This window comes from Mycobacterium persicum (assembly GCF_002086915.1).
Lineage (GTDB): Bacteria > Actinomycetota > Actinomycetes > Mycobacteriales > Mycobacteriaceae > Mycobacterium > Mycobacterium persicum.
In genome coordinates this window covers 2,891,223-2,948,893 of sequence record NZ_MWQA01000001.1, presented here as the reverse complement: position 1 = coordinate 2,948,893, position 57,671 = coordinate 2,891,223, and the positions used below count along the sequence as shown (strand labels likewise).

Sequence of the window (57,671 nt, the reverse complement as noted above, 5' to 3'; positions counted from 1 at the left end):
CCACGGCCGCCGCCGGTCTGCATGACGCCCAGCTGATTCCGACACTGGCCCGCAAGCAGGACGAGGTCGAGTCGATGATCTCGACCATGGCCCAGCTCTACGTCTACGGCCACGACCTGGACATCTGGACGCTGTTCAGCCGTGCCACTGGCCCCGAAGATTTCGCCAACATTCCGCCGACCCGCTTCAAGCGCAAGGAGCACTGGCTCGACGCGCACTTCTCCGGCGACGCCTCGGTGATCATGCCGGGCAACCATGTCGCGCTGCCGGATGGCCGCCACGTGTGGGAGTATGCCCCGCGCGACGGCCAGGCGGACCTCGCGGCTTTGGTCAGAGCCGCTGCGGCCCAAGTGCTTACCGACGCACAGCTGACCGCCGCCGAGCAGCGCGCGATACCCGCCGACGGTGCCCGGCTGGTGACGACCATGACCCGCCATCCCGGCGGTGCGTCGGTTCAGGTGCACGCCCGCATCGACGAATCGTTCACGCTGGTCTACGACGCCCTGGTGGCTCGGGCCGGTTCCGATGCGGTGCTGCCGGTCCAGGTTGGGGCGGGCGCGGCGATCACCGCTGCACCCGCTTTGGTCCCCGAAGCTTCGGTCGAGGAATCGGAAGCCGACACGCTGACCGACAGCTTGACCAACCGCTACCTGCCGAGCGATGTGGGCAGATGGTCACCGGATTCCGGGGAGACCATCGCCGACCGGTTGGGCCTGATCGTCGGGTCGGCGATGGGTTACGAGCCCGAGGACCTGCCGTGGGAGGTGCCGCTGATCGAGCTCGGTCTGGACTCGCTGATGGCGGTGCGGATCAAGAACCGCGTCGAGTACGACTTCGATCTACCGCCGATTCAGTTGACGGCGGTGCGCGACGCCAATCTCTACAACGTCGAAAAGCTGATCGAGTACGCGGTCGAGCACCGCGACGAGGTCGAGCAGCTCAGCGAGTACCAGAAGACCCAGACGGCCGAGGAGATCGCCCGGGCGCAGGCTGAATTGGTCAGTGGGGCAACGGTTTCCACCGTGACTGCGCCGGCACCTGATCCGCAAGCCGCACCGGAAACGCAGGCCGCGCCCGCTTCGGACATTCCCGTACCGCCGCCGCCGACGGACCCCTCCGGCCCTACCGGTAATGGGCAGCCCAACCTGGTGGCCGCCGCGGAAGCGCTCAATCGGGAAGCGGTCGCCAAGGCGCTCAACTCCGACGTGCCGCCGCGCGATGCCGCCGAGCGCGTCACCTTCGCCACCTGGGCGATCGTCACCGGCAAGTCGCCGGGCGGCATCTTCAACCCGCTGCCCAAGTTGGACGACGACAAGGCGGCCACAATGGCGCAGCGGCTCTCCGAGCGTGCCGAAGGTGAGATCACCGCCGAGGACGTGCTGACGTCGGAGAACATCGAGGCACTGGCCGACAAGGTGCGTGGCTACCTGGAGGCGGGCCAGATCGACGGGTTCGTGCGCACGCTGCGGGCCCGGCCCGAGGGCGGCACCAAGCCGCCGGTGTTCGTGTTCCACCCGGCCGGCGGGTCGACCGTGGTGTACGAACCGCTGCTCAATCGGCTGCCGGCCGACACCCCGATGTACGGCTTCGAACGAGTCGAGGGGTCGATCGAAGAGCGTGCCGCTGTCTATGTGCCGAAGCTGATCGAGATGCAGGGCGCCGGTCCCTACATCCTGGTCGGCTGGTCGCTGGGCGGGGTCCTGGCCTACGCCTGCGCGATCGGGCTCAAGCGGCTGGGCAAGGACGTCCGGTTCGTGGGCCTGATCGACGCGGTGCGCGCCGGCGAGGAGATCCCGCAGACCAAGGAGGAGATCCGCAAGCGCTGGGACCGCTATGCCCGTTTCGCCGAGAAGACGTTCAACGTCACCATCCCGGCGATCCCCTACGAGCAGCTCGAGGAGCTCGACGACGAGGGCCAGGTCCGGTTTGTGCTCGACGCCGTCCGGGAGTCCGGTGTGCAGATCCCGGCCGGGATCATCGAGCACCAGCGCACGTCGTACCTGGACAACCGGGCGATCGACACCGCGCAGATCCAGCCCTACGACGGGCATGTCACCCTCTATATGGCCGACCGATACCATGACGACGCGATCATGTTCGAGCCACGGTATGCCGTTCGCCAGCCGGACGGCGGTTGGGGTGAATACGTCACCGACCTCGAGGTCGTGCCGATCGGTGGTGAGCACATCCAGGCCATCGACGAGCCGATCATCGCCAAGGTGGGCGAACACATGAGCCGCGCCTTGAACAAGATCGAGCACAACGTCGAGGCTGAACAGAGGGCCCCTAAGTGAGCACCAAGACCACCGCCGAGCTGCTGGCCGAACTACGCGAAAAGCTGGAGCTGGCCAAGGAGCCCGGCGGTGAGAAGGCCGCCGCCAAGCGCGACAAGAAGGGCATCCCGAGTGCCCGCGCCCGCGTCTACGAGCTGGTGGACCCGGGCACCTTCTTCGAAATCGGGGCGTTGTGCCGCACTCCCGGCGACCCCAACGCGCTCTACGGCGACGGGGTGGTGACCGGGCACGGCCTGATCAACGGCCGACCGGTCGGGGTGTTCTCCCACGACCAGACGGTGTTCGGCGGCACCGTCGGGGAGATGTTCGGCCGCAAGGTGGCCCGGCTGATGGAGTGGTGCGCGATGGTCGGCTGCCCGATCGTCGGCATTCAGGACTCCGGCGGCGCCCGCATCCAGGACGCCGTCACGTCGTTGGCGTGGTATGCCGAGCTGGGCCAACGGCACGAGGCGCTGTCCGGGGTGGTGCCGCAAATCTCCCTCATCTTCGGCAAGTGCGCCGGGGGAGCGGTCTATTCGCCGATCCAGGACGACCTGCTGGTCTCGGTGCGTGACCAGGGCTACTTCTTCGTCACCGGACCGGACGTGATCCGGGAGGTCACCGGCGAGGACGTCACCCTCGACGAACTCGGCGGCTCCGACGCGCAGGCCCGCTACGGCAACATCCACCACGTGGTGAACTCCGAAGCCGAGGCGTTCCAGTATGTGCGCGACTTCCTGTCGTTCCTGCCGTCCAACTGCTTCGGCAAGCCGCCGGTCATCAATCCCGGACTGGAACCGGAGATCACCCCGACCGACCTGGAGCTGGACTCGATTGTCCCGGACTCCGACAATGCGGCCTACGACATGCACGAGATCCTGCTGCGCATCTTCGACGACGGCGACTTTCTGGACGTCGCCGCCCAGCACGGGCCGGCCATCATCACCGGGTACGCCCGGGTCGACGGGCGTCCGGTGGGTGTGATCGCCAACCAGCCCATGCACATGTCCGGGGCCATCGACAATGAGGCATCCGACAAGGCGGCGCGGTTCATCAGGTTCTGTGATTCGTTCCAGATCCCGCTGGTGTTCGTGGTCGACACCCCGGGGTTCTTGCCGGGCGCCGAGGAGGAGAAGCGGGGCATCATCAAGCGCGGCGGGCGGTTCCTGTACTCCGTGGTCGAGGCCGACGTGCCGAAGGTGACCATCACCGTCCGCAAGTCCTACGGCGGCGCATACGCGGTGATGGGTTCCCGGCAGCTGACCGCCGACTTCAACTTCGCCTGGCCCACCGCGCGCATCGCGGTGATCGGCGCCGAGGGGGCCGCGCAGCTGCTGATGAAACGCTTCCCTGACCCCACTGCGCCAGAAGCGCAGGCAATTCGCAAGTCGTTCATCGAGAACTACAACCTCAACATGGCGATTCCATGGATCGCCGCCGAGCGCGGGTTCATCGATGCGGTCATCGATCCGCACGAAACCCGGCTGCTGCTGCGCCGGTCGATGCACTTGTTGCGGGACAAGCAGCAGTGGCAACGCTTGGGTCGCAAGCACGGGCTGATCCCGGTCTAGCTGTAGCGCCGAGCAGACGCAGAATCGCCCAATTTCCGCCGAAATTGGGCGATTCTGCGTCTGCTGGTGCTCCGGGGGCGGCGGCGACGCGCCACGCCGAATGAGCGTCGGGCGAGTTCACAACCGATGCGTGAAGGCGCCATCAATCAGCTGGTCGAAGCGCTGCAGCGCTTCGTCGGATTCGGCGTCGATCCCTCGCAGCGGGCCGCGCTCGGCCAGATACCGCTGCGCGTATAGCCGGGCGACGAGCGCCTTGCGGTCGGCGCCGCGGGTGGCCCGCTCCCACGCCGCCTGCTCGGTGAGCAACGCCCCGGCGTAGACATCGCCCATGAATTGGGCCAGCGGGAACAGTCGCGCCTCGGCCACCTCCGGGTCCAGCTTCGTCCAGGCCGTGATCGCCGCGTCGAGATCCTCGATACGCTGCGACACCAGGCGCGTGGTCTCGTCGTCGTCGGACACCGAGACCGCATCGCGCATCCGGGCCAGCAGCGGCTCGTGCGCCCGCGACTGTTCCATGCCCCGCCGCACGTCGAGGCAAAGGATATTGTCGGAACCTTCCCAGATGGTGTTGACCTGCGCGTCCCGCAAAATCCTTGCTACCGGCCAGGTTTCGATGTAGCCGTTGCCGCCGTGCAGCTCGACCGCGTCGGACGCGGCGGTGAGTCCGAGCCGGCACACCCGCAGTTTGGTCACCGGCACGGCGATGCGCTGCCGGATCGTTTGCGGCTGACAGTGGTTGGTGGCTCCGGTGCCGTCGAAAATCAGCGCCAGCGCGGCTTCGACGTCGACGACCATCTCGGCCAGCTTGCGCCGGATCAGCGGTTTGTCGATCAACGCCTCGCCGAACGCGCGCCGCTGGCGGGTATAGCACAGCGCCTCGACCAGGGCGCGGCGCGCGTTGCCGACGGCGAACGAGGCGGTGCCCAGCCGTAACTTGTTGGTCAGTTCCATCATGCGGCCGAGTCCCTTGCCGTCGGCCGGCCCGGAGTCGGCCTGAGGTTCGCCGGACAGCAGGAAGGCTTCTGCGTCGACGAACTCGATCTCGCCGGAGGCGACCGAGCGGGTGCCCAGTTTGTCCTTCAGCCGCCGGACGCGCACGCCGTTGCGGGAGCCGTCCCGCCGGGTCCGCAACACCAGGAAGGAGGCCACTCCCCGGGTCGAGTCGGGGGCGCCCTCGGGTTTGGCCAGCACCACGAACGCCTCACCGGCGCAATTGGAGGCAAACCATTTGAAGCCGTTCAGCAGCCAGGCGTCGCCACAGCGGGTCGCTGTGGTTTCGAGCGCGCCCAGGTCGGAGCCACCAGTGCGCTCGGTCATCAGTTGCGCCGCCTCGCCGTCCCACTCGCCGGAGTTGAGTTTGCCCAGGACGTAGTCGCGCACGTCGGGGGGCGCGTAGGCCGACACCAGTGACCGCACCATGTTGCCGCCGGTGCCCAGCGCGCAGGCCATCCCGATGTCGGCCTGGTTGAGCAGATAGTTGGACGCGAACAGTGGCAGCGACGGGCTCACGCCGGACCGCTTGGCGTCGTCGCGCAGGGCTTGCTGGGCGTCCAGAATGGCCCGCTTGGACCGGGTGAACGATTCCGGCATCACCACCCGGCTGATGTCGTGGCCCCACCGGTCGTAGCGTTCCAGCTGCGGGGGGTTGCGGTCGGTTTCCTCGGCCCAACGGGTCACCGGGCCGCCCATCAGCTCACCGATGCGGGTCAGATGCGGCTCGGCGACTCCCAATTCTTCGGGCTGCAGGTAGTACGCCATGGTGAACTGCAGCATGGGATCGGTGAGGTACCAGTTGAGACCGGTGGCGCCCTGGTAATTCTCGGTGCGGTAGCGCTCGGCCTTTTCCGGTGTCGAGAACGGCAGCCGGTCCACGGCCTCCAGCAGGTATTCGCTCATCCCGCGACACTATTACATAGGTTTTATATATGTCTATACGTGCGGGACGCGGCTCCGACCCGGCCCGCCGCTTCAGTGGCGATAAACAGCTTGCGCCACAACGGAATCCAGCGCACCGCTACTTCACGGGCTCGACCAGCGTGAGCCGCGGCCCCGCCACCGCGTAGTCGAACCGAACGGGCGTCCCCTCGTCCAGGCTTCGTTGCAGTACCGCCAGCCGCGTGGCGAACTGGGGATCGTCGCGTTGCAGCAGGTAAATGGCCGCATGGCGGCCGAAGTGCACACCTACCGGCTTGTCCGGCTGAGTAGTGTCGAGCCTGACCACGGCGTCCTCGTGCACCCCCGATGATCTGCCGTCAGTGGTGAACGGCTCGGTCGTGGTGCATCCGACGGCGGTGACGGTCACCGCCGTCGCCACCAGGCCGGCGATCGAGCGCGCTGCGCCGAGAAACCGGGGTGCGCTCACGCGGCGCGTGGCAGATCCGGCCTTGCCGTTGCCGCATGCTGGGTCGGCCGGCTGGGCGTCGGGGCCCAGCCGACGTAGGTCAGATACAGCCCGACCAGCGCAAAAACGACGCATAAGCTCACCCACACGGCCTGCGCCCCGATCATGGCGTTGGCGACCGACACGAAGGCCCCGGGAAAGGCCAACAGCAGCAGCCCGCGCAACGTGACAAGCCAGCCAAGCAGCGACACGATGATCGCCGCCGCACCGCGCCAGTACTGGTGACTGGCCACCATCATCAGGCCGAACAGCAAGACGAAAGCCCCGGTCACCCAGGTCCACAGCGAATTCGCCTCGAATTGTGATAGCAGCTTCGCCATATCGGAGGCACGTACCACGGCCGTCACGTCGACGATCACCAGGAAAGGACCAAGCACCCGGGAGAACATCCGGGTTCGGGTCTGCGAATCGGGTGAGACGTTCATGGCAATACCTCCATCCGACGCCATCGACGAATCACCTTGAATCGCATCATGCGACGGCGTGCCGCGCTAGGGACCGAAGTCCCTGCTGGTTTGCGAGCGGTCGCCTCGCCTACATGGGCACCAGGAACTCCGAGGTATAGAACTCGGCGGGGTTTTGGGAATTGCTGTTGGGACGCTCGACAATTACCCACACCCCGGTCGTACCCTGCCGGACCGTGTCCTGAATGGTCACCGTCCCGGTCCCGCCCGCATCGAGGTCAAGGCCGGTGAAAGCGGTGCCCGGGGCCCCGGGACCGCACGGGGCCGTCGATGGGCGGGGTGCCTGGATCAGGCCGACGTCGTAATGCATCCCGGGCTGTGCGGGGTTGACCAGGTGTACCTCGGCGACCGCCTGCGATCCCGCGCGGTGGATGAGCGCGGAGCCGGTGCCTGTAGGGGGAGGAACCGCCGGCAACCTGGGCGCGACCGAGGTGCGGCTGTAATCGCATTGCCGCATGGCCGCTCCCAGCGCCACCCTGGTGGCGCTGCTCGAGCCCGGATTAGCCGCCGCAGTGGCGACCGTGATCGTCGCCGCCGGGCAAGTCACCAAAGTGATTGCTGCCGTAAAGGTCATATATCGTGTCAGCCTGCGCATGGCCCCCACCGTTCTTTCCCCGCGGTTTGCCCGACCCGCACTAGATATTGACCGCATCAGCGACGGCGAAACCTCGCCAGGCTTTGCCGGCTGGGGCTGACGAATCAGGCTGCCTGCTCATCGCATCTGGTGTATAACCACAGCGACCGGCCGCCGGAAGTAGCGCTCTCCAAGGGGTGTGACGCTCAGGGTGATGTGCACGTCGAAACGAGTTCGATGACACGCGAATTGCGGATCTCGCGGCGACAACTCGGTGTCGCCACGGGCGCCATTCTCTCGGGCGGGCTGATCGCCGTCGGTACCCGCGGGCACAAGTCCGCGAACCCAGCGGCATCGGCCGTCTCGCCGCAGTCGCTGGGGTACACGATCAAGGTCAACGAGTCCGGCGGTGCGCCCGGCTACGTATTCTTTGTCTCCGGAACCACGGCGGCCCATCTTGGGAACGTGACGCGCCCCTGTGTGCTGGTCGTCGCCGACAAATCCGGACATGTGGTGTGGCAGCGCGAACTTCCGGCCGGGGAGACCGCCGGCAACCTCCGGGTCCAGCGCTACCGGGGAAAGCCGGTGCTCACGTGGTGGCAGGGCCGCAAGCAATGGGGCCACGGACTCGGCGCCAGCTATATCGCCGACGAACATTACAACGTGATCAGGACCCTGACGCCCGGCGGCGAGTTGCCGTCGGACATGCACGAATTCCGGCTCACCGCGGACGGTCGCGCCCTGATCACGTCCTACCCGGAGGTCGCGGCCGACCTGACGGCCATCGGCGGGCCGAAGGACGGCCGGGTCTACAACTGCACCGCGTCGGTGGTGGACGTAGCCACGAAACAGACGCTGTTCCAGTGGGATGCGTTGAGCCACATCGCGATCAGCGACTCGCCGGCAAAATACACCGCCGGCCAAACGCTCGACGTGTACCACATGAACTCGATCGCGCTGGACCCGGCGGGCAACCTGGTGATCAGCATGCGCGCCCTCTCCACGGTCTTCAATGTCGACTACCGCACCGGCGCCATCAACTGGCGACTGGGTGGTAAGCGGTCCACGTTCGCCCTGGGCGACGGCGTCGAATTCGCGTATCAGCACGACGTGGAGATGCCCGATGCCGCCACGATCACGTTGTTCGACAACCACTACGAGGGCAGTCAGGGGCACATGGGCGATGGCGTGGTGCCGACCAGCCTGAAATGGATCCATCTGGATATCGCCGCCGGGCGGGCGAGCCTGGTCCGGGCCCAGCGGCACCCGGGAAATCTCAGCGTCGGGGCCATGGGTAACCTGCAACAGCTTCCGGGTGGCAACGCCTTCTCCGGATGGGGCACCGCCGAACGCATCTCCGAGTTCACCGCGGCTGGCGAGATGGTGTTCGACGCCAGCCTGCCCGGCGGTACCTATCGGGCGTTCCTCGACGAGTGGACCGGCGATCCCGTCGAACCCCCGCAACTGACCTTCGCCGGCGATACCGCACACGCCGTCTGGAACGGCGCCACCAGGGTGAACCGGTGGCGGTTACTGCACGGCCCGGAAAGCAACACCTTGACGCCGCGGACCACCGTCGCCTGGTCCGGCTACGACACGTCGATTCCGCAGATTGGGAATGCTGGCGGTTACTACCAACTCGAGGCGCTGGGCGCCGACGGGGCCGTCATCGGCAGGAGTGTGCTGATCGCCCGGTGACGAGACTGCGTCTATGTCGCCGAAACTGTGACCAGCGCGTGCCTAGCGGCCTGGCACCCGCGATGAACGCAGACTCGAACTCAGGGGCCGATCCGGATCTTGCCCGGTGACCACAATCCGCTGCGGGTCGCGGTGCCCAGGTCGAGTTGTGCGGGCGCCGCATCGACCAGGGTGTCGAATTTGCGCAGTGATCCCCAGTCGCGGGCCCAGTCGCGCGACAGATAGGTGGCCATCACATGGGCGCGCAGCAGCAGGTCGGTGATGCCCAGCAGCCCGCCGTTGACGCCGTCTTCCCAGGTGTCGGTGTCCAGCTTCTTGGCGTTGTAGTCCGGTGTGATGCGGAATTTCGGGATTTCGGTGACGCCATTGACGTGCAGCATCGGCTGCTGACACGGGAACGCCAGCCCCACCGCCCAGTCCAGCAGCACCGGTTGGGTGGAGCCGACGTATTCCTGCAACGACCGCAGGTCCGGCACCCGCGGCGGGGTCACCGCGATCCAGTCCTCGGGGGTCAGGGACAGGTCCTCGGCCACCACCCGGACGGCGACGGCGTCGGCGGGCATCTTGTCGCGGGCGAACCGCAGATTGCGCCAGGCTTTGGGCTGTTCCCCGTAGAGGTCGTCGGGCACCAGCCGGCCGGCGGGCACCAGCGCGCCCGGCCCCGGCCGGGCGTACTCCAGCGCCACCGTCTGCCCGGGGGTGTAGCCATGCAGCACGCTGTGCCCGGCGATCTTCCCGGCGGCGGTCACCACCACCAGCGGATGTCCGTCGTCCGGCTTGGGCAGCAGATACCACGCCGAGGCGAGTCTGCTTTGCTGCTGCGCGCCGGTGGTGTAGGTGCCGGCCAGCGGAACCCGGGCGGGGTCGAGTTGGTAGGGCAGCGGCACCGTGGATCCATTGATGCCCGCGGTCTTGAGTTTGGTCGGCGCGTCCCAGTCGTAATCGGTGCCCGGCTGGTTGGGTTTCATCACGATCGCCTCGGCGACGGTGTGCTCCGGCACGCCGTTGGGGGTAAAGCCTGTCGGGTTGATGCCACCCAGCGGCCCCAGCGGGCCGTAGTCGCCGGGCAGCGCAGTCATGAAGCCCTCGTTCGGATCCGGCTCGACGAGCACGTCGTCGGCCAGTCCGCAGCCGCCGACGAAGGCCCGCAGGTTGGACCAGCCGTTGGAGTAGGTGGGGTACTGGCGCACGATCCCGGCGACCATCGACGCGACGAACACCAAAGCCATGAAGCCGGCCGCCAGCGGGACCGGCGCGCTGGTGAGTGCGCGGGTCAGGCGGCCCTCACCGCTGCCTCGGGGGGCGAAATGCAACCAGGCCGCATACAGCGCGGCGATCGCGAACAGCGCGAAAAAGATTGTGCTGACCGTGATTCCGGCGATCTTCGGCATCGCACTGTTGAACGGCACGCCATAGCTGGACACATACCACCAGCCGTTGGTGGTGGCCCAGCACAACGCCAGCATGAACAGCACCGCCGCCAGGAACGCCATCCGGTTGCGCGACCAGCGCAGCACCTCCCGTGATACCAACACCGTCGTCAGCGCCGCCATCGCCGCCCCCACCGCGGCGAACAGCCCGAAGTGGTGCACCCACTTGGTCGGGGTGAACATCAAGAAGAACATGGTGGCGAAGATGACGCCCATCAATCGCCACGCCGGCCCCCGCGCCACGCCGGGAATTCGCTTGCGCCGCAGCATGATAAACACCGCGGTGAACAGGCACAGCGCGGTGATCAGGAAGCCGAACCGGCGCGACAGCGAACCGTCGACGGTGGGCAGGATGAGATAGTAGTAACGCAGGTTCTCGGTGTACCAGGCCTGACTGGGACCGATCTTTCCGCGAACCCTGGTGGCTTCCAACACCGTTGACAGCGTCTGGTCGGCGAAGACGACGGTCAGGATGATGGTGCCGGCGGCCAGCATCGGTGACAGCAACGGCAACGTGCCCACCAGTCGGTGGCGTTTCACGAAGATCCGCAGGATCGGGCGCCCACCGGCCACCAGCGCGGCCACCGCGATCAGGCCGGTGGGCTGCACACCGAGCGTGAACGCGGCGGCGATGATCGCCAGCGCCGCCGGGGTGAGCCGGCTGTACCGCATCGACCGCTCGATCAGCACGTAGGTGACCAGCGAGCCCAGCGCGATAATGCCTTCGGGCCGCAGGCCGTTGTTGAACGGCATCCACGCGGTCAGCAGGACCATCGCCGCGGCCCAGTTGGCGGGTTTGCTGGCCGCCACCGCCGGCCCCAACCGTGGCAGCACCTCACGCGAGAGCAGCAGCCAGCACACCAGTCCGGCGAACAGGTCCGGCAACCGCATCCAGATGCTGGCGTCCCAGAAGCTGGAGTTACTGACGTGGGTCATCAGCGCCAGCAGGTTGTAGTACCAGCCGAACGGGTCCTCCGGGCTGCCGAACCAGCGGAAGTAGTTGGACATGTAGCCGGCGTGGTCGGCGACGCGGGCCATGCCCAGGATGTAGCCGTCGTCGGAGGAGTTGGCGCCGATGACGTGCCAGAGCAGGAACGCGAAGATCACCACGGCGTCGAGCAGGGTGAAGGTGCGCCAGTTCTGTGGAATCCACCGACGCATCCGGTGGCCGTCCAGCTGGTCCAGGCGCCACAGCGCGATCAACGCGACGATGGTGGCCACGATCGCGCCGATGATCGCCAGCAGTTTCAGTGTGGTGGGGGTGGTGGAGAACCGGGTGTCGATGGTCGCCGAGAACTTCAGCCCGGGCGGCGCGGGTCCGGTGAGGTCGGTGAACACCCCGACGATCTGGGGGCGCAGGTTGGGATCGGGGAAGCCGCCGCGCAATGGTTGCCCGCCGGGATCCTTGAGGCCGACGAAGGTGGCGAACGTTCCGGCGTGCGTCGAGGTGACCTCGATCTGCTGGCATTGCGGGGAAGCCACCAGGTCGCGCGGCACGGACAGGATCACCACGTTGCGGTCGGTGACGTCGACCCGCTGACTGCTGACGACGACGAACATCGCCTGCAGGTTGGCGTCCTTGCCCTGCTTGGGTGCGGTGCCCAGCACCACCCCGCCCTGCGGCGGCATGCCGCGCACCACCTCGCAGGGCACGGTGGCCGTCAGGTCGACCGGCGTCAGCGTAATCAACGGCGCGGTAACGCTATTGAGTTGTCCGTTTTGCGGCCAGTTGAGCATCGCGGTGGTCTGCACAACCGGCAGCAATGGCGTCGCGACCGACAACACGAAGCCGACTAGGCCCGCGATCGTCGCCACCCAGCGGGTCACCCGCACGTCACGGCCGGCCGCGGTCATGCTGATGGCCGCCGTCATGGGAGAGCCCTGATCGGTCCTTGCCGGCTCCAGCCGGGCACGGTCACCACGCCTTGGTGGACGACGGCATCCGGTGCCTGATCGGCCGGCACCAGCCGGTAGTACTGCTCCACCGTTCCCCAGTCGCGATACCAGTCGCCGCGCAGGTAGGTGGAGATGGTCGAGGTCCGCAGCAGCGCCTGGGTGAACAGGAACGGCCCGCCGGTGGAGCTGGACTGCCACAGGTTCGACGACACCGCGGTCTGTTTGTGGTCGGGCATGATCCGGTATTGCGGAAGTTCGGCCACGCCAAGGTGTTCGGAGAACGGCCGCTGGCAGGGGAAGTTGGCGGCTGTCGCGATATCCATCAACACCGGTGTCTGGGAGCCGATCAGCTGCTGCAGCGTTTCCAGCACCGGGACCCGCGGCGGGGTGAACGCGAACCATTGCTCGGGGCTCAGGTTGGGGTCGTAGGCGACGATGCGCGCCACGTCGGCCTCGGGCGGGGCCCAGGTCAGCGGGAACCGCAGGTTGCGCCACGCCGGTTGCGGCCCGAGGTCGATCGGGAACACCTGCCCGAGCGGCTGGATGCCGCCGTCGGGCCGGGTGACACCCCACTGCAGTTTCAAAGACTGGCCGTAGACGAAGTCGCCGTCCTCTTTGTACGACCAGATGGCCCCGGCGGCCGAGATCACGACCAGCGGCCGGTCTGCGCTGCGGGCTGGCAGTTGATACCAGGCCGAGGTGGCGGTGGCGGCCAGGGTGTTCTCGCCGTAGCTGCCCATCACCGGGGTGCGAGCGGGATCCAGCCCGAACGGCAATGCCGCGTGGGAGCCGTTGACCCCGACCGGGCCCTTGCCGCCGGCGGTGCCGGCGGAGTCGGTGATGGCGGCGTTGGGTTTGTTGGGCGAGGCGTCGGAGTTGACCACTCCGGGTTTGCTGACCACCGGGTCGGACCTCAGGTCCTCACCCACGCCCTCGGGTTTGAAGCCGACCGGGTTGACGCCGCCGAGCGGTCCGTCGGGTCCGAAGGCCTGACCCGGAACCGGTTGCAGCATACCGGCATTGGGATCGGGTTCGGCCAGCACGTCGTCGGCCATGGCGCAGCTGCTTGGTGACAGCCCGGATTCCAACGCGGCCAGGTTGGACTTGGCGATGGTGTACAGCGGGTAGCGGGCGGCCGCGCCCTTGGCGAGCGAGCCGACTTCGCCCAACACCATGATCACCGCGACCACCAGCAGCGGGGTCGAGGCCAGGACCCGGTTGCGCCGGTTGTCCTTGACCTCGGTGTGCCCGGCGTAGTCCATCCGGAAGTGGTACCAGGCGGCCAGCAGGCCGGTCAGCACCGACAGCGCAAGGAACATCGACGTCACCGGGTGGCTGGCGATGACCGGCTGGATGTCGTACCACGGCACGCCGTAGTTGCCGACGTAGAACCAGCCATTGATGCCCGAAGTGGCCCACGCCAGCACGAACAGCAACGCGGTGATGTAGAGCGTGAGGTTTCGCCGGCTGTGCAGGCCGATCCGCGCCACGGTGAACGCGGTGACCGCCCCCAAGGCACCGGCCAGGCTGGCGAACGCGCCGAACTGAATGGCCCACTTGGTCGGGGTGAACGTCAATAGCAGCAGGCCGACGGCCGTGGTGCCGATCAGCCGCCAGGCCGGACCGCTGGACAGCCCCGGCACCCGGTCGCGCCGTAGCAGCACGAACAGCATCCCGAACAGGCACAGCAACATCACCAGCACCGCGAACCGGCGCGACATCGACCCGTCCGCATTGGACTCGACCGTGAGGAAGTAGTAGCGCAGGAAGTCCTGGTACCACGCGATCGTGGGTCCGACCTTGTACTTGATCCGGGCCGACTCGGCGACCGTCGCCAGCGTTTGGCTGCGGAACACCACCACGGTGATCAGCGACAGTGACGCTGCCAGCACTGCCAGCGGCGCCAGCAGGCCGTCGGTGGCCTGGCGCCGCCGGATGATTTGGGCGATGGCGCGCGCGCCGGTGAGCAGCGGGGCCAGCGCTATCAGGCCCTGCGGCGCTAGCGTGGCGGTCAGCATTGCGACGATGATGGCGAGCGCGCCCGGCGCCAGATGCCGCTGCGCGATCGAGCGTTCCACCAGCACCCAGGTGACCAGCACACCCAGGGCAATCAGCGGCTCGGGGCGCAGGCCGTTGTTGAACGGCAGCCACGCGGCCAGGAACACCGCGCCCGCGGTCAGCACCGCCGCCCGGTTGGACGCCAGGCCGCCCTTGCCGGGTCCCAGCCGCCGCAGCGCAAAGTGACTGATGATCAGCCAGCAGCCGATCCCGGCCAGCGTGGCCGGCAGCCGCATCCACACGCCGGCGGTGCTCAGCGACGCCAGCCGGGCTAGCACCCCGAGATACCAGTCGAACGGCGCCTCCGTGGTGCCGAAGTAGCGGTAGTAGTTGGCGACATAGCCGGCCTTGGGCGCGACGCGGGCGATGGTCAGGTTGTAGCCGTCGTCGGAGGAGGTGGCGCCGATGATGTGCCAGAGCAGCAGTGTGGCGATCACCCCGGCGTCGGCGAGCCAGATTGCCCAGCCGGGGCGGCGTCGGGAGAGCCGCACACCGCCCCGGCTCTGGCGATCCAGGACCGCCAAAGCCAGGATCGCTACCGCGACCGCCAGCGCGCCCAGGGTCATCGCGATCGTTTTGACGGCGGTGGGGTTGGTGATGAATCGGGTGTCGACGTCGATGCGGGCCGACAGGCCGGGCTGGGCGGCCACCGTCAAGTCGGTGAAGATCCCGCCGACCTGTGGCTTCTTTTCGGCGGGCAGAGTTCCCGCGGCGCCGGGAATGCCGACGAAGTCGGCGTGCGCACCGCCGGCGTCGGCCCACAGGTGCAGCACGCTGCAGCGTCCCTCGGCGATTGCCGAGCGCGATGCCACCGCGGCCACCGTGTCGCGGAAGGCGACGACGACGGTGTCCTTGTCGGCCCGAACGAACAGGCCATGTTTACCGGTGTCCACGCCACCGGCCGGCAGGGTCGACAGCACCAGGCCGCCGCCGGCGGGCAGGGTGGCGATCGCCGGGCACGGGACCGAGATGTCGAGTGCCCGCGGTGCTCCGGATACCAATGGTGCGGTGATCTGGGTTATATCGCCGTCGGCGGTCGTGCCCTGCGGCCATAGGATGGTCGCCGTCGTCTGCTTCACCGGAAGCAGCGGAACCAGGGCACACAACAGCAGTCCGGCGATTCCCGAGACGACGGCTACTAGGCGGGCGATCCGGTGAGATCGCTCATTACCGTCGAGGGGCACGAGGGTCGATGGTAGGCGACGAGGCTGAGTGGCTTTGAGATGCGGGGCCGGACAGCGGGGGTGGTTATTGAGATCGAGTCTGCGTCAGGTGCGTGGAGCCGGCGCTGAGCGGCGATGTGGGCGCAGTCTCGGCGCGGTCAGCGCGGGCTCGGTCGGTGGGGTCCTGGTGCGCCCGACTCCAGCCGCGTCCGGCTGAGAGCCACGAGGAGCGGTCTGAAATGCGCGGGTATCCGGGGCGTTCCTGAAAGCAGCTCGCTCCCGTTGTATAGCTTTGATAGGGAAGGAAAGCTTTCTATTCTCGGCATCATATGAACGCCTTATCGCGTGCACCGGAAAATATCCCAACAGCAGAATCGCGGTAACTATCGGCGCCATGCGACTTCTCATTCCGTGGAGCCGCGTCGTCCTGCCGTAGCGTGTCGCATACCGGTAGAAATCTCGTGGCGAGCTCTCCACCCGGCGCCCCGAGAGTCCCGCGACGAGTGTGGGATCGTATGCGATCGGCAAGTTGTTTTCGACTAATGTCAGCGCCAGGTCGATATCCTCGTGAAGCAGGTTCTCGGTATCCGGATGTGTGAGCTGCCGGACTTCCTTCCAGGCCGAGGCGCGAATGGCCATATTGGATCCGTAGAGAAACCCTTCGTCCCGCGCGTTGCGGTGCAGCATTTGGCGTGTTTTGTCGTCGAGCCAAAGGATGAACCTCCGCAGGGGCATGTCGTAATAGAAGACTGGGCCGGTGACCGCCGCGATGTCAGGGTCCTGGAAGCAGCGCCGGATCGTTTGAACCCAATCAGGGCTGATACATGAATCGGCGTCGATACGGCCAATCACGTCATGCGAAGCATTATCGAAGCCAAGGTTACGCGTCGGGGTAATGCCCTGACGGTCGTTTTGATGGAGCAGGCGGATGTTGATATGCGGGTTTTCCGCTTGATAGCGGTAAACGATCGACGCCGTCTCGTCGACCGAGTTGTTGTTGACGACGATGATCTCTTCCGGTAGCGAGCATTGGGCTATGCACGACTCCAGACAATTGCCGATAAACTCGGCCTCATTGTAGGCCGGAATAACGATCGTCACGGATAGCTGTTGCGACACGCTGTTGCCCCTTCATCTCTTCGAGGCGCAATCAGTGGGCCTCCAGGTATGCCGGAATACGGTCCGTGGGGGGAGGGTTCAGAGATCCGACCAGAGCACGCGTCCCGATCAGTAATTGCTTTGCCGAAAACCGCTATGCAGAACGGCCCGACCTGCATCGATCTGCAGGTGCGTCGCCACGAGTTCTGATCCGGGGCACCCGGGTGGCTCGACGAGCGATGGACGCCGCATGCCCACGAAGCCGACCGGGTCTGAGGTCGGTATGCACCACCCGAGGGCGTCGCTCGATTGGCGTCACTGTGGGGCAGCACCCGCGTAACCGTCAACATACGTTGACATAATAGTCAATCACGGTTGGCAAATGCTAGATCCTAGATTGGGTTGACCAGAACGCTCGAGCCAAATAGGACCAACGCGTTGCTAGTGCCGATGGCGCCGCGACACATCTCGGGACGGAGCGGTATCCTTCCGGGAGCGTGGGTTGCCTGTCGGTCGGCTGGCCGAGGTCGATCGCCAGCCAGCAATCAACCGCCGGTGCCCGACGGCGCGCTCAGCTGGTGCAACCCGAGCTTTGGGCCTACCGTGTGCGGCGCGGTGCGCCGGCCCTCAGCGTTCGCTGAACGGGATGTCACCGCGGCCGACTATCGCGATGTCAACTTGGCGAGCCGACTGTGGCCATAATCGGTGACGTAGACGGTGCCGGCGGCATCAACCGCCACCCCATTGGGTCCGTCTAGGTCGGTGAACGGCAGCAGCCTTGGCGCCCTTGAACCAGCCGCCAACTCCGCCACCCAATAGCCTTGGCCCTGAAAATTGTCCGTGACATAAACATTGGCGGCGCGATCAACAGCTACCGCAAAAACGTGGATGTGGTACAAATCATGGTCAAAGGACAACTCGTGCTGGTGGCCCGAACCTGCGTCCAAGACTCGGACTCGATAAGTCCAGATTTCGCTGACGTAGACGTTGCCGTCCGAATCGACCGCCACGTCGCCCGGGTAGTGAAGATCGGAAAATCCCAATACTTGCTGGGTGCTCGACCCGGCGGGCAACATCAACACCTGATTATTGCCGGTGTCGACAACGTAGACGTTTCCGGCGGAATCGACGGCTATTCCACCAATGCTGGACAGGCCGGCAAATGGCAACACATTTCGGATGTTGCGCCCTACCAGGAACTGCACCACTCGCTGGCCGTCATCAACAGCATAGATGTTGCCAGCCAAATCGACTGCGACACCAAAAGGACTGTTGAGACCCGAGAAACCAACCACTTGCTGCGGGCCAGATTCAGGAGCCAATTTGACCACGCGATTATTGCCGGTGTCTGGCGACGTAGACGTTATTCGCGGCATCAACGGCCAGCCCTGTGGGACGGGACAGGCCCGGTGAACGGGACCACCGACTGTACTGATGTCGCCGGCTGGCGGTCGTTCGGCGGCGCTGTCTGATGGCGCTGGCCGCTGAGCGTCTTGCCGGTGGTCAGTTTCTTCTTTGACACATAAATCGTATGCTTTCGCGCTGCGCCGGGTCATTCATGTTGTAATCGCGTGGCTTCTTATCATGCGCGGCTACTCTCCTCAAGTAGTCTTGTTCTCTGCGATTAAATTCGTCCACTTTTCTTTGCAGCTTCGCTATGTCCCCAGTCTTACATTGTGGGGGCGGCTGAGTTGGTGTGGTGGTCGTAGTCGTGGGAGTATCTTCGGGGAAGATGTTGCCGATTCCTCCCATTGCGCTCGTAATTTTTCCCGCGACTTGCTGATCGGTGCTAATCAATTGCAGGACCCGTTGACGGATTTCGCCGTCGAATGCTTGTGCCTGCGCTTGACGGCCGGCTCGTTCCGCGAGCGAGTACCCCGTAAACCGGTCGGTGACAGATAGGTCTTCGCCGACGAAGAATCCGGCGTCGCGGGCGTCCTGGTCTGCGTGAACCGACAGGCTGTCTCGCCAGATTTGATTGAACGACTCATACCAACGATCGCCGGTAGCGGTCCAATAGTCCGCCGCTTCAGTCAGATGTTCGGTGGGGCCAGGCCAACAGCTGCGACAAGCTCGGCATGGTCGCGATCGTCGCGGCCACGGCTATGGCCGGGTCAAACAGTCGGCTGCGATGCGCATATGAACTGCCCCATCTCTGTGCACTTCACTGTCATCGACGGGAGTCCAGACCGCGAGGGCCGCGCGCATCCTGGCAGCCGACTTCTCAACGACCTAGGCCAGCTCCTGAGCCCGGACTGGACTGCCCGCTTACCCCTTGCGCATCGGCGCGGGATCCCACAGACCGCTACGGGTTATCGTGCCCAGCCGCAGGCGTGCCGGCTCGGCGTCGGGGTAGTAGGGGGTCAGCCGCTGCAGCGATCCCCAGTCCCGGAACCAGTCGTCCTTGAGGTAGCTGGCCACCGTCGTCGCGCGCAGCAGCAACTCGGTGATGCCCAGCGGGCCGCCGCCGTTCTTGTCCATAACGGGTGAGTTGGCCTCGGCGCCGAACCGGTCCGGCAGGATCCGCCATTTCGGTGTCTCGATGACGCCGTTTTGGTGGCCGAACGGTCGCTGGCATGGGAATGCCAGCCCGACCAGCCAGTCCAGGAACACCGGATCCTGGGAGCCCACCACGTCCTGAAGGGTGCGCAGCCGCGGAATACGCGGCGGTGTCAACGCGATCCAGTGCTGGGGAGCCAGGTCCTCATCGTCGGCCACCAGGCGAATCTGGGTGGCGCTGTCCGGAATGGCCGACAGCGGCGCGCGTAGGTTACGCCAGGCGGGCACCGCGCCGACATCGGCAAAGCTCATCGAGCCGCCGGGGTGTCCGGACGCCGCCTGGTCGTCGGTGGCCCATTGCACCTGGACTTCACGAGGGTCGAAGCGGCCGGCTGCCGAAACGACCAGCAGCGGTGTCTTGTTGCGTTCCTCCTTGGGGGGCAGGCGATACCAGCCCGACCGAAGCAGCGCCGGGACCTGGATGCCGGCTCGCCAGCTGCCCAGCACCGGGGTTCGGGCGGGGTCCAGGTTGAAGGGCAGCCGGGCGCGGGAGCCGTTGATCCCCGGTGCGGCGGTGGTGCCGCCTTCGGTGCCGGCTTCGGTGCCGGTGAACAGCCCGTCGTCGTTGATGAAGCTGCGGTCGCCCGGACGTTCCATCACCGGGTCGGCGGAGACGTCAGCGGGAATTCCGTTGGGAGTGAACGCTTCTGAAAGGGCGGCGCCCAGCGCGTCGGCGACCGGAGCGCTCACCGGCGCCAGCATGCCAGCCTCGGGATCGAGCTCCACCAGTACATCTTCGGCCAGCCCGCACGTCTTGCCGGTGACCGCTTGCAGGTTGGACCGGCCGACGGACCAGGCAGGGTACTGGGAAATCATCCCCAGAGTCAGCGACGCGACTTCCATGGTCACCAGCAGCCACGTCGCAATTGCCAACGGGGACTGGATTATCCGGGCCAGCTGTGCCCCGACCCGGGTCTTGGGCGGCCCGTCGTCGGTGTCGACGAAGTTGAACCACGCCGCCACCACCAGCACCACGACCGAGAGCTCGAGCAGCGCGGTGGTGAGCGACCAGCGCCACTTCGGGAACGAATTCGACCACGGGACACCGAAATTGGAGACATACCACCAGCCGTTGACGCTGGCGAAGGACAGCGCCATCACGAAGATCACCACGGCGGCGAACACGGTGCGGTTGCGTCGGGACCGCATCGCCGCCCCGGTCACCGCGACCGCGGCCAGCGCCCCCAGTGAGCCCGCCAGCCCGGCGAACACCCCGAAGTGGTGGGTCCATTTCGTCGGGGTGAACATCATCGCCAGGAACGAGATGATGGTGATCCCGATGATGCGGCGGCTGGGGCCGGCGGCCGTGCCCGGAATTCGCCCTTTGCGCAACGACATTGCCACCGCGACGGCGAGCGCGACGACCAGCGCCAGCACCGCGAAGCGGCGGGCCACCGACCCGTCGGGGCTGGCCATGAACAGCCGCTCGTAGCGGATGTGTTCGTCGAACCACTTGAGGCTGGGGCCGACGGCACGCTTGAGCATGCTGGCCTGGGCCTCGCCGGCAAACGTCTGGTCGCGGAAGATCAGGATCGCGGTGACGGTGGCCGCGGCGAGCAGCGGCGCCAGCAGCGGCAGCGCGCCGAACTGCTTGTAGCGCCGGTGCAGGATGGTCCGCAGCGGCCCGATGGCGACCAGCAGCGCGCCGATCGAGGCGATGCCGGTGGGTCCGGAAAACAGCGTCAGCGCACCGAGGATGCAGGCGATCGCCACCGGCAGCAGCCGGCTGGTGGCCACCGCGCGCTCCACCGAACACCAGGTGAGCAGGATGCCCAGGGCGATGATCGGCTCCGGCCGCAGGCCGTTGTTCAGCGGCAGCCACACCGCCAGGAACATGCCCGCCGCCGTCCACGCCGCGGCGCGGCTGTGTTTGACGGCGTGGCCGAGACGGGGGATGACCTCGCGGCTGATCAGCCACCAGCACGTCAGGGCCATCGCCAGGGTGGGCAGCCGCATCCAGACGCTTGCGGTGCTGACGTGCGCCCACATTGCCAGCAGGTCGTAGTACCAGCCGAAGGGTGCCTCGGGTGTGCCGAACCAGCGGTAATAGTTCGCCATGTAGCCGGCGTGTTCGGACACCCGGGCCATGGTCAGGATGTAGCCGTCATCGGAGGTGTTGGCGCCGACGAAGTGCCACCACACCAACACGGCGATGACCAGGGCGTCCAGCCCGCCGACCGACCACCAGCGCTGCGGCAGGATGCGCCGGTGGCGGGTGCCGTCGGCGGTGTCCAGGACGTGCAATGCCACCAGGGCGACGGCGGTCGACAGCAGGCCGAGGATCATCGCGGCCATCTTCAGCGAGGTGGGGCCGCTGCTGTAGCGGGTGTCGACGGTCGCCGAGAAGCTCAGGCCCTGCGGTGTCGGCCCGGACAGATCGGTGAACACCCCGACGATTTGCGGTCGAAAGTCGTAGCCGCCGCGCTCCCCGCGCAGCGCTTCGCCGGGATGTTCGGCGTTGGGACCCTGTTTGAGCCCCACGAATTCGGCGGCCACCTTGTCGGCGTGGGCGGTAAACGTCAACTGCTGACATGCGGGGCTCAACACCTGGCTCAGCGGAGCGCTGACCACCGGGACATTGCGCACCACCAGCACCAGGTCGTCGTTGGCGCGCTGGATGAGCAGCCCGCGGTCGACGGCATTGGGGGCCTGCTTGGGCACCGTCGACAACAGCACGGTCTTGCCGGTGTTCTGCGGCCCGGCCAGTCCGGCGGCGGCTCGGCAGGGGATGGCGATGTTGAGTTCGGTGGCCACATAGCCGATCAGCGGCGCCTCGACGCTGGTGAAGGTGCCGCTTTGCGGCCAGTTCAGTTGCGCGGTGGTCTGCTTGACCGGCAGCAGCGGGGTGGCCAGCGCCAGGATGGTCCCGAGCAGGCCTGCGACCGCGGCGACGAACCGAGCGATCCGGTAGTTTGCTCCCGCGTCGCTCACGGAGGTAGATGGTAATTGTTGCAGCGCGCCCGGTGCGGTTTCGGTGGCCATCAGGGGCCCGCCGTCGGTTTGCGAATGGCCAGGACGAAGGGGCCTATGGTGTCGACGCTGAAACGCGGGTCGGCGAAGAGCGCGGACTTCAGGTCCACGGTGTAGCGACGGACGTTGGGCTGATTGGGGTAGACGTCTTCGGCCAGCCGCAGGGTGTAGGTATTGCCGGGGCCGCGGCGCATCAGGAACACCGTCGGCGCCGGCCAGGGCAGCTTGTCCAGGGCGGCGATGAACTCGCCGGCGGTCTTGAGCTTGGCCCAGCTCTCGATGTGGGCGGCGCGCTTGTCGAACTGCGCCAGCGGGTTGGCGTAGTGCGACGTCAGCCCCTGGAACCCCCAATAGGGGTAGTAGGACAGAAAGCTGTAGTCGGCGGTGAGCACCACGAGCTGATCGCGCGGTTTGCCGGTGACCTTTCGGATGGCCGCGTCGACCGCCGGGTAGTACTTCTCGGAGCCGGGTGGGCGCCGGTCACCGCGCTGGCCGTGGCCGTCGGTGTCGGTGTAGGCGACGGTCAGGTCGGGCCGCAGCACGTCGGGAATGTCCTGGCTGAACGCGATCGCGCCGGCCAGTCCGATGGCGCCGACGACCGGGAGCACCGCGTGCCGCCTCACGGCCAGCGCTTGTGCCGCCTCGACGAAGCCGAACACGCCCGCCGCGGCCAGCAGCACGGTCAACGTCGGCTGCAGCCGAAAGGACAGCAGCGTGGTGCGCGCCAGCGTGGTCAGCATCGACAGCAGCGACCACAGGTAGACGGCCAGCACACCGATGGCCAGCGCGCCGGCCCGGGTCGACGACCGCGCCCGGACCACCAGCCATAGGGTGCCCAACAGGCACAGCGCGCCCAGCAGCGAGAACTGCAGCATCGGGAAGGTCAGTTCGGCGCCGTCGGCCGGCAGGTAATGCTGGGCGCTGCCGGTGTCGCTGACCGGGTCGCGGGCCGCCCGCAGCAGATACGGCAGCCAGGTGCTGGAGCCGATGGCGGCGGCGATGACGGCGATGACGGTCAGCCGGCGCAGCGGGTCGAGGGCCGCATTGAGGCCGTCCCGCCGCCACCGGGACCCGGCCAGCAGCAGCGCCATCAGCGCGACAGTGAACGCGCTGTAGGCGAATAGCAGCGTGTACCAGGTCGCCGCGAAACCCAGGAAGACGCCGGCGCCGACGACGGCGGCGCAACCGGCCTTCGTCGGCAGGCCGGGTGTGACTGTGGCGTCACGCTCGGCGTCGGGTGTGACTGTGGCGTCACGCTCGCGGCGGCGATCGCCGGCGCGCAGCCCCGACCAGGTCAACACCAGCACCGGCGGCAACAGCACGGTGATCATCGCCGCGTACGGCTCCGGCGAGCTGTAGGCCAGCGTTACCGCCGCCGTGGCGATGGTGACCAGCAGCGCGTATTCGAAGCGGATCAGCCGCCACCACAGCACCAACGCCACCGCCACCGCGACGGTGATCGAGATGATCGCCCAAGGTTTGAACATCTCCCAGGCGGGTGTGCCGGTCAGCGCGGCGGCGCGGCCGCCGATCCAGAACCAGCCGGGCGGGTAGAACGGCGGCAGCCCGAGGTAGGTCATGTCCTGCAGGGCGGGGCTGTCGGTGAGCCGGGTCAGGTATTCGGTGCGGAACTGCTGGTCGACGGAGATGCCGAACAGGTACAGGGTGGTGGCGCCCAGCGGCATGCCCAGCGTCACCACGGTGAACGCTGACACCAGCACCAACCCGCCCAGCTGCGCCAGCCGGCGAAGCCGCCCGGAGCGCCACACCCAGCCGACGGCGAGCAGCCCGGCCAGACAGCCGACCTGGCCGACGGTGGTCAGCGCATGCAATTGGTTGGACGACGGGTAAGCCGGCCACTGCACCCGCGAAATAGCGTTCAGTGCCACCACGGCTACGACCACAGCCACCAGCGCTGCCAGGGCCATCTGGCCAATAGTGGCCAGCGCGTTGCGGGCGCCCGGCATGCTCAGATGGGCAGTTTGCGGAAGATGCTTCGCGGGATGTGTCGCAACACCATCATCACGTAACGGAATGCTGCTGGCGCCCAAACCAATTCCTTACCTTTTGCGGCCGCGGTCACCGCGAGGTTGGCGACGTACTCCTTGTCGACGGTCAGCGGAGCTTCCTTGATATGCGCGCTCATCCGGGTACGGACCTGGCCCGGCCGGATCACCAGAACCCGAACTCCGTACTCGCGCAATGCCTCTGACAATCCCAGGTAGAAGCCGTCCAGGCCGGCCTTGGTGGAGCCGTAGACGAAGTTGGACCGGCGCACCCGTTCGCCGGCCACGGTGCTCATCGCGATGATCTGGCCGAAGCCCTGGGCGCGCATCTTCTCGGCCAGCAGCACGCCCACCGAAACCGCCGCGGTGTAGTTGATCTCGGCGATCTGCACCGCCTTGCGCTGGTTCTGCCATAGCTCTTCGGCGTCCCCGAGCAGGCCGAAAGCGACAATGGCCACGTCTATGTCGCCCTCGGCAAAGCACTGCTCGATCACCTTCGGGTGGCTTTCGGTGTCCACCGCGTCGAAGTCGACGAGTTCCACCGACCGCGCGCCGGCCGCCTTCATCGCGGCCACCGCGTCGTCGCGCCCAGGGTCGTCGGGCAGGCAGGCCAGCACGATGCGGGCCGCGGCGTTGCGCAGGTAGCGCTCGCAGATGGCCAGGCCGATTTCGGACGTGCCGCCCAGCAGCAGGATGGACTGGGGGTTCCCCACGGCATCAAGCACCATTTAGAGCAGCTCCAAACGTCGGGCCATGTCGGAGGCGAACACCCGCAGCGGGTCGACCTTGCGGCGCACGGCAATCCATTCGTCGATGCGCGGATACATGGCGTGGAAGGTTTCGGCGGTGGTGCGGGAATCCTTGGCGGTGTAGAGCCGGCCGCCGAATTCCAGTACCCGGCGGTCGAGTTCGCTGACGAACCCGTTGAGCCCGGCCTTGATCGGGAAGTCGACGCAGATGTTCCAGCCCGGGATCGGGAAGCTCAGCGGTGCCCGGTTGCCGGGGCCGAACAACTTGAACACGTTGAGAAACGAGTAGTGGCCGCTGGCCTGGATGTCGCGGATGATCTTTTTGAACTCGTCGACCGCCTCGGTGGGAATCACGAACTGGTACTGCAGAAAACCCGCCGGACCGTAAGCGCGGTTCCATTCACCGAACATGTCCAGCGGGTGGTAGAACTGCGTGAGGTTCTGGATCTTGCCGCGGTAGGTGCCGGACTTGCGGTACCACAGCTCGCCGATCGGCCCGAAGGTGTACTTGTTGGCCAGCCCGTTGGGGAACACGTCGGGGAACGTCAGCAGTTGGGGCGCATCGAATTTCAACGGATTGCGGCGCAGCTTCTCCGGCAGCTGCTCGAGCCTGGCCAGCGAGCCGCGGGATACCGCGGCCCGGCCCAGCTTCGGGGGTGCACTGATCGCGTCGAACCAGGCGGACGAGTAGGTGTAGTTGGCTTCGCTGCCGTCGCTGTGCAGGGCGATGGTTTCGTCCAGGTCGGCGGTGACGTCACCGTCGGCGATGAAATACGCGGTCTCGGTGGGTGTCATCTCGATGGTGGCGCGCAAGATGATCCCGGTCAGCCCGTTGCCGCCGACGGTAGCCCAGAACAACTCGGCCTCATCACCATCCGGGGCGACCCGCCGGATCTCGCCGGTCGCCAGCAGCAGCTCCATCGACCGCACGTGGTTGCCGAAGCTGCCCGCACTGTGGTGGTTCTTGCCGTGAATGTCGCAGGCGATCGCGCCGCCGACCGTCACCTGCCGGGTACCCGGCAACACCGGCACCCACAGCCCGAACGGCAGGGCGGCCTTCATCAGCTGATCGAGGTTGACGCCGGCGTCGACATCGGCCATCTTGCTGTCGGCGCTGATCGAGTGGATGTTGTTCAGCGCGGACATGTCGATCACCAGTCCGCCGCCGTTTTGCGCGTTGTCGCCATAGGACCGGCCGAGCCCGCGGGCGATCACGCCCCGGGCACCGGAGTCGGCCGCCTGGGCCACCGCCTTGGCGATCACTTCGGGATCCGGCGTGCGCAGCACGTCGGCCACCGATGGCGCGGTGCGGCCCCACCCGGTCAGCCGGGTGGGGGTGGTGGAACTGGCGTTGCTCGACATCGTCAAAGAGGGTACCGCCTCCGGCGGTGGCGCCGCGGGACGCCGACGTCCGTCACCGGAGGTAGCTCGATCGAGCGTGCAGTGGCGGTATCGATCCGGCCGCAGTCCGCTCAGCGGATCCGGAAGATCACCGCTCGTTGCACGACGAAGTTGATCACCGTGGCGGTGCCCTGCGCTATCACGAACGCGACGGGTATCGCCCACCCCCGGTAGTGCAACAGCGCCAGGCACAGATGGTTGAGCCCGACCTGCACCGCGAAGGTGACCCCGTAAAGGCCCATGACCGCGGCAAACCGCGCCCTGCTCGGCGAGGCCTGGAAGGTCCATCGGCGGTTGATCAGGTAGGCGGTGATGGTGCCGACCACGACGCTGATGAACTTCGACAGGTCAACCTGCAGGCCCACCCCTTTGTAGAGCGCCACGTAGACGCTGAAGTCGACGATCGCCGCGAAACCGCCGGTGACGACGAAACGCACCATCTGGGTCGTCAGATGCAGGTGCTGATGGTGCTCGCGCGTGGGCGCGGCATCAGGCTCGGGCGGGATCATCGGGGGGAAGTCTAGCCGGGCGGGCCAGCGCCTCGGGTACCTTCGGTTTCCGGTGCGTCAGCCGATCAGGTGGGCAACTTCATTGCGATCAGCTCGACCTGACTGGGCCCCCGGGGGGTGGAGTAGGTGACGGTGTCGCCGGGTTGACGCCCGGCGAGCGCCTGACCGAGCGGGCTGTTGGCGGTCAGCGTTTCCGCTTCGTGGCCTTCGGGGCTCTCTTCGATGATGGAGATCACGTGCATCGTGACGACCTCACCGTCGGGAAACCGCAACGTCACCTCGGTGCCACCGGGCAGTGTGTCGGACCCGGTGTCGCGCAGCGGCCCGGACTTGAGCCGCCGGTCCAGTTCGTTGATCCGGTCGGCGAGGACGGCCAGCTCGTCGGCGCGCTGGATCGCCTCGGCGGCGTCCCCGTGGTCACCGACCATGCCTCGGTCATTCTTGACCTCGATCTCGAGGCGGTCGTGGCGTTGCCGCAGCCTGGCCAGCTCGGCGGCGAGGTGATCGCGCGCCGCTTCCGCCAGCCCCGTTGATTGGACTTCCTCGCTCACGTCCGCAGACCTTTCGCCCCAGGTTGCCGGTAGGTGCCGCGCGCCGATTGCACATCGGAATCGCGGCGTTTCAGTGTTACACCACGAAAGCCCGGCCGTCACTGATATTCGCCAAGCGGATATAGCCGGTTATTCGCGCCGTTAACCCTCGGGCGGCCGTGCCGCCCGATGCGGCGTGCCGATCAGGTGGTTACGCACCCTCTTTGGCGCCGCTGGTGAGCGGCGACACCACGTTGTCCGAGTCCTCGTCGTAGTCCAGCGTTCCGCCGCGCAGCGCTTCGAAGATGGCCACACCCTGCGAAACCAGCCCGGCGGCCACCTGGCTGAGGCCTTCGGCGCCGTTGAGCACGGTCAGATTCGCCCCGGCCAGGCCGCGGGCGGCCTTCTCCACGATCACCGGCAGCTGGTCGATGAGCATCCGGTCCAGCGCCACCCGATTGTGCGACGCCGCCGCTTCGGCCTGGATCTTCATTTTCTCCGCGTCGACGACGGCCAGGATCCGGACCCGTTCGGCTTCGGCCTCCGCCGGCTTGACCACTTCGGCGACCAATTCCTGCTGCCGCAATTCGGCGGCGCGTTGGGCCAACTCGGTGCGCATTTCCAGCACCTCTCGCTGGGCCTGGGCTTCGGCCAGTGGACCGGCCTGCGCGGCCTCGGCTTGTGCCTTGTCGATCTCGGCCTTGTATTGCGCCTTGACGATGGCGGTTTGCCGGGCGAACTCGGCCTGCTTGCGCTGCGATTCCTGCTCGGCTTCGGCGGCCGCCTGGTTGGCCTGTGCCTGAGCGATCTGGGCCTGCTGCTGGATCGCGGCGTTATGCGGTGCCGACATCGCATCGATGTAGCCGAGTCCGTCATCGTCGATGGACTGGATTTGCAGCGCGTCGACGGTCAGACCGATCCGGGCCATCTCTTCCTTGGAGCCGTCGAGCACCTCGGTGGCCAGCTTCTGGCGCTCGCGGATGATCTCCTCGACGGTCATAGAGCCGATGATCGAGCGCAGGTGACCGGCGAAGATCCGGCCGGTGAGCACCGACATCTGGTCTTGCTCGGACAGGAACCGTTGCGCGGCAGCGATGATGCTCTCGGTGTCGTTGCCCACCTTGAACGCGATCACGGCGCGGACGTTGAGCGTGATGCCTTGCTGGGTGACGCACTTTTCGGCGACCTCGGACTCGCACATGGCCAACGTCAGGAAGGCGGCCTTTCGGAAGAAGGGGACGACGAAGGCGCCGTGGCCGGTGACGACCCGGAAGGGGACGTTGCCCTTGGCCTTGCCGCCGGAGATCAGCATCGCCTCGTCGGGAGCGGGCACCTTGTAACCGAGCATCGTTGGACTCCTTACACTTTCACGGTTTCTAGGAGAAAAGTTCGGTTGACACCATCTGGGTCCAGGGCTCGACGATGACCGTTCTCGCGCCCCGAACCCCGACCACCAGCACGCTGGTCCCCTTCGGCAACGGTTCGTCAGAGCGGGCCAGGAATGCCTCCCTGGTGCCCCGCACCGAAAGTATGACCTCGCCGGGACCGTCTGCGCCTCTGGTCGCCACGATCAGCGTCCCCACGCAACCGATCACCGCGGCGTCGCTCACGAAGGCATCCTGCTCCCTCAGGGGGCACGGCGTCGAGTTTTGCCGGCCGCGCGCGACAAACCGCTGCCGCGCATCAATATCGACTCCGAAACCGATCCGGCGGCCCCGGTATCGTTATCGGGTCGGGAATCGTTGCCGCCCTTGATGGCTCAGTTCCGCTGCGGTTGACGATCGGGCACCGAAGACGCGCTGCTGCCCTTCAAGCGGCCCAGGGCAGGCTGCGCGCGGGTGGCCGGGCCACCGTCGCCGGTGACTCGGACGGGCAGCCGTCAGGAACCGGGTTAGGCAATCTCGGGGCCGACCACCCTGGCCGGATAGCGAGTGCCGACGGCAGATAGGCCAGGAACGCATCGGGCGTCGGCGCCGCGGAGGCCGTCGTGCAGCCACCGAAGGCGAGACCGGCGGCGACTACCGCGACGAGAACTTTCCTAACAGGTATTTCCATTGGTTGCGTCCCTCGCGTCATACCCGCAAACACCGACCTTATTCGAACGCGCGTACTGAAAACCGGGAATTGTCAGCCGAATCCGGGATCAGTTGAGAAGCCGGGGTTTCGCAAGGCCGGCGGTGCAAGGCGGCCGGGGTCAGACGGTGACCAGCGCGCCGTCCCGTTTCGGGGTCAGCACGAACGCGAGCAGGTAGAGCACCCCGACGACGATCAGCAGATTGCGGTAGCCGGTGACCAGGGCGCCATATTCGAGGCAGCCCCCGAGAATGGAACCCAGCAGATTGATGGCGAACGCCGACTGTGCGTGCTCGGTGGCGGCGAAGCGTTTGGCAAAGGCGATGTTGGCCAGGTAAATCGGCAGGAATCCGATCACGCAGGCCACCACCAGTCGCGGCCAGAACGGCCAACTCAGCAACCAGGCCGGGTCGATCACGTACGCCATCGCCAGGGACGCGACGATGGTCCCCCACACCACCGGAAGCGGCGGAGTGCGGAATTTCCGGGTGGTCTCGACGGCCGCCAGGACGATCACCAGCACGCAGGCGAAGACCAGCGCATTCACCAGCCAGGTGGTGCCGAACAGCAGCGCGAAGGTGGCGATGTTTTTCGTCTCCAGTAGCAGGAACGCGGCGCCCATGAAGAAGAGGTCGACGTAGGACCGCATCGATCGAAACGACCCGCCCAGCAGCCGAACCGCGAGCAGCGTGATCAGCATGATTCCGGCCAGCGCCCACAGATACATGGCCGGGATCGCGCCGCCCTTGTAGTAGAGGAACGGGCGGTCGTCGGTGGCGGGCGCGACGACCTCGCTCGGCGGTGCGTACGGCGCGGCGCACTTCTGATTGGCCGGATCGACCGCGACGGTGATCACCGCACGGTGACTGGCCATCTGGTCGACGCACGGCCGATGTCCGAACGCGGCGGCCGCCGTCTCGGCCAGCCGGTCGATGAGCCAGGGCTGGCGGTAGGCGTTGTACATCGCGAACACCCCGCTCGGCTTGAGGTGCTCGTAGGCCGTCCGTAGCGCGCGATCGGTGAACAGGAACGATTCCAGGCGAATCTGCGAGGCGCCGTTGACCAGAGCCAGCGAGTCCGGCAGCGCGAACAGGATCAGGTCGTAGGTGGCGTCGGTAGATTGCAGGAAGGCCCGGCCGTCGTTGATGTGCACGGTGACGCGCGGGTCCGCGTAAGCCCGGTCGGGGTTGCGCCCGACGCCGATCTGCACGAGACGCGGGTCGATGTCCACCGCGTCGACGTGCTTGGCCCCCTTGGACAGTGCAATGGCGACATCAGACCCCGACCCCGCCCCGACGATGAGCACGTTATCCAGGCGCAGCGTGTTCGTCCGCTCATAGGGCACCCGGTACTGCTGGTATGTCGGAGCGGACTGGCTGAGAATCCAGTCCGCGGGCGCCATCACCTGGTGCGGGATGCCGTTGACCGAGATCGCCACCAGCGTCGCGCCGTCCCACGACCGGTGCCCCCAGGTCTGCACCTTGTAGTACGGCGACCAGGAGACGCCGGCCGTGATCGACTCCGCCAGCAGGACCAGGATCAGCCCGGCGCCCGAGATCGCGGTCACCACTTTGAATCCGCGCCGGTTCAGCGTCACCAGCATGACGGCGGCGATCGTTCCCCACACCACCGACGACGCCCGCAGGAACGACAGCAGCGTGAACAGGCCGATGCCGAGCAGCGAGCCGATCAAGTCCCAGCGGTAACAAGTGAGCGCATCGAGTTGCCCGAAACAGCGGCCGACCACCTCGCCCGGTCCGGCCATCAGCGTCGCCACGGCGACGAAGACCGCCGGCAGCACGATCCAGGCCGGCAGGCCGCTGGGGCTGGCCGACGTGAAGTAGATGATGTCGCTGCCGCCGCGGTTCAATCTGATCGGAAACAGCTGAACGGCGAGCACCAGCAGCATCAGCAGCACGCTGGACAGCGGCAGGATCGACCAGGATTTCCGGGAGATCAAGAAGCCCATGCCGATGCCCAGGAACGAGCCGAGCAACACGAAGTTGGTGAAGTACGACAGATGCAGCACGTTCGACCCCAGCCAGCGGATCAGGACGAGCTCGATGAACAGTGTCGCCGTGCTGCCCAGGACCAGGCGGGCGATGATGGCTCGGGCGCCGCGCCCGGGAGCCCGTTCGGACGCCGGTTGCCCGGGCCGGGTCGGGGTCCGGGCCCGCAAGCAGGAGCTCACCGCCGCATCATGACATGTCGTGAACGCCGTCGAGGCCGTTGAGCACATAGTCACCGATCGCGACCGAGATTAACCGGGGCGTGGCTGCGGTTGCGACGGGATGACCCGACGTCGCCACCGTGGCCGCTAAACCCAGTAGGGCACCCGCGCGCGATACTGCCGCATGGCAACCGCCGCCAGCGCCCAGCCGACGACGGTCAGCACCACCACCACCACCCAGTGCCGCAACTCCTGGTGTGCGCCCAGCAGCGGGGCCCGCACGATGTCGAGGTAGTGCAGCAGGGGGTTGAGTTCGACGACGCGCGACCACCGCCCGGCGCCCTGCTGGCGCAGGGTGTCGTCGTTCCAGATGATCGGGGTCATGAAGAACAGCAGCTGCACCACCGAGAACAGCAGCGGGGCGATGTCGCGGTAGCGGGTGGCCAGGATGCCGAAACACAGTGACACCCATACGCAATTGAGCACAATCAGCCCCAATGCCGGAATCACCGACAGATCCGCCCACGACCACGGCTTGGGGAAGATGACCGCCACCACCAGATAGATCACGATGTTGTGGGCGAACAAGATCATCTGCCGCCACACCAGCCGATACACGTGCACGCTCAACGGTGTCGGCAGTTGCTTGATCAGGCCCTCGTTGGAGACGAACACATCGGCGCCGTCGAGGATGGCGGCGTTAATCAGGTTCCAGATGATCAGCCCGAGCGTGACGTAGGGCAGATGCTCCGACAACTCGAGGTGAAACAGCTTGGAATACAGCCCGCCCATCGCGACCGCGGTGGTTCCGGTGGCGATGGTGATCCAGAACGGGCCCAACACCGAACGACGGTAGCGCTGCTTGATGTCCTGCCAGCCCAGGTGCAGCCACAGCTCGTGACGGCGGAACCCGTCGATCAGATCGGCGCGGGCGCGGGCCAGTGTGCGCGACTGCGCTTTGAAGCTAGCTTGAGCGTCGATGAACGTCATCACGACCCTCCCAGATCAGGCCGCCCGAACTTCTCGCGGCGGCCCAAGCGACGCAACCGAATCCATTCCAGCAGGCCTTTGAGGTCGCGGCGGGTCACCAGGAAGAACCAGCCGAACCGCAGCCACTCCTGCGGCAGCAGCTTACGCAGACCCGGCTGCGACAACACGTAGCCGCGGTTGCGGTAGGTGAAGAACCGCTTGCCGGGGTCGTCGGGGTATTGGGTGTGCATGCGGCCGCCCAGGATCGGCTTGAACTCGTCGGACCCGCACGGGTGCAGGTACGCCGCGTCCAGGCAGGTGCCGAACGGCAGGCCGGATCGAACCAGCCGGCGGTGCATCTCCACCTCGTCGCCGCGGATGAACAGCCGCAGGTCGGGCACTCCGATTGCCTCGCACGTGGCGGCCCGAAACAGTGCCCCGTTGAACAGCGACGCGATCCCGGGAAGCAACTCCTGCCCCGGTTCGGTGCGCAATTCGCTGGTGCGCCTTCGCCATACCAGGCCGCGCCGCAGCGGAAACGCCAGGCGCTGCGGGTCGTTCATGTTGCACACCATCGGCGACACCTCGGCCAGGCCGTATTTCTCGGCGCATGCCAGCAGCGTCTCGAGCACGCCGGTGTCCTGCGGCTGTCCGTCGTCGTCGGCCAGCCACACCCAATCGGCGCCCAGCGCCAGCGCGTGCAACATGCCGAGAGCGAAACCGCCTGCGCCGCCCAGGTTTCGGCGCGAACCGAGGTACGTGGTGGGGATCGGTTGGGCCGCAACCAAATCGCGGACCCGGTCGTCGGCGTCGTTGTCGACGACGATCAGGTGATCCGGCGCCCGGGTCTGGGTGCTCAGCACCTCCAGCGACACGGCGAGTTCATCGAGGCGCCGGTGGGTGACCACGACGGCAACGATGAACTCACTCATCCCCGGACACTTGTTGCGCCAGCGGCTGTTGCGCTATGCCGGTGTTCGCCGTCTCGGCCAGCACGTCGTGCACGTGCCGGGCCGCGTCCGCACCCTCGTAGGCACGCACCACGTCTTCGATACCGCCGGTCAGTTTGATGACGCCGTGGTCGATCCACATCGCGGTCTTGCACAGGCGGGCCAGAAATTCGTTGGAATGGCTTGCGAACACCAGGATTCCGGAACGGTCGACCAGGCTCTGCAACCGCGACTGGGCTTTCTTGAGGAATTCGGCGTCCACCGCGCCGATGCCTTCGTCCAGCAACAGTATCTCCGGGTCGATGCTAGTCACCACGCCCATCGCCAGCCGCACCCGCATACCGGTGGAATAGGTGCGCAGCGGCATCGACAGATACTCGCCCAACTCGGTGAACTCGGCGATCTCGTCCACCTTGGCCTGCATCTGCTTTCGGGTCTGACCCAGGAACAAGCCGCGGATGATGATGTTTTCGTAGCCGGAGATCTCGGGGTCCATGCCGATGCCCAGATCGAAGACCGGCGCGACCCGGCCGGTGACCTTCGCCCAGCCGCGCGTCGGCTCGTAAATGCCTGAAAGTAGGCGCAGCAGAGTCGATTTCCCGGCTCCGTTGTGGCCGACCAGGCCCACCCGGTCGCCGAGTTCGAGCGACATGGTGATGTCCCGCAACGCCTCGATGACGACGACGTTGGAGCTGTTGCGGCCGATCGCGCCGCCAGCCTTGCCCAGGAAGGCCTTCTTCAGGGAACGCGATTTGGCGTCAAAGATGGGAAACTCCACCCACGCATCGCGCGTCTCGATGTGCGGACCCTTGGACACGGTCTACAGGTACTGTCCGGTGCCGTGGCCGTGGCCGTGACCCGGCTTGCCGACGCCGGGGGGCAGCGCGCCCTGGCGCATCTGCTCCAGCTGCGCGCGGGCAGCCATCTGCTGGGCGAATAACGCGGTCTGGATGCCGTGGAACAGACCTTCCAACCAGCCGACCAGCTGTGCCTGCGCGATCCGCAATTCGGCGTCCGAAGGCGCGGCGTCCTCGCTGAACGGCAGCGTCAGCCGGTCGAGTTCCTCGCGCAGCTCGGGCGCCAGGCCGTCTTCGAGCTCGCGGATGCTGATGGCGTGGATATCGCGGAGCCGGTTGCGGCTGGCCTCGTCCAGCGGCGCGGCACGGACCTCCTCGAGCAGTTGCTTGATCATGGTGCCGATTCGCATCACCTTGGCGGGCTGTTCGACGAGGTCGGTCAGCGAACGTTCGTCGGAGTCGTCTTCGGCTATCGCCATGAACCGCGGTTCGCCACCGATGATCTCGACGCCCTCGACATCTTGGTCGTCGTTGCCGGTAGTCAATCCAGTCACCATCCTCTTACGCGTCGACTAGGAGTGCGTCGTCAAGCCCTGCCCGCGCCACTCGAAAATCCGGGCTCCGCCGTTGTCGTAAATCTTCTTCCACGACGGCGATTTCTCCAGAGAGACTAGTCCGTCGGGAACGGCGAACCCCCGGACCGTCGGGCTGCTGGTCAGGATGTAGCGGATATTGAGCGCCTTGATGGACTCCAATACCCGCGGATCGGCATCGCCATTGCGCGCGTAGGCCCAGAAGATGAACCGGTGGTAGCCGGGGCCCTGCTGCACGGGGTAGTCGTAGTGGGTCCATAGCGGGTGCAGGCCGGCCACCGCGTACATCCACGCGGTGCCGTCGGTGTTGGCATTGCCGATCAGGGTGTCGCGTGCGCCGGGCAGGGTCGCCAGGTAGGCCATGGCGTCGAGGTCGCGTTGGTCGATCATCACCGAGTCGTACTTGTCGCCGAACAGGAAGCGGTGCCGCGGAAAGTAATGCCAGGTACTGACCAGGCAGATCGCTATCAGCAGCGCGGCGGTGACCGAGGTCCAGAAGGACTGGGGCAGCGTCCGGTACCGATGGGTCAGTCGTTTCGCGCCGGCCACCGCCAGCATGACGAGCGTGAACACGGCGATGCCGGCCATCAGCATCAGCAGCAGTGTGGTGGCCGCCGCTATCCGGCGCGGGTCGTTGTAGAAGAATTCGCCGAGCCCGCCGGCCACCGCTCCGATCGGACCGCCCAGCGGGGTGCCGGCGTTGACGTTCATCACGATCAGCAGCAACCACACCGCCAGCGGCCACCAGATCTTCTTGACCAGCAGCATGAACCCGCCGATGGCGGCCAGCACAATCAGGGCGTACTGCACCGGGAAGTCGTTGAGGTGGCGGGAGTGCTGGAAAACGGCGTCGAACAGGCCACGTTTCTTGCTCAGGTAGGTGAGGAACGAGTGCCCGGCGATGATGTCTTCCTGCTGCTGGACGCTGAGGAACTGCGGCAACATGATCAGCCCGGAAATCACCGCCACGCCGGCCAGGGTCAGCAGATCGGCCAGCCGGCCGCGGACCGGACGCCACAGCGCCTCGAACAGCCACCAGGCCGACACCAACAGCACGACGACAACGCCGCCGCTGATGTGCACCGACAAGACACCCACGAACGCCAGCACGGCCACCGGGATCCGGTCGCGGTGGCGCAACGTCGAGGTGATCAGCGCCATGGTGGGTACCGCGACCCCGTAGGCGGCGAGGTTGGGCATCGCCGCCGTGTCGAACTCGACATAGGGCACCGCGGTGAACGACGCCGACAATGCCGCCGCAGTGGCGGCAGCCCCGGCGGTTAGCCACTCCGCGGAGGCCGAGGTGGCTGGCCATTCGGCCAACCGGGAGCGCAGCACCCGCCAGGTCAGTACCGCCGCGCTCACCGGAAACAGCCAGATCGCTGCGGCCAGCGAGTTCAGCGTGTAACCGGTGGTGGCTGCGGCGCCGGTGAGCTGACAGAACACCGCCGCCAGCGCGTGGAACACCGACGGGTAGTACAGCAGCGCGTGGGTTTCGACGTTGCGCAGCTCGCCCATATGGGTCGGCGACGCCTGGCCGGTGTCGAGGATGAAGCGCACGGTGTTGGCGTGCCACACCGCGTCCCAGGTGCTGGGGATGGACTGCCAGTGCGGGATCCCGCGATAGGCCGCCCAGCTGATGAACAGCACCCCCAACAGCACCCCGGCCGCGACCGTCAGCGCCGGACCGCGACCGACCGACCGCGCCTCGGCGTCCGGGTCCCGAAAGCGGCCGAGCACCAGTTGAAGGCCGGTGACCACCGCGGCCACGACGGCCAGGGCCAGCAGTGCCGTCCAGCCGTTCCACGGGATGCCCAGCGCGCCGTAGGGCAGGATCGCCAGGGCGATGACGCCGTATGTCAGCGGCGGGCCCACCGCGATAGCGGTGGGCCAGTTCAGCTGAGCGATCCGTGCGACGATTGCCCCGGGCGCGATCAGCAATACCAATGCGATCAGCGTTCCGAACCACAAGCTCACTGGACTAGTATGGCTGGCCGGGTGTCCTGGCTCGGGAAGCCGTAACGGCTACAACGTCGATGGGGCGCCCACGACCGTCACCAATTTGCAGATATAGCGAGAGCATTAGGGTGGCTGGCATGCCATATGACGTCGCCCGGGTGCGGGGGTTGCACCCGTCGCTGGGTGACGGATGGGTGCACTTCGACGCGCCGGCCGGCATGCTGATCCCCGACTCCGTCGCGACCACGGTGTCGACGGCATTTCGCCGGTCTGCCGCCAGCATGGCGGGTGCGCACCCCTCGGCGAGACGCAGCGCCGCCGTGTTGGATGCCGCGCGTGAGGCGGTGGCCGATCTGGTCAACGGCGATCCGGGCGGCGTGGTGCTGGGCGCCGATCGCGCGGTGCTGTTGTCGTCGTTGTCGGAGGCGTCGTCCTCGCGCGCCGGCTTGGGCTACGAGATCATCGTCAGCCGCCTCGACGACGAGGCCAACATCGCGCCGTGGCTGCGGGCGGCCCACCGCTACGGCGCCAAGGTGAAGTGGGCCGAGGTCGACATCGAGACCGGTGAGCTGCCGACGTGGCAGTGGGAGAGCCTGATCAGCAAGTCGACCCGGTTGGTGGCGGTCACCTCGGCGTCGGGGACGCTGGGCGCGGTCACCGACCTGCGGGCGATGACCAAGCTGGTCCACGACGTCGGCGGTCTGGTGGTGGTCGACCATTCCGCCGCCGCCCCGTACCGGCTGATCGACATCAAGGAAACCGAGGCCGACGTGGTGGCGGTCAACGCCGTCGGCTGGGGCGGGCCGCCGGTCGGGGCGATGGTTTTCCGTGAGCCGGCGCTGCTGAACACCTTCGCCTCGGTGTCGACGAATCCGTATGCCACGGGTCCGGCGCGGCTGGAAATCGGCGGGCACCAGTTCGGGCTGCTGGCCGGCGTGGTCGCCAGCATCGAATACCTGGCCTCCCTGGACGAGTCGGCTCGCGGGACTCGCCGCGAACGCCTGTCGGTGTCGATGCATTCGGCGTCGGCCTACCTGAACCGGATCTTCGACTACTTGATGGTGTCGTTGCGGTCGTTGCCGTTGGTGATCCTGATCGGCCGCCCGGAAGCGCGGATACCGGTGCTGAGCTTCGCATTTCAGGACGTGCCCGCCGATCGGGTGGTACAGCGCCTGGCCGACAACGGCATCCTGGCGATCGCGAATGCCAACTCCCGTGCGCTGGACGTGTTGGGCGCCAATGACGTGGGCGGCGCGGTGACCGTCGGGCTGGCTCACTATTCGACGACGGCCGAAGTGGACCAGCTGGTGCGCGCGCTGGCGTCCCTGGGCTGAGTCGGGCTAGACGGTCAGCAGGATCTTGCCGTACGTCTTGCCCGACAACATCAGCTGATGCGCCTGCGCCGCCTGTTGGATAGGCAGGCGGGTGCCGATGATCGGACGAACCCGCTCGTTGCCGATCATCGGCCAGACCGAGGCCGTCACCGCCGACGCGATGGCGCTCTTGCTGTTCGGACCGGTGACCGGCCGGGCCCGCAGCGTGGTGCCGATGATCCGGGCCCGTTTGGTGAGCAACTTGCCCAGGTTGAGCTCCGCCTTGACCCCGCCCTGCATGCCGATGACCACCAGTTGACCGTCGACGGCCAGGGCGTCGATATTGCGGTCCAGATAGGCCGCGCCCATGATGTCGAGGATCACGTCGGCGCCGGGCGTTTCCTGTTTGAGGCGCGCGACGAAGTCCTCGCCGTGATAGTTGATGGTGATCTGCGCCCCGAGCTCGCGACAGAGTTCCAGCTTTTCCGGCGTCCCCGCGGTGACCGCCACCCGGGCGCCCAGAGCGCGTCCGACCTGGATCGCGTGGGTGCCGATGCCGCTGGCGCCGCCGTGGATCAGTAGCAGCTGACCCGGGCTCAGATGGGCGGTCATCACCAGGTTCGACCACACCGTGCAGGCGACTTCGGGAAGTGCTGCGGCGTCGACCAGACCGACTTTCGGTGGAAGCGGCATCACCTGGCCGGCCGGAACGGCGGCGTACTCGGCGTAGCCACCGCCCGCCAGCAGCGCGCAAACCTCTTGTCCCACTGCCCAATCCGAGACACCGGAACCCACGTCGGCCACCGTGCCGCTGACCTCCATACCGATGGTCTCGCTGGCGCCCGGCGGCGGCGGATACTTTCCGGCCGCCTGCAACACGTCGGCGCGGTTGACCCCGGCCGCGGCGACCTTGACCAGCACCTCGCCCGGGCCCACGCAGACATCGGGCACTTCCTGCCAAACCAGTTGCTCCGCCGATTCGGCGACGATGGCACGCATGAGGGCCACGCTACAACCGCTACCCTAAGCAGCGGTGGCGTGGCAGAGCGGCCTAATGCACTCGCCTTGAAAGCGAGAGACGGCTAAAACCGTCCGGGGGTTCAAATCCCTCCGCCACCGCCATTTGGGGCGGTTTGCGAGTTTGGCACCGGAGCTTGGGGCCGTTCGGCGACGGGGGACCGACATGGCGGTTCCTAGCTCGCGGTGGTACTTGCCGCGGATTCGGCGCAGCGGAAACGTTCCTCGGTGAAGCGGACGACGGCTTCCCGGACGTGTCCCGACACGAATGAGCGCGCCATCTCCTCGGCGTCGCGCTCGATCCGTGCGGCGTCGAGCGTGGGTTTGACCAGTTCCCGCGTTCGCAGCAGGGCTGGGAAGCAGTGGTTGGCCACGGATTCGGCGATGCGGCGAACGGTGTCGAGCGGCACGTCCGTGACCAGGTCGTCGATCAGCCCGGTGCGCAGCGCATTCGCCGCGTCCATCGGCCGGCCGGTCAGCATCATCCATTGGGCGGTCGCATCGCCGACGATGGTGGTCAGCCTGCGCAGTGTGATGCCATCGGGGACAACCCCCAGCGCGCCGAACGGCAGCCGGAACGTGCTGCGGGCAGTCGCGATCCGGTTGTCCGCCGCCAGAGCCAGCTCGACGCCGCCGCCCGCCGCGAGGCCGTCGACGGCGGCGATCGTCGGGATCCGGCAGGTGGCGACGGCGGCCAATGCCCCGACGACGATCCGGCAGTACGCGGTCGCGGCGTCGAGATCACTGGTCGCGGCGAGCACGTCGGCGAGGTCGGCCCCCGCGGAGAAGTAGCCGCCGGCCCCCCGCAGCGCGATCAGCCGGACCCCGTCGGTCTCGGCGAGCTCCGGGACCAGTTCAGCGATCGCGGTCCACATCGCTGCGGTCAGGGCGTTGCGCTTATTCGGGCGCGAGACGGTCACCGTGGCCAGCGGACCGTCGATCTTCCACCGGATCTCGCTCATCGGGTGACCTCGGCCATCTCGCCGTGTGCGAGCAGCACACCGTCGGCGACCAGACCGGCGATCTCGGTCTCGGACACACCGAACTCGCGCAGGATCTCTCTGCTGTGCTCGCCGAGCAGGGGAGGCACCAGCCGCACGGAGCACGGCTGGTCGTCGATGTGCAGGGGGCCACGGACGAGGTTTACGGTGCCGAGGCTGGGGTGGTTGACGCTCTCGACGACGTCGACCGCGCGCACCTGCGGGTCGGCAAACACGCCCGCCATGTCGTGGACCGGCCCGGCCGGGATGTCGGCCTCACGGAGCAGGCGGACCCAATGCGCCGAGTCCGCCGTGGCCAGAGCCCCGGCGATGACGGCGTCGAGTTCCTCGCGATGGCGCAGCCGGCTCGGGCTGTCGCAGAAGCGCGGATCGTTGATCAGATCCTCGCGGCCGACCAGCCGGCAGAGCCGCTCGAAGTGGGCCTGGGTGCCTGCGGCGATGTTGATCGCGTGGTCGGCGGTCTGGAACACGCCGCAGGGTGCCAGGACCGGATGGGAGTTCCCGACGCGTTCGGGGACGATGCCGTTGGACAGGTAATTCTGCGCCTGGAAGGTGAGGACCGCCAGGACGCTCTCGAGCATGGAGGTGCCGACGGCGCGGGTCGTAATACCCCGGGTACGCCCGGCCAGCGCCGCCGCAACGCCGACGGCGGCGAACATGCCGGTGAGGAGGTCGACGATCGGCAGGCCCACCCGCACCCCGTCACGGGACGGCTCGCCGGTGAGCGACATCAGGCCGCCCATGCCCTGGATGATCTGGTCGAAGCAGGGTTCACGGTGCAGCGGTCCGCTACTCCCGAACCCGCTGACACTGGCGACGATGGCGCCCGGCGCGTGCCGGTCGAGCCAGTCGGCGTCGAGGCCGATGTCCGCCAGGATGCCGGGACGGAAGTTCTCCACGATCACGTCGACGTGCTCGGCCAGCCGGCGCAGCACGGCCCTGCCGTCTTCCGAACGGAGATCGAGGGAGATGGAGCGCTTGTTGCGGTTGACCGAGACGTGGTAGAGGCTGGTGCCTCGATCGTGCGGCCCCCAGCGGCGGATCATGTCGCCGCCGGTCGGCTCGACCTTGATGATGTCGGCGCCGAGGTCGCCCAGGAGCGTGGTGCAGAACGGACCCGACAGCGCCCGGGTGAGGTCGAGGACGCGGATGCCCTCGAGCGGAAGGTACTTGGCGGGACCGGTCGCCGAAGGAGATTGGCCATGCGAACTGTCATGCGTCATGAGGCACAAACCTACGGCGGCCATGACGCCTGCAATATAGTTGTAAAACTATTATTCAATGGATCTGGATAGGTTCACACACACATGTCCACGGTCGTGGCGGACATCGCTGCACTTCTGGATTCCTGCCGGGCCGGAGCCGCCGCGAGCGATACCACGCGGGCGATCGCACGACTGGCCGACAGCTTGACGCAGGCGGGTGAACAGCCGGATCTTTCCTCGTTGCAGGCACCGATCGAGGGCATCCGGTCCGACTACGCCGGTTACTTTCGCCGGGAGACCGAGCTGTACCGGCTGTTGCAGACGGCGCAGCGGCTGCTGGGCACCGCTGCTTTAGAGGAATTGCTCGCTGTCATCGTCGAGGCGACTCGCGATCTGATCGGCAGCCAGGTCGCCCATCTCAACCTCGTGGATCGCGGCGAGCAGTTCTCGACCATCCGCGCGACCACTGGCGCCCGCACGGAGACGTTCCGTCTTCAGCACACACCCGCCGGAGCGGGATTCACCGGACTTGTGCTGCGTCTTCGGAGCCCCTACGTCACGAAGGATTATCTGAGCGACCCTGCCATCGAACATGATCCGTCCGGCGACGCCTCAGTTCGAGCAGACCATCTCGTCACGATGGCTGGAGCGCCGATGCTCGACAAGCAGGAGCCGCTCGGAGTGCTCATGGTGAGCTGGCGGCGGCCCGTCAGCGTCACCGACGAACAAGTCGACCTGCTGACATCGCTCGCTTCTTTGGCAGCCGTGGCCGTCTCGGCGGCCCGCCGTCACGAAGAAGCACGCCGGTCTCGCATCGCGCTCGAGGAAGCGAACGAGAACTTCAGCCGGGTGAATTCTCAGCTCGAATGGGGTGCTCAGGCTCATGACCGGCTGTTGGCCCTGCTGCTACCAGGAACTGGGATCGACGCGGTCGCCGAAACCATGAACGAACTACTGGGAGCGAAGGCCGCCGTGCTCGACCCGCAGGGTGTGCTCCTCGCCGCGGCGCCTTTGTCGTGGCGGCCCGTGATAGCTCGCGGCGACCTCGACAGAATCGCTGCCGGTGGCCGGACCGCGCATGTCACAGGTGAGGGCGGGGCGCCGCTGTGGGCAGCTTCTGCCCATTCCGGCGGTGAGCCGCTCGCGGTGCTGGTCGTCGAACGCGATGATCTCCTCGACATGGAACACCTGCTATTGGAGCGCGCGGCGACCGCGACCGCCCTGCTCCTGGCCACCATGCACGCCATCTCCGAGGCCCAGTTCCGCTCGTCTGCCGACCTGGTCACCGACCTGGTCCGCGGTCGACGGCTCGATAATGTGGACCGACAGGCTGCGAGCCTGGGCCTGGAGCTCAGCAGGCCGAACGTCGTCCTCGTCACGTCGACGCTGTCCGATCGCCGACGTCAGACCCGCTCACTATTTCGCGGACACGCGCACCGAGTCGGCGGGCTTTCCGGCGAGATAGACGGCCACCTCGTCGCCATCCTTCCGCTGGCCGACCCACACGCCGCGGCAACCGATGTCGCCACCGCCTTCAACGAGGCCGGACTGCTCGTAGCGGTTGGCGCCTCGGGTCCCGCTACCCGACCGAGCGACATCGAGCAGCACTACGCAGCAGCGCTGGACTGCGCCACGGCCCAAGACACGCTGACCGGACACGGCCCGGCCACCATCGACACCCTCGGCTTCGTAGGACTACTGCTGGCCAACCCCGACCGCGCCCAGCTGAGCGACTTCGTGCATCGCCGCGTGGGTGCACTGGAAGAGCACGACACCGATCGTCACACGAGTCTCATCCCGACCCTCGAGGCCTACCTGGACCGAGACCGCAGCATCCGGGCGGCGGCCCAACATCTCCACGTCCACACCAACACCGTCCAGCAGCGATTGCAACGGATCGAAACGCTGCTCGATGTCGATCTGCATACCACCAGCTCGGCAACCGAACTCGACCTCGCGCTGCGCTTACGGCGCCTGCTGCGAACGATGTCGTGAATCCAGGTAACCCGGACACCGCCGTTCAGTGCAGCGTCGGCGCATACCGAAGCACCGCGGCAACCCCGTCGGTGGGAGCCAACCGCTCGTCGGTGCGTACCAGCGAGGCCCCGACCGAGATCGCCAGCAGCGGCAACGCCTCGTCGGCGCGCAGCGTCTTGGCCGGCGCGGCCCCCTGCTCGGAAAGCACGTCCGCGTTGGGGGCGAAGCTGCTCAGTGTCTCGTCGGCGACCACCGTGGCGTCTCCGATGTCGCCGACGATGAGCGTGTCGACCGCCCCCTGCCGCAACGCCGAACAGACGGCGCCCAGACCCTCCGCGGCGCGTCCGGACCGGCGGCCGATCTCGGCGCCGAATCGTTCGGCGGCATCGTCGATCGCCCGGAGTCGGCGCCGGACGAACCAGGACTCGATGGCGCCCTGCACCTCGTCGAGGCCGTACCCGCTGTGGCGCGCACCAACCTTCAGCGGCACCGCCCGGCCGAGTACCCGTTCCGGGAGGGCCGCCAGCAGGTCGGAGCGTGATCGCACCTCGCCGACCACGAAGAACGCGTCGATGCCGGTCTCGTCGACCAATTCGGTGACGCGGTCGGCGACGGCGCGCACGTTCTTGCGCGCGGCTTCATCGGTGCGCAACTGCGGGTCGCCATATCCCGCCGTCTCCGCGCCGGCGGCTTTGTGGACGGGATAACCGCCGCCGTCGACGGTTTCCGAGCGCAGGGTGCCGTGGCTGCGCACGGTGATGTCAGCGCCGGTGTGGTCGACCTCGACCAGCACGTAGTTCGGTGGGTCGAAGCCATGTTCGACGATGGGAACGATGTAGGGCAGTTCGGAGACGCGCACCACCGGGGTGCTGGTGGGGCGCAACAGATGTTCGTTGACCACCACGCCCGTTGCGCCGGCGATCACCGCGCGCCCGCTTCGGCCGATCGGTGGGCGCAGCTCCAGCACGGCCTGCTCGATGTCGGCGGTCACGGAATCGGCCACGCCCTGCTGCTCGAGTTGTTCGCGCAGCCCGCGCCACTTGAGCTCCAACTGATCGGCGGCGTCATGCGTGTCGTGTGAGTCCTCGAAATAGATCGACGCGAACGGTCCAGGCGTGTCCAACAATTGGCGGAAGCGGTCGGATTGCATACTTGTCGGGTTGCCGGGCAGGTCGGCGGACAAACCCGACAAACCCGCTAAGCCCCGTCCCCGTCGGTCTGGTCGAAGAATCGCCAGTCGCCGTCGATATCGACTTCCATCCGCCAGCCGAGCTCGGTTTTGTCGGCCTTGTTATCGACGAACCACGCGTGTGCGTCGTCGGCGTTGCCGATCTCCTTGGTGGCCACGACCTCGCCGTGCGGGTTGATCACTCGGTAGGTAGACATGGCTGCAGGGTTCCCGCCGGCCGGCGAGGTCAACCCGGTGGGATCGTGGCGGCGATGGTGTTCAGCAGCGCCCCGTAGCGGCCGGCGTCGGGATCTCTGCCGGGTTTTCCGCTGCTGATCACCGCGGCCGCCAGGCGGCGCTGCGGGTCGGCCCAGACGGCGATGTTGACCAGGCCGAGGTGACCGAACGCGGCCGGCGCGTTGCGCCCGAATGGCCCGAACCGCGTCGAACCCAGCATGTATCCGGTGCCCCAGCGCAATGGCATCAGACCGGTCGCGACGTCGGGCCGTAGCCGCCGGCATTCCTTGACCGCGTTGCGTACCGTCTCGGGCCGCATGATTCGCACCCCGTCGAGTTCGCCCCCGCGGCGCAGGATCTCCATGAACCGCGACAGCTCATTGGCGGTGGAGACGGTGTTGGACGACGGGACGATGGTGCTCAGAAACAGCGGCTGGTTGGTGTACGGGATGACCTCATGCACGGTTCCGCCGATGGCTTTGCGGAAGGCCGCGGCGATCACTGGCGGCAACGGCCGCCCGGTGGCGTGGCTGGGCGCGACCAGCGGGAGGTCTTTCTTGGCGACACCGAAGTTGGTCCACCGAAAGCCCAGCGGGTCGAGGATCTCGGTGGCAAGGATGTCGCGAATTTCCTTACCGGTGCTCCGCCAGATGATCTCGCGCATCAGCGGACCCCACGTCAACGCGTGGTACATGTGGACCAGCCCGGGCCGGTAGAGCGGCCGCAATTCGCCGAGCTTTTCTAGGGCGTACTCGTGGTCGTCGGCCTTGGTCACGTCCGGCCGGGGGCCGGTGGGAAACGGGACGCCGGCGCTGTGGGTCAGCACGTGGCGGATCGTGGTGCGGTCCTTGCCGTGGCTGGTGTAGGTGGGCAGGTACTCGCAGACGCGGTCGTCGAGGGAGAAGTGCCCCCGTTCGGCGAGCAGGTGCACGACGGTCGCGGTGATGGCCTTGGCGGACGAGTAGGCGCAGAACGGGGTGTCGGTGCTGACCGGAATCTTCTCCGCGTCGGGTGGATCGGTCGGAGCGTTGCCCCAGCCATGGCCGATCGCCCGGTTGAGCACCACGTTTCCGTTGTGCCGCAGGCACACCTGGATAGCGGGGTGCATTCCGGCCTGGTACCAGTGGCGGGCGGCCTGCCAGATCCGTTCGACGGCCGCGCTGTCGATGTCGCAGCGGTCCTCGTCGGCGATCGCCGTCACGGCGTCCAGGTCGGCGGGGACGCGGATCTTTCCGTCGGGGGTCATCTCTGCCACCTTCGCGAGGGTACGTGGCTCTAGCGGCTATAGCGGCGGCGAGATTGCCGCTATGGCTGTGCCCCGGATGGCGACCACAGCCATGGCGGCAATCTCGCCGCTGTACCGGGCAACAGGCCCTACTCCCCGGTGAACTGCGGCGGCCGCTTGGCGAAGATCGCCGAGATGCCCTCGGTCAGGTCCTTCGACGGCAGGAACGCGGCGTTCCACGCGGCGACATAGCGCAGGCTCTCCGACACGGCGGAAATGCGTTGCTGGTCGAGGACATCCTTGATGCCGTGCACGGTCAGCGGCGGGTTTTCGGCGATCTCGGCGGCGGTGGCGTGCGCCGCGGCCAGCGTGGCCTCGGCGTCGTCGTAGACATCGTTGACCAGGCCGATCTTCTCGGCTCGGGCAGCGTCGATGTCGCGGCCGGTCAGCGCCAGTTCGCGTAAGTGGCCGTCGTTGAGGATCAACGGCAGCCGGGCGAGGCTGCCGACATCGGCGACGATGGCCAGTTTGACCTCGCGCACCGAGAACTTGGCGTCAGCGCTGGCGTAGCGGATGTCCACCGCCGAGATCAGGTCGACGCCGCCGCCGATGCACCAGCCGTGTACCGCGGCGATGGTGGGGGTGCGGCAGTCGGCGACCGCGCTGATCGCGTTCTGCATGCGCTTGACCTCGGCGTGGAACTCCGCGCGCGGGCCCGCCAGGGCGTCGCCGGACAGCAGCGCGGTGAAGGAGCCGCCCATCGCGGGGACGTCGAGGCCGTAGCTGAAGTTCTTACCGGAGCCGGTGATGACGATGGCCCGCACCTCGCGGTCGCCGTCCAGCTTTGCGAACACTTCGGGCATCTCCGACCAGAACGCCGGGCCCATCGCATTTCCCTTGCCAGGCCCGATCAGGGTCACCTGCGCGACCCGGTCCTTGATGTCGACGGTGACGGATTCGTATGTTTCGCCCATGCCCGAGACCGTAGCGTGGCGAGTATGTTCTCCGATTTGCGACCCGGACCAGATTCTCCACCGACCGACGAGCTGCAAAGTGCCGAGGCCTCACTCGGGGTCCTGCAGCAGGTGCTGCACACCATCGCCGCCGACGATCGGGCCAAGCAGACGCCGTGCACCGAGTATGACGTCAAGGGGCTGACCGGGCATCTGCTCAACTCGATCATGGTTCTCGGCGGCATGGTCGATGCGGAATTCTCCATGCGAGAGGACACCGACTCGGTGGAGCGTTTGGTGATCGGTGCCGCTCGGCCGGCGCTGGATGCCTGGCACCGCCGCGGCCTGGAAGGTGAGGTGTCGCTGGGCCCGGGTTCGATGTCCGCCAGGGTGGCGGTGTCTGTCTTTTCGATCGAATTCCTGGTCCACGCCTGGGATTACGCGACGGCAGTGGGACGTGAGGTGCGCGTGGCCGATTCGTTGGCCGAGTACGTGCTGGGATTGGCGCACACGCTGATCAAGCCGCACGAACGCGGCGCCGCCGGCTTTGACGCGCCGGTCGAGGTTCCCGAGCACGCCAGCGCGCTGCATCGGCTTGTCGCGTTCACCGGCCGCAACCCGGCCTGATAGCCGTCACGGGATCGACCGAGCATCGACTTCCCGCCAGCTGCGGGCGAATCGCAGCAGGGCGTCGTTTTCGTCCGGCGCACCCACGGTCACGCGGACGCCGTCGCTGCTCATGGGGCGGACCACGATGCGCGCGGCGGCCGCGTTTTCCACGAAGTCGCGAGTGCGCGCTCCCAGCGGCAGCCAGACGAAGTTGGCCTGCGGTGGCGGCAGGGTGAATCCGGCGTCGCGCAACGCCGCGGTCACCCGGATGCGCTCGGCGACCACCGCGTCGGTGCGGGCCAGCAGTTCGTCGGCGGCATCCAGCGAGGCAATGGCCGCCGCCTGCGCGATGCTCGACACAGTGAACGGCACGTAGACCTTGTCCAGCGCGACGATCACGTCCGGGTGGCCGATCGCATCCCCGACGCGTAACCCCGCCAGCCCGTACGCCTTCGAGAAGGTTCGCATCACCACCACGTTGTCGTGGGAGCGGACCAATTCCAGACTGTCGGGGGCCATGCCGTCACGGACGTACTCGATGTAGGCCTCGTCGATCGCGATCAGGATGTGTGGCGCAACCGCTTTGACGAAGTCGGCCAGGGCGTCCGGGGGAACAACGGTCGACGTCGGGTTGTTCGGATTGCACACGAAGATCAGCCGGGTGCGGTCGGTGACCGCGGCGAGCATCGCCTCGAGGTCATACGTGTGGTTGGTCAACGGCACCGGGACGGCGGTCGCGCCCGCGACCGCAACCTGCGGCGGGTAGAGCTCGAAGCTGCGCCAGCCGAAGATCACCTCGTCGCCCACCGAGGCGACGATTTGAACGAGCTGCTGGCACAGGCTGACCGAACCGCACCCGACCGCCACGTGCTCGGGACCGACGTCTACGTGCTTGGCCAACGCCGCCTTGAGTTCGACGCTGCCGTTGTCGGGGTAGCGGTTGATCGACTCGGTGGCCCGTTCGATGGCCGCGCGCACACCGGGCAGCGGGCCGAACACGGTCTCGTTGCTGGCCAATTTGATCGCCCCGGGCACCGTCTTGCCGGGAACATAGACTGGCAGCCCGTCCAGTACGGGTCGCAGACGGGCAGGCACGTCGACAGCATATGTGGCAGCTGTGTACGCTAAGCGTCCGGCGGCTCCGGGTTCCCGGCATCGGGTACCCTCAGGAAGTCCATGGAGGCGTGCCAGAGCGGCCGAATGGGGCTCACTGCTAATGAGTTGTCCCCCTTCAAGGGGACCGGAGGTTCAAATCCTCTCGCCTCCGCTGGATCCGTCGGGGAACACAACTGAACACAAGCGCCCGTAGCTCAACGGATAGAGCATCTGACTACGGATCAGAAGGTTGGGAGTTCGAATCTCTTCGGGCGCGCTTTTCATCCGGGTAGATAGCCAGCTTCTCGAGGAACCGGGGCATACGACCGGCGCCGAAATCGTAGAAACCGTACCCACGTGGGCGTGATTGCGATTCTTGCCATCCGCTCGTAGGTGTCGCGTACCTGTTGTTAAAACTTCGCGGCCGCGTCGGCATCCATGGCCATGCGGGCTGCGGCCAGGTACTCCGGAACCACACCGTCGACGATGTTCACGCTGGCATGTGCGCGGATCGCCAACGCCCGCGCTGTCTTCGGGGTGTCCCAGGAATCGATGGACAGAACCACGTTCGCGGAGCTGGACAAGGCAGCTACCTTCGGAGACGTGGTAGCGGTGGCGATGACGAATTCCTCACCGGTCCAGAAGTACCCGACCGGGATCACCCTCGGCCTCCCGTCTTTGCCGACATAAGCCAGGTGAGCGGCAGACGTCGACGCAAGCGACTCCTGTGCCCCGGCAGTGCTCAGTTCGACGTCTATCTCCTGCTTAATCACAATCGTTAGCTTTCGTGAGTCGGCGGCAACCATGCTCAAACAGCGTGAGAAGAAGCCGGCGGCCTAGCCGCCGGAGAAGTCACGAACCGCATTTCGCGAGCCAGCTGAAGGCAGCGGCTTCAACGATGCCGTTCACTCCTTGGCAGCGAACGGGTTAACTACCCGTACCCCGGCGTAGTCTTCGTCGGTGCTCAAGTCCTCGGATAGGACGACATCACAGCCAAGAGAGCGGGCGGCTTCCAGGATTGCGGCGTCCCAATACGAGACGCGGAATCGCCTACCAGTCGCAAAAGCTGCGAGCATGAGTTCAGCTGTGATCGGGGCGACGGGAAACCGCATGAACGACTCCACCAGCCCGACGGCCTGCTCGTGGCTGATTGGATCGGGCCTGCTGCTGCGCGTTGCCTGAACGTAGAATTCCTGAAGAACCTGAACGGAAACCGCGAGGTCGCGGTCGGCCAGGATTTCGTTCGCACGCCTGCCCTTCTCCCGCTCATGGCGATCGCGGGAGATCGCGTACAGCAGGACATTGGTGTCAATGAACCGCACGGGCGTGGACTTGGTCGCGGCTCAGACGATCTGCGGCGCGAAACCGGCGAATCTCATTCTGGATCTTTCGTTGCTGTTCCTCGAGCCGCGAAAACGCGGCGTCGCGTTCAGCAAGTGAAGTGAGATATCCCGCCACCAGCGTACTTACCGACTGGCCAAGTTCTGCCGCCCGAATCCGTGCCGCCCGGTAGACCTCGTCGGGGACGGCGACGGTAATATTTTTCACAGTTCCACATTATCACAGTAACTGTGAGACTTAGCGATGTCGTCGACCATGCGTCGCGGTCGCGCGGGTAAGTCGGGCGGCTGTGCCGGGAAGGCCGGCCGATCTCATCGATGTGCCGCACCGCCATGCCTCAGCGCGGATCCATCACCTGTCCCGCGAAGAGCACTGCGCCGGTCTTGTCGACAATCGCGAACAGGAACGGGTGATCGACCGTCACCTCTTCGACCGGACCAAACCCTCCGCCGATCACCGTTGAAACGGCTGCGGCTTCCGTACCGAACTCGTCGATCCCGACGAAGGCCTTCTGCAGTATGTGGGTGATCTTCAGCTGTTCGTCAGTGGTGATGTGGGAGAAGTCCGCCTGCTTCTCGTCGAATGCGCGCGGCATCCCCATTGCCGCCAAAGTCTCCTTGAATTCCTCGGGTCCCCAGGTGATACGAAACTTGGGCAAACTCAGCACGACGGGCCCCTGCACAAAGGCCAAGTTACGGAACCAAGCGTCGTCCATGCCGTTGCGAACCGCCTGGAGCTGTCCCTCCGCCGGCAACACGATCAGCATCGTGAGGTCGCCGCCCACGTAGGGGAGTTCCACTGCCTGAAAATTCGACCCGGCCACGTAGGGCAGCGACCTCGCCTTGTGCATCATCGGCACGGTGACCGCTGATTGCGGAGTCACGCGGAAGCTGCCGTCGCGCGTGTCTTGTGTCGGAAATGGGCTCTCCCAGCTCGCCTTGAGGTAGGCCGCGTTCAGCAGCACGACACGCGTCAACTCGTCTATCGCGCCCGGCGGGATCGGGTCTTTGATCTGCCCTTTCGTCGCGTCGCTGGCGAAGTTGTTGATGGTGACCCGCTCGCCGTCGGGGTTGCCCTTGAAGTCGCCGAGGTGCGCGCCGGCATCGTATTGGGTAGCCAGGATGTCGAGGAACGGCGCGCGAACCGACATGCCACGCTGCAGCCAGACCGCGTCGACCATCGCCAGTTCGATGCTCCGCGGGTCCTCGGCAGAGATCGCAGCGCGGTTGCGTGAACGAAGCTCGAGCAGCAGCTGATTCATGGCACGGTAGTAGCTGTCATTGCCAAACGGATCGCGCAGCACGGTTTTCATTTGAGCCGCCGTGTCAGCGGCGGCACCGGCATAGGCCATCGACAACGCGACGCCGAGGCTCAGCGGAGAGAAGACCAGGTTCTTTTCACTGGCCGCCGACATGCGCCGGAACAGGTCCAGCCCGAAACCGTTGGTGGCGTTGACAAAACTCTGCTCATCCGCCGCGGCAACGTCCGGCGTGTTGTCGTACGGAAGGCTTGACCGCGTGATGGGCGCGGGTGTCGGTCCTGGTGTGGACTCCGCACGATTGCGATCGCCCCCGCAGCCGACAGCACTTGTGAAGACGACGGCAGCAGCAATCACGCCGTGGAGTCCGACGCGGAATGAACGGGTTAGGGGATTCACGGCGACCAGTATGCGCGCCTCGGGACGAGGACATTTGACAAATCTCTCGCGGAAATGCATTTGGTTCCGTCCGGCGGCTTGACTTCGCCGGCGGGTAGCTGCGCCGAACTGATCGTGGACTTACGAATCGGCGACGGATCTTGAAGTTCTTCTGCTGGGGGGAGCGCGCCGGTCGGGTTCAGTAGCGTGGGTTGCACGAGTGAACTGACTAATCAGGAGCTCGACTCGAGCGCCGTGTTGCCCCGGGCGCAATCGGCCCGCGCGGTTGAGCGCGACGAGTCCGTGCAGCGCCGCCCATAACACCTCCGTCAGGGTGTCGACGTCCTGTCGGTCCGCAATTTCTGTGATTGCTTGACGTAGCTCTTCGAAGGCCGCTGACAACTCGGGTGGGGTAGCTGTGTCGGCGAATCGCAATGTGGTTGCCCGGATGAACATGGCGTCGTAGAGCGCCGGGTTCTTCTCGGCGAACTCGATGTAGGCATGTGCGATTCGTTTCAGCGTCGCCTTGGGAGTCCGTCGTCCGCGACGGGCGCACGACAGCACCTCGGCCAGTTCGGCGAACCCGTCGATCGCCACGGCTTCAGCGATGTGATCCATACCCGAGAAGTGCTTGTATAACACGGGCTGGCTGTATTCAATCTCCTCGGAGAGCCGACGGGTGGTGACAGCTTCCCAGCCCTCGGCTTCCGCCAATTGCCGCGCCGTAGCGATGATCAGTCGACGACGCGCGGCGTGTTCGCGAGCCCGGCGCTCATTGATGGCCATGCTTCACCATAGCATCGCTAGATACATTAGTAATGCTATTGTTACGAGCGCGACTAACCGCTAGCATTGCTACCAATGACGACCCGATAGGAGGTTCGAGGTGATCGAGCTCGCCAAGATGTTGGCAATAATCTCGGTGCTGGGTACTGCGGTGGTGTACGGCACCGACGTGTTCTGCGCGCTTGTTCAGCGACCAGCACTGGCCGCGGTGGACGAGCGCGCCCTGGTGGCGGTAATGGGCCAGGTGCATCGTTACGGCGACCGGCGGATGCCCGTACCTGGGGTTCTCGGGGTTGTGGCTGCCGTCGCAAGTGCCGCACTGTTCGCGATTGCCGGTCAATGGACGCCAACCATTACGGTGGTCGGTGCCGTGGTGATACTGCTGGCGTGGATTGCGCTTTACGTGCGGGTCAGCGCGCCGATTAACCGCCAGCTCACCTCCGCCGCTACCGCCGGCCGGCTCCCGACGAATGCCCGGTTGCTGCAGTCCAATTGGGACAGCATTATCAACGCTCGCGCCATTCTGCAGGGGGTGGCACTGGCAGCGCTGTGCCTGACGCTGATCGTCTGACCCACACCGGCCGCGACGGACTGCACGGTCCCAGACCTGAGGCCGTCCCCTACCTGAAGGGAGATAGTGATCGTGATCGTACGACCGAAAACGCTTGGACGACTTCTCATGCGCGCCGCGCCGGCTTTCAACGCGCCGGTGGCCGCGGTGGCCACTTCGGCACGCTTGGGTGGATTGGTGAACCACAACATCGCCCTGCTCAGCTATACCGGGCGGCGTTCCGGACGCAGCTTCACCATCCCGGTCGCATACCGACGCGCCGGTAACCAGGTCATCATCAGCGTCAAGATGCCCGAGGCGAAGACGTGGTGGCGGAATTTCCTCGGCAACGGGGGCCCGCTCACGCTGCGGCTCGACGGGACAGAGCACACCGGGCATGGCGTCGCGCAGCGCGACAACGAGGGACGCGTCAGCATCACCGTACGACTGGCTAACGCTAACTGACCGCCGACCTGCCGGCGCGACGCCCGTCAAGGCGTTCCCAATTCATCCGATGGATGCGGAATTAGCTTGTGGGACTGCGGTTTTGGCCCGACCACGACCTTTTCCGACCGAAACCGGATGTTCCGGCCTACCGCCCGAGGCGACGACGCAGCCTGGTGATTGCGTTGAACCCGCGGGTGACCAGGCGGTCGGCGCGGGTGCCTGTCATCGGTAGCATCCCGATCTGACGAGCAAATCCGGCACCGTCGTAGTAGACGGTATTGCTGGCCACCCGGCCGTCGGGCGCCAGCCGGATGACGTCGCATCCGAGAATCTCGACTCGGCGGCCGGTCGCTTCGATGTCCTGAAAAGGCGATCCCGTGAACGATCCGCCGCCCTTCCACTGGACCACGACCTGGCCGGTGCCGTCGTCGACGACGTTCTCGATCACCAGCCGCCAATCCGGGACCGCTGCGAAGAGTCCCGTGAACCATTGCGTCAAGGCCGCTGCCCCGCGCACGGTTTCACCGGTGGCGAGGAAGTAATCGACCGAGTCGTCGCTCCAGAAGTCTTGTGCATGGGAGAAATCACGTTCGTCGAACACCCGCCGAAACACCTCCCGAACCCACTCTGCGTTCGTGGTGCCCGGTTGCAGCGCAGTCATGTGCGGCCTCCTTCAGCGGCGCTGGGACGATCATCGCCGCTGCCCCCGACACTAGACCCGGCCATGAGGCTGATGGGAGTCTTGCTCACGGCCCACGGTAGGTGCCGCCATCAGATGCCGGGATGTCGTCGCGCTCTGCGCACGTCAGCGCCGCGACTCGATGATGTTCAGCGCCCGCTCGAATAAGTGCACGGTGGCCGCATGCAGTTGATCACCGACTTGCTTTTCGGCCTTGCCCGCGCAGGCGCGGGCCAGCGTGCCCTCGATCACGATGCCGAGCTTGAAGCAGGCCAGCACGGTGTACCAGGTGATGTGCGACAGGTCGCGGGTGGTGTTGGCGGCATACCGGTGCAGCAGGTCGTCGGTACTGGCCAGTCCGCTTTGGCCGCCCAACGCGTGGCTGAAGACGCTCGACCCGTCGGGCTGGCGCCAGGTCGCCAGCAGCCAGCCCAGGTCCAGCAGCGGGTCGCCGATCGTGCACATTTCCCAGTCGACGATGGCGACCACGTCCGGCCCGGTCCAGGAGAACATGACATTGGCGGCGTGGTAGTCCCCATGCATGATGCCGGGTGTCCACATCGTCGGCCGATGGTGCTCCAGCCACGTTGACACCTGCTTGATTCCCGGGATCTGCGGGCCGGGGTAGCCGTCGTACTGCTGATAGGACTCCAGCTCGGAAAGCCAGCGCGGCACTTGGCGTTCCAGGAAGCCTTCCGGTTTGCCGAAGTCGGCGAGCCCGACGGCGACATGGTCTACCGCGCCCAGCCTGGCCAGCGCATCGGCCATCGCCAGGCCCATCCCGAACCGCACCTGTGCGTCGCCCGCGTGCAGCGGCGGCAGCCCCTCACCGGCGTTGAAACCCTCGACGGGCTCCATCAGGTAGAAGACCGCGTCACCGAGCACACCGGGGTCGTCGCAGGTGGCGATCAGCCGCGGATGCGGAACGTCGGAGCCGGCCAGCGCGGCGAGGACCCGGGTTTCCCGCAGGATCACCGCGTTACTGCGCGGCCGCAGGTGCCGCGGCCCGCGCCGCAGCACATACTGCCGGCCGCACCTGGTGAATCGCAGCATGACGTTTTGCGTTCCGCCGGTTACCGCGCCGACGTCCTGCAATGGACCCTCGCCGAGTCCCCGTTCGGACATCCATGCGGCCACCGCTTCCAGGTCCACCTGTAAAAACCTACTCTGGTGCCATGACGTCGCCGGTACTCCAGCGTTGGATCGAGATCGTCGATTCCGGGCGCATCGATGGTCTCGAAGCGTTGCTCGCCGAGGATGCGGTCTTCTTCTCGCCCGCGGTCTTTAGGCCGCAGGAAGGGCGGGCGCAAGTGGTCGCGTATTTGGCTGCGGCGTTGAAGTTGTTCGGCGACTCCGGTTTTCACTACGTCGAGCAGTGGCACGGTGAACGCTCGGCCATCCTCGAGTTCGAAGCCGACGTGGCAGGCATCTACGTCAACGGAATCGACATGCTCCACTGGAACGACGACGGCCAGATCGTGTCGGTCAAGGTGATGATTCGCCCGGTGAAGGCGCTTCAGGCCATCATCCCGAAGATGGCCGAGCTGCTGAGTCAGTCCTGAGGCTTGGCGCGCAAGGTGTAGCGCACTGTCTGAACCCGGATCATGCCGTCGGCGAACACGAACGTGTCGATGCCGTCGGCGACGTGCTGTTCTTGAAGATCTGAGTTTTCAAGTTCCACGCCGCGTCGGGCAGATCGTCGAGCAACCTGACGAATACCTGCCGGATGGCGTCCTTGCCGCGCGCGACGCCGGCTGAGGTGAGCACCACGGAGTCGTCGGCGTAGTCGGCGACGATCTCGTCGAGGTTGCCGGTGGCCAGCGCCCGACCGTGGTGGGCGAATACTTCCTGGGGCGTGCGTGTCATAGCGAGCGATCGTAGCCCGCAGCCGCTGGAAGAATGGCTCGCGAAAACCGACTTAATCCGACCTTATCCGACGGGGTGTGGGGATGCCGCGAACTGACAATGATTCCTGGGACATCACCGAGAGTGTGGGAGTCACCGCCCTGGGCGTGGCCGCCGCTCGCGCCGCCGAGACCGAGAGCGAAAACCCGCTCATCAAGGATCCGTTCGCCCGGGTGTTCGTCGAAGCGGCGGGCGAGGGCATCTGGTCGGTTTTCGCCGATCCCCGGTTGCTGGCCCAGGCGGCCGATGCCGAACCCGAGGTGCGCTCCCGGGTTCGTGCGATGGTCGACTTCATGGCCACCCGGACGGCGTTCTTCGACGAGTTTTTTCTGGGCGCTGCCGACGCCGGTGTGCGGCAAGTGGTGATTCTGGCGGCGGGACTCGACGCCCGCGCGTGGCGGCTGCCGTGGCCCGACGGCACCGTCGTCTATGAGCTGGACCAGCCCAAGGTGTTGGACTTCAAGACCGCAACGCTGCGCCGGCACGGCGCACGCCCGACGGCACACCTGGTGAATGTTCCGATCGATCTGCGGCGGGATTGGCCAACGGCCTTGCAGGAGGCTGGGTTTGATGCGCCCGAGCCTTCGGCCTGGTCGGCGGAGGGCCTGCTGCGCTATCTTTCGGCGAAGGCCCAAGACCTCTTGTTCGAGCGCATCGATGCCCTGAGCCCGCCCGGCAGTCGGCTTGCCTGCAACGCGCCCGGCGAGGGCTTCCTCGACCCAGACCTGGTGCGGCGCCAGCGTGAGGACATGCAGCGCATGCGAGCCGCCGCCGCCCGGCTGGTCACGGTCGAGGTGACCGACCTCGACGACCTCTGGTACGCCGAGGAACGCACCGCCGCGGCCGACTGGCTATCGCGACACGGCTGGCAGGTGTCGTCGCGGACCATGTCGGAGGTGTTGGCCCGTTACGGCCGTAGCGTGCCCAGCGATCTCAAAGATTCCATGCCACCAACACTTTTCGTGTCCGCGCAGCGACCGGCGTCCTGATCGCAGATTCGCTGGCTCCGCACGGCTCGCGGTGTCAGCTTGGGGCCGCGGCCCGCTGGCAAATATGAGTTCAGGGGAATGCCGGAATTTGCGTCTACGTCACAGTTACGCTGCCGTCAATAGTTCACCGACGAACGGCTGGAGGTAGCAATGGCGCACCTGGTGGCGATTCCGGAGATGCTGGCTTCGGCGGCGACGGATCTGGAAGGGATCGGTTCAGTGCTGGGCGCGGCTAGCGCGACGGCTGCCCTCCCAACCACCGGGGTGCTGGCGGCCGGAGCCGATGAGATCTCGGCGGCCGTAGCGTCGGTTTTTGCCGGTCACGGGCAGGCCTACCAGGCGATCAGCGCTCAGATGAGCGCCTTTCACGCCCAGTTTGTGCAGGCACTCAACGGCGCGGGCGGCGCTTATGCGGCCGCCGAGGCGGCCAACGCCTCGCCGTTGCAGGCGCTGCAGGACACCGTGTTGGGTGCGATCAATGCGCCGGCCCAGACGCTGTTGGGCCGCCCCCTGATCGGCAACGGCGCCGATGGGACGGCGGCCAATCCCAACGGCGGGGCCGGTGGGCTCCTCTACGGCAACGGCGGTAGCGGCTATTCGCAAACCGCCGGCGGGCAAGCAGGGGGCGCCGGGGGTGCCGCGGGACTCATCGGAAACGGCGGGGTGGGGGGGGCCGG

General features: G+C 66.5%; 48 protein-coding genes, 3 tRNA genes and 2 pseudogenes (1 of these 53 only partly in view). 15 read left to right on the top strand and 38 right to left on the bottom strand.

Annotated elements, in window-relative coordinates:
• Nucleotides 1–2,294, top strand: partial view of a polyketide synthase Pks13 gene (gene pks13, locus B4U45_RS13505; protein ID WP_122526538.1) — the end only. The gene continues 3,106 nt to the left of window position 1, outside the view; only the last 2,294 of its 5,400 coding nucleotides appear in the window; its start codon lies off the left edge, out of view; it ends in the stop codon at nt 2,292–2,294.
• Complete coding sequence (locus tag B4U45_RS13500) at nt 2,291–3,844, top strand: acyl-CoA carboxylase subunit beta (protein ID WP_075549789.1); 1,554 nt, start codon at nt 2,291–2,293, stop codon at nt 3,842–3,844. Before pks13 ends, B4U45_RS13500 begins: the two co-directional genes overlap by 4 nt.
• A gap of 117 nt (nt 3,845–3,961) precedes the next feature.
• Here the strand turns inward: B4U45_RS13500 and B4U45_RS13495 are convergent, their stop codons facing one another.
• The 4 genes from B4U45_RS13495 to B4U45_RS13480 all read right to left on the bottom strand — a co-directional run bounded on the left by B4U45_RS13495 (nt 3,962) and on the right by B4U45_RS13480 (nt 7,166).
• Entirely contained in the window at nt 3,962–5,740 is a 1,779-nt protein-coding gene (locus B4U45_RS13495; protein WP_122526537.1) for an acyl-CoA dehydrogenase family protein, read from the bottom strand.
• Nucleotides 5,741–5,858: 118 nt separating this feature from the next.
• Entirely contained in the window at nt 5,859–6,206 is a 348-nt protein-coding gene (locus tag B4U45_RS13490) for a hypothetical protein (protein ID WP_075549791.1), read from the bottom strand.
• Complete coding sequence (locus tag B4U45_RS13485) at nt 6,203–6,670, bottom strand: hypothetical protein (protein WP_240316538.1); 468 nt, start codon at nt 6,668–6,670, stop codon at nt 6,203–6,205. The genes B4U45_RS13490 and B4U45_RS13485 overlap by 4 nt, the downstream gene beginning before the upstream one ends.
• A 109-nt stretch (nt 6,671–6,779) precedes the next feature.
• Nucleotides 6,780–7,166 carry a hypothetical protein gene (locus B4U45_RS13480; protein ID WP_240316537.1) on the bottom strand — a complete coding sequence of 129 codons (387 nt, stop codon included), beginning with the start codon at nt 7,164–7,166 and terminating at the stop codon, nt 6,780–6,782.
• On the opposite strand from B4U45_RS13480, the gene B4U45_RS29270 reads away from it, so the two are divergent.
• Both B4U45_RS29270 and B4U45_RS13475 read left to right on the top strand, forming a co-directional pair.
• Nucleotides 7,165–7,404 carry a hypothetical protein gene (locus tag B4U45_RS29270; RefSeq protein ID WP_240316536.1) on the top strand — a complete coding sequence of 80 codons (240 nt, stop codon included), beginning with the start codon at nt 7,165–7,167 and terminating at the stop codon, nt 7,402–7,404. The genes B4U45_RS13480 and B4U45_RS29270 overlap by 2 nt on opposite strands.
• 116 nt (nt 7,405–7,520) lie before the next feature.
• Entirely contained in the window at nt 7,521–8,981 is a 1,461-nt protein-coding gene (locus tag B4U45_RS13475) for an arylsulfotransferase family protein (RefSeq protein ID WP_075549794.1), read from the top strand.
• Between the two features lie 80 nt (nt 8,982–9,061).
• On the opposite strand, the gene embB is transcribed toward B4U45_RS13475, so the two are convergent.
• The 18 genes from embB to B4U45_RS13385 form a co-directional block, all read right to left on the bottom strand.
• Nucleotides 9,062–12,283 carry an arabinosyltransferase EmbB gene (embB, locus tag B4U45_RS13470; protein WP_075549795.1) on the bottom strand — a complete coding sequence of 1,074 codons (3,222 nt, stop codon included), beginning with the start codon at nt 12,281–12,283 and terminating at the stop codon, nt 9,062–9,064.
• The gene (locus tag B4U45_RS13465) at nt 12,280–15,549 is read right to left on the bottom strand and encodes an arabinosyltransferase domain-containing protein (RefSeq protein WP_075549796.1); all 3,270 of its coding nucleotides are present in this window, start codon (nt 15,547–15,549) and stop codon (nt 12,280–12,282) included. The genes embB and B4U45_RS13465 overlap by 4 nt, the downstream gene beginning before the upstream one ends.
• 84 nt (nt 15,550–15,633) lie before the next feature.
• Nucleotides 15,634–16,629, bottom strand: a complete 996-nt coding sequence (locus tag B4U45_RS13460; RefSeq protein ID WP_158006389.1) for a glycosyltransferase family 2 protein — start codon at nt 16,627–16,629, stop codon at nt 15,634–15,636.
• A 659-nt stretch (nt 16,630–17,288) separates the two neighbouring features.
• Nucleotides 17,289–17,957 (bottom strand): NHL repeat-containing protein, encoded by a 669-nt coding sequence (locus B4U45_RS13455; RefSeq protein WP_158006390.1) that lies wholly within the window; start codon nt 17,955–17,957, stop codon nt 17,289–17,291.
• A gap of 937 nt (nt 17,958–18,894) precedes the next feature.
• Nucleotides 18,895–22,167, bottom strand: a complete 3,273-nt coding sequence (locus B4U45_RS13450) for an arabinosyltransferase domain-containing protein (protein WP_083154706.1) — start codon at nt 22,165–22,167, stop codon at nt 18,895–18,897.
• The gene (locus tag B4U45_RS13445; protein WP_075549800.1) at nt 22,167–24,122 is read right to left on the bottom strand and encodes a galactan 5-O-arabinofuranosyltransferase; all 1,956 of its coding nucleotides are present in this window, start codon (nt 24,120–24,122) and stop codon (nt 22,167–22,169) included. Before B4U45_RS13445 ends, B4U45_RS13450 begins: the two co-directional genes overlap by 1 nt.
• A gap of 2 nt (nt 24,123–24,124) precedes the next feature.
• Nucleotides 24,125–24,889, bottom strand: coding sequence for a decaprenylphospho-beta-D-erythro-pentofuranosid-2-ulose 2-reductase (dprE2, locus tag B4U45_RS13440; protein ID WP_075549801.1), 765 nt, complete (start codon nt 24,887–24,889; stop codon nt 24,125–24,127).
• Complete coding sequence (gene dprE1, locus B4U45_RS13435; RefSeq protein WP_075549802.1) at nt 24,890–26,272, bottom strand: decaprenylphosphoryl-beta-D-ribose oxidase; 1,383 nt, start codon at nt 26,270–26,272, stop codon at nt 24,890–24,892.
• Nucleotides 26,273–26,382: 110 nt separating this feature from the next.
• Nucleotides 26,383–26,748 carry a GtrA family protein gene (locus B4U45_RS13430; protein WP_089025174.1) on the bottom strand — a complete coding sequence of 122 codons (366 nt, stop codon included), beginning with the start codon at nt 26,746–26,748 and terminating at the stop codon, nt 26,383–26,385.
• Between the two features lie 137 nt (nt 26,749–26,885).
• Nucleotides 26,886–27,371 carry a GreA/GreB family elongation factor gene (locus B4U45_RS13425; protein WP_075549804.1) on the bottom strand — a complete coding sequence of 162 codons (486 nt, stop codon included), beginning with the start codon at nt 27,369–27,371 and terminating at the stop codon, nt 26,886–26,888.
• A gap of 190 nt (nt 27,372–27,561) precedes the next feature.
• Nucleotides 27,562–28,698 (bottom strand): SPFH domain-containing protein, encoded by a 1,137-nt coding sequence (locus B4U45_RS13420; RefSeq protein ID WP_075549805.1) that lies wholly within the window; start codon nt 28,696–28,698, stop codon nt 27,562–27,564.
• Between the two features lie 28 nt (nt 28,699–28,726).
• Nucleotides 28,727–28,960, bottom strand: coding sequence for an NfeD family protein (locus B4U45_RS13415; RefSeq protein ID WP_075549806.1), 234 nt, complete (start codon nt 28,958–28,960; stop codon nt 28,727–28,729).
• A 584-nt stretch (nt 28,961–29,544) separates the two neighbouring features.
• On the bottom strand, nt 29,545–31,614 hold the full coding sequence (locus tag B4U45_RS13410) for a spermine/spermidine synthase domain-containing protein (RefSeq protein ID WP_198929558.1): 2,070 nt from the start codon (nt 31,612–31,614) through the stop codon (nt 29,545–29,547).
• A gap of 126 nt (nt 31,615–31,740) precedes the next feature.
• A complete protein-coding gene (gene wzm, locus B4U45_RS13405) occupies nt 31,741–32,583 on the bottom strand; it encodes a galactan export ABC transporter permease subunit Wzm/RfbD (protein WP_075549807.1) in 843 nt (280 codons plus the stop codon).
• Complete coding sequence (glfT1, locus tag B4U45_RS13400; RefSeq protein WP_075549808.1) at nt 32,583–33,494, bottom strand: galactofuranosyltransferase GlfT1; 912 nt, start codon at nt 33,492–33,494, stop codon at nt 32,583–32,585. The genes wzm and glfT1 overlap by 1 nt, the downstream gene beginning before the upstream one ends.
• A complete protein-coding gene (gene wzt, locus B4U45_RS13395) occupies nt 33,487–34,329 on the bottom strand; it encodes a galactan export ABC transporter ATP-binding subunit Wzt/RfbE (RefSeq protein WP_075549809.1) in 843 nt (280 codons plus the stop codon). The genes glfT1 and wzt overlap by 8 nt, the downstream gene beginning before the upstream one ends.
• A 3-nt stretch (nt 34,330–34,332) precedes the next feature.
• Nucleotides 34,333–34,866, bottom strand: coding sequence for a bacterial proteasome activator family protein (locus tag B4U45_RS13390; RefSeq protein ID WP_099224066.1), 534 nt, complete (start codon nt 34,864–34,866; stop codon nt 34,333–34,335).
• A 15-nt stretch (nt 34,867–34,881) separates the two neighbouring features.
• Entirely contained in the window at nt 34,882–36,879 is a 1,998-nt protein-coding gene (locus B4U45_RS13385) for a DUF6541 family protein (RefSeq protein WP_075549810.1), read from the bottom strand.
• 119 nt (nt 36,880–36,998) lie between these two features.
• Between B4U45_RS13385 and B4U45_RS13380 the strand changes: the two genes are divergently transcribed.
• Nucleotides 36,999–38,195 (top strand): cysteine desulfurase-like protein, encoded by a 1,197-nt coding sequence (locus tag B4U45_RS13380; protein ID WP_075549811.1) that lies wholly within the window; start codon nt 36,999–37,001, stop codon nt 38,193–38,195.
• A 6-nt stretch (nt 38,196–38,201) separates the two neighbouring features.
• Here B4U45_RS13380 and B4U45_RS13375 read toward each other — a convergent pair whose 3' ends face one another.
• On the bottom strand, nt 38,202–39,173 hold the full coding sequence (locus B4U45_RS13375) for an NAD(P)H-quinone oxidoreductase (protein WP_183154936.1): 972 nt from the start codon (nt 39,171–39,173) through the stop codon (nt 38,202–38,204).
• Nucleotides 39,174–39,206: 33 nt separating this feature from the next.
• Between B4U45_RS13375 and B4U45_RS13370 the strand changes: the two genes are divergently transcribed.
• Nucleotides 39,207–39,296 (top strand) — tRNA-Ser (locus B4U45_RS13370).
• 71 nt (nt 39,297–39,367) lie between these two features.
• Here B4U45_RS13370 and B4U45_RS13365 read toward each other — a convergent pair.
• Nucleotides 39,368–40,153: an enoyl-CoA hydratase/isomerase family protein gene (locus tag B4U45_RS13365; RefSeq protein WP_075549813.1), complete on the bottom strand. Its 786-nt coding sequence runs from the start codon at nt 40,151–40,153 to the stop codon at nt 39,368–39,370.
• A complete protein-coding gene (locus B4U45_RS13360) occupies nt 40,150–41,415 on the bottom strand; it encodes a CaiB/BaiF CoA transferase family protein (protein ID WP_082275693.1) in 1,266 nt (421 codons plus the stop codon). The genes B4U45_RS13365 and B4U45_RS13360 overlap by 4 nt, the downstream gene beginning before the upstream one ends.
• 84 nt (nt 41,416–41,499) lie before the next feature.
• On the opposite strand from B4U45_RS13360, the gene B4U45_RS13355 reads away from it, so the two are divergent.
• Nucleotides 41,500–43,392, top strand: coding sequence for a helix-turn-helix domain-containing protein (locus tag B4U45_RS13355; protein WP_075549814.1), 1,893 nt, complete (start codon nt 41,500–41,502; stop codon nt 43,390–43,392).
• A 25-nt stretch (nt 43,393–43,417) separates the two neighbouring features.
• Here B4U45_RS13355 and B4U45_RS13350 read toward each other — a convergent pair whose 3' ends face one another.
• The 4 genes from B4U45_RS13350 to B4U45_RS13335 all read right to left on the bottom strand — a co-directional run bounded on the left by B4U45_RS13350 (nt 43,418) and on the right by B4U45_RS13335 (nt 46,978).
• Nucleotides 43,418–44,524, bottom strand: a complete 1,107-nt coding sequence (locus B4U45_RS13350) for an Rv2629 family ribosome hibernation factor (RefSeq protein ID WP_083154712.1) — start codon at nt 44,522–44,524, stop codon at nt 43,418–43,420.
• Nucleotides 44,525–44,571: 47 nt separating this feature from the next.
• Entirely contained in the window at nt 44,572–44,760 is a 189-nt protein-coding gene (locus B4U45_RS13345; RefSeq protein WP_075549815.1) for a hypothetical protein, read from the bottom strand.
• A gap of 29 nt (nt 44,761–44,789) precedes the next feature.
• Nucleotides 44,790–46,025, bottom strand: a complete 1,236-nt coding sequence (lipE, locus tag B4U45_RS13340) for a lipase LipE (protein WP_075549816.1) — start codon at nt 46,023–46,025, stop codon at nt 44,790–44,792.
• 128 nt (nt 46,026–46,153) lie between these two features.
• Nucleotides 46,154–46,978 carry a crotonase/enoyl-CoA hydratase family protein gene (locus B4U45_RS13335; RefSeq protein ID WP_075549817.1) on the bottom strand — a complete coding sequence of 275 codons (825 nt, stop codon included), beginning with the start codon at nt 46,976–46,978 and terminating at the stop codon, nt 46,154–46,156.
• A gap of 24 nt (nt 46,979–47,002) precedes the next feature.
• On the opposite strand from B4U45_RS13335, the gene B4U45_RS13330 reads away from it, so the two are divergent.
• Nucleotides 47,003–47,584 carry a TIGR03086 family metal-binding protein gene (locus tag B4U45_RS13330; RefSeq protein WP_075549818.1) on the top strand — a complete coding sequence of 194 codons (582 nt, stop codon included), beginning with the start codon at nt 47,003–47,005 and terminating at the stop codon, nt 47,582–47,584.
• Nucleotides 47,585–47,590: 6 nt separating this feature from the next.
• On the opposite strand, the gene B4U45_RS13325 is transcribed toward B4U45_RS13330, so the two are convergent.
• Entirely contained in the window at nt 47,591–48,661 is a 1,071-nt protein-coding gene (locus B4U45_RS13325) for a pyridoxal phosphate-dependent aminotransferase (protein ID WP_219859412.1), read from the bottom strand.
• Nucleotides 48,662–48,744: 83 nt separating this feature from the next.
• Here B4U45_RS13325 and B4U45_RS13320 point away from each other — a divergent pair.
• A tRNA-Ser gene (locus B4U45_RS13320) sits at nt 48,745–48,833 on the top strand.
• 32 nt (nt 48,834–48,865) lie between these two features.
• A tRNA-Arg gene (locus B4U45_RS13315) sits at nt 48,866–48,938 on the top strand.
• Here B4U45_RS13315 and B4U45_RS29265 read toward each other — a convergent pair.
• The 5 genes and pseudogenes from B4U45_RS29265 to B4U45_RS13290 all read right to left on the bottom strand — a co-directional run bounded on the left by B4U45_RS29265 (nt 48,897) and on the right by B4U45_RS13290 (nt 52,424).
• A pseudogene (locus B4U45_RS29265) lies at nt 48,897–49,434 on the bottom strand (pyridoxamine 5'-phosphate oxidase family protein). The gene B4U45_RS13315 and the pseudogene B4U45_RS29265 sit on opposite strands and share 42 nt — an antisense overlap.
• 132 nt (nt 49,435–49,566) lie before the next feature.
• Nucleotides 49,567–49,983 carry a PIN domain-containing protein gene (locus B4U45_RS13305; protein WP_075549820.1) on the bottom strand — a complete coding sequence of 139 codons (417 nt, stop codon included), beginning with the start codon at nt 49,981–49,983 and terminating at the stop codon, nt 49,567–49,569.
• A complete protein-coding gene (locus B4U45_RS13300; RefSeq protein WP_131808383.1) occupies nt 49,970–50,209 on the bottom strand; it encodes a hypothetical protein in 240 nt (79 codons plus the stop codon). Before B4U45_RS13300 ends, B4U45_RS13305 begins: the two co-directional genes overlap by 14 nt.
• 130 nt (nt 50,210–50,339) lie before the next feature.
• Nucleotides 50,340–51,659, bottom strand: coding sequence for a serpin family protein (locus B4U45_RS13295; RefSeq protein ID WP_158006391.1), 1,320 nt, complete (start codon nt 51,657–51,659; stop codon nt 50,340–50,342).
• Nucleotides 51,660–51,779: 120 nt separating this feature from the next.
• Nucleotides 51,780–52,424 (bottom strand): TetR/AcrR family transcriptional regulator, encoded by a 645-nt coding sequence (locus tag B4U45_RS13290; protein ID WP_075549822.1) that lies wholly within the window; start codon nt 52,422–52,424, stop codon nt 51,780–51,782.
• 118 nt (nt 52,425–52,542) lie between these two features.
• Here B4U45_RS13290 and B4U45_RS13285 point away from each other — a divergent pair, with 118 nt between their 5' ends.
• On the top strand, nt 52,543–52,995 hold the full coding sequence (locus B4U45_RS13285; protein ID WP_075549839.1) for a DUF1772 domain-containing protein: 453 nt from the start codon (nt 52,543–52,545) through the stop codon (nt 52,993–52,995).
• A 72-nt stretch (nt 52,996–53,067) separates the two neighbouring features.
• Entirely contained in the window at nt 53,068–53,439 is a 372-nt protein-coding gene (locus B4U45_RS13280) for a nitroreductase/quinone reductase family protein (RefSeq protein ID WP_240316534.1), read from the top strand.
• A gap of 127 nt (nt 53,440–53,566) precedes the next feature.
• Here B4U45_RS13280 and B4U45_RS13275 read toward each other — a convergent pair whose 3' ends face one another.
• Complete coding sequence (locus tag B4U45_RS13275; RefSeq protein WP_075549824.1) at nt 53,567–54,082, bottom strand: ester cyclase; 516 nt, start codon at nt 54,080–54,082, stop codon at nt 53,567–53,569.
• 144 nt (nt 54,083–54,226) lie between these two features.
• Complete coding sequence (locus B4U45_RS13270) at nt 54,227–55,225, bottom strand: phosphotransferase family protein (RefSeq protein WP_075549840.1); 999 nt, start codon at nt 55,223–55,225, stop codon at nt 54,227–54,229.
• Nucleotides 55,226–55,275: 50 nt separating this feature from the next.
• On the opposite strand from B4U45_RS13270, the gene B4U45_RS13265 reads away from it, so the two are divergent.
• Nucleotides 55,276–55,662 carry a nuclear transport factor 2 family protein gene (locus B4U45_RS13265; protein ID WP_075549825.1) on the top strand — a complete coding sequence of 129 codons (387 nt, stop codon included), beginning with the start codon at nt 55,276–55,278 and terminating at the stop codon, nt 55,660–55,662.
• Here B4U45_RS13265 and B4U45_RS13260 read toward each other — a convergent pair.
• A pseudogene (locus B4U45_RS13260) lies at nt 55,653–55,966 on the bottom strand (nuclear transport factor 2 family protein). The gene B4U45_RS13265 and the pseudogene B4U45_RS13260 sit on opposite strands and share 10 nt — an antisense overlap.
• Before the next feature lie 83 nt (nt 55,967–56,049).
• On the opposite strand from B4U45_RS13260, the gene B4U45_RS13255 reads away from it, so the two are divergent.
• Entirely contained in the window at nt 56,050–56,994 is a 945-nt protein-coding gene (locus B4U45_RS13255; protein WP_075549826.1) for a class I SAM-dependent methyltransferase, read from the top strand.
• 150 nt (nt 56,995–57,144) lie between these two features.
• On the top strand, nt 57,145–57,671 hold a 527-nt coding region (locus tag B4U45_RS13250), incomplete at its 3' end, for a PE family protein (RefSeq protein ID WP_219859570.1).

Excerpts from the sequence above, each read along its gene's own strand:
- dprE1 (WP_075549802.1), bottom strand. The coding sequence starts at position 26,272 with ATGTCGAGCAACGCCAGTTCCACCACCCCCACCCGGCTGACCGGGTGG.
- B4U45_RS13445 (WP_075549800.1), bottom strand. The coding sequence starts at position 24,122 with ATGCCGGGCGCCCGCAACGCGCTGGCCACTATTGGCCAGATGGCCCTG.
- B4U45_RS13335 (WP_075549817.1), bottom strand. The coding sequence starts at position 46,978 with ATGGGCGAAACATACGAATCCGTCACCGTCGACATCAAGGACCGGGTC.
- B4U45_RS13495 (WP_122526537.1), bottom strand. The coding sequence starts at position 5,740 with ATGAGCGAATACCTGCTGGAGGCCGTGGACCGGCTGCCGTTCTCGACA.
- B4U45_RS29270 (WP_240316536.1), top strand. The coding sequence starts at position 7,165 with ATGGCCGCTCCCAGCGCCACCCTGGTGGCGCTGCTCGAGCCCGGATTA.
- B4U45_RS13345 (WP_075549815.1), bottom strand. The coding sequence starts at position 44,760 with ATGTCTACCTACCGAGTGATCAACCCGCACGGCGAGGTCGTGGCCACC.
- B4U45_RS13420 (WP_075549805.1), bottom strand. The coding sequence starts at position 28,698 with ATGCTCGGTTACAAGGTGCCCGCTCCCGACGAGGCGATGCTGATCTCC.
- B4U45_RS13475 (WP_075549794.1), top strand. The coding sequence starts at position 7,521 with ATGACACGCGAATTGCGGATCTCGCGGCGACAACTCGGTGTCGCCACG.
- glfT1 (WP_075549808.1), bottom strand. The coding sequence starts at position 33,494 with ATGAGTGAGTTCATCGTTGCCGTCGTGGTCACCCACCGGCGCCTCGAT.
- B4U45_RS13450 (WP_083154706.1), bottom strand. The coding sequence starts at position 22,167 with ATGGCCACCGAAACCGCACCGGGCGCGCTGCAACAATTACCATCTACC.
- B4U45_RS13485 (WP_240316538.1), bottom strand. The coding sequence starts at position 6,670 with ATGAACGTCTCACCCGATTCGCAGACCCGAACCCGGATGTTCTCCCGG.
- B4U45_RS13285 (WP_075549839.1), top strand. The coding sequence starts at position 52,543 with ATGTTGGCAATAATCTCGGTGCTGGGTACTGCGGTGGTGTACGGCACC.
- B4U45_RS13270 (WP_075549840.1), bottom strand. The coding sequence starts at position 55,225 with ATGTCCGAACGGGGACTCGGCGAGGGTCCATTGCAGGACGTCGGCGCG.
- B4U45_RS13390 (WP_099224066.1), bottom strand. The coding sequence starts at position 34,866 with ATGGTGACTGGATTGACTACCGGCAACGACGACCAAGATGTCGAGGGC.
- B4U45_RS13360 (WP_082275693.1), bottom strand. The coding sequence starts at position 41,415 with ATGACGCATGACAGTTCGCATGGCCAATCTCCTTCGGCGACCGGTCCC.
- B4U45_RS13330 (WP_075549818.1), top strand. The coding sequence starts at position 47,003 with ATGTTCTCCGATTTGCGACCCGGACCAGATTCTCCACCGACCGACGAG.
- B4U45_RS13350 (WP_083154712.1), bottom strand. The coding sequence starts at position 44,524 with ATGCAATCCGACCGCTTCCGCCAATTGTTGGACACGCCTGGACCGTTC.
- B4U45_RS13265 (WP_075549825.1), top strand. The coding sequence starts at position 55,276 with ATGACGTCGCCGGTACTCCAGCGTTGGATCGAGATCGTCGATTCCGGG.
- B4U45_RS13290 (WP_075549822.1), bottom strand. The coding sequence starts at position 52,424 with ATGGCCATCAATGAGCGCCGGGCTCGCGAACACGCCGCGCGTCGTCGA.
- B4U45_RS13365 (WP_075549813.1), bottom strand. The coding sequence starts at position 40,153 with ATGAGCGAGATCCGGTGGAAGATCGACGGTCCGCTGGCCACGGTGACC.
- B4U45_RS13380 (WP_075549811.1), top strand. The coding sequence starts at position 36,999 with ATGCCATATGACGTCGCCCGGGTGCGGGGGTTGCACCCGTCGCTGGGT.
- embB (WP_075549795.1), bottom strand. The coding sequence starts at position 12,283 with ATGACGGCGGCCATCAGCATGACCGCGGCCGGCCGTGACGTGCGGGTG.
- B4U45_RS13275 (WP_075549824.1), bottom strand. The coding sequence starts at position 54,082 with ATGACTGCGCTGCAACCGGGCACCACGAACGCAGAGTGGGTTCGGGAG.
- wzm (WP_075549807.1), bottom strand. The coding sequence starts at position 32,583 with ATGACGTTCATCGACGCTCAAGCTAGCTTCAAAGCGCAGTCGCGCACA.
- B4U45_RS13375 (WP_183154936.1), bottom strand. The coding sequence starts at position 39,173 with ATGCGTGCCATCGTCGCCGAATCGGCGGAGCAACTGGTTTGGCAGGAA.
- B4U45_RS13255 (WP_075549826.1), top strand. The coding sequence starts at position 56,050 with ATGCCGCGAACTGACAATGATTCCTGGGACATCACCGAGAGTGTGGGA.
- lipE (WP_075549816.1), bottom strand. The coding sequence starts at position 46,025 with ATGACCCCCGACGGAAAGATCCGCGTCCCCGCCGACCTGGACGCCGTG.
- dprE2 (WP_075549801.1), bottom strand. The coding sequence starts at position 24,889 with ATGGTGCTTGATGCCGTGGGGAACCCCCAGTCCATCCTGCTGCTGGGC.
- B4U45_RS13355 (WP_075549814.1), top strand. The coding sequence starts at position 41,500 with ATGTCCACGGTCGTGGCGGACATCGCTGCACTTCTGGATTCCTGCCGG.
- B4U45_RS13480 (WP_240316537.1), bottom strand. The coding sequence starts at position 7,166 with ATGCGGCAATGCGATTACAGCCGCACCTCGGTCGCGCCCAGGTTGCCG.